This is a genomic window from Collinsella aerofaciens, assembly GCF_964243765.1.
Classification (GTDB): domain Bacteria; phylum Actinomycetota; class Coriobacteriia; order Coriobacteriales; family Coriobacteriaceae; genus Collinsella; species Collinsella aerofaciens_BU.
Genome location: NZ_CAXTGI010000003.1, coordinates 1 through 56,929, shown reverse-complemented (window position 1 = coordinate 56,929; position 56,929 = coordinate 1). Strand labels below are relative to the sequence as shown.

54 protein-coding genes and 1 tRNA gene (1 of these 55 cut by a window edge) are annotated in these 56,929 nt (G+C 60.0%); 49 read left to right on the top strand and 6 right to left on the bottom strand.

Annotation, left to right across the window (positions count from 1 at the left end; translation table 11 throughout):
* From coaD to ffh, 10 genes are all read left to right on the top strand, one after another.
* A protein-coding gene (gene coaD, locus ACESSC_RS03080; RefSeq protein ID WP_117564151.1) for a pantetheine-phosphate adenylyltransferase crosses the window boundary here: on the top strand, positions 1-428 show its 3' portion. It extends 70 nt beyond the left edge of the window; 428 of the gene's 498 nt are visible here — the last part of the coding sequence; its start codon lies off the left edge, out of view; its stop codon occupies positions 426-428.
* Positions 429-496: 68 nt separating this feature from the next.
* A complete protein-coding gene (locus ACESSC_RS03075) occupies positions 497-994 on the top strand; it encodes an ATP synthase subunit B family protein (protein WP_040358176.1) in 498 nt (165 codons plus the stop codon).
* On the top strand, positions 994-1,548 hold the full coding sequence (locus tag ACESSC_RS03070; RefSeq protein WP_118267737.1) for a YceD family protein: 555 nt from the start codon (positions 994-996) through the stop codon (positions 1,546-1,548). The genes ACESSC_RS03075 and ACESSC_RS03070 overlap by 1 nt, the downstream gene beginning before the upstream one ends.
* Positions 1,549-1,612: 64 nt before the next feature.
* A complete protein-coding gene (rpmF, locus tag ACESSC_RS03065) occupies positions 1,613-1,792 on the top strand; it encodes a 50S ribosomal protein L32 (RefSeq protein WP_022094017.1) in 180 nt (59 codons plus the stop codon).
* 87 nt (positions 1,793-1,879) lie between these two features.
* Entirely contained in the window at positions 1,880-2,899 is a 1,020-nt protein-coding gene (gene plsX, locus ACESSC_RS03060; protein ID WP_373161147.1) for a phosphate acyltransferase PlsX, read from the top strand.
* A gap of 124 nt (positions 2,900-3,023) precedes the next feature.
* Positions 3,024-3,266 (top strand): acyl carrier protein, encoded by a 243-nt coding sequence (locus ACESSC_RS03055; RefSeq protein WP_055309519.1) that lies wholly within the window; start codon positions 3,024-3,026, stop codon positions 3,264-3,266.
* A 3-nt stretch (positions 3,267-3,269) separates the two neighbouring features.
* Positions 3,270-3,995: a ribonuclease III gene (rnc, locus tag ACESSC_RS03050; protein WP_195645049.1), complete on the top strand. Its 726-nt coding sequence runs from the start codon at positions 3,270-3,272 to the stop codon at positions 3,993-3,995.
* A gap of 10 nt (positions 3,996-4,005) precedes the next feature.
* Positions 4,006-7,542, top strand: a complete 3,537-nt coding sequence (smc, locus tag ACESSC_RS03045) for a chromosome segregation protein SMC (RefSeq protein WP_373161145.1) — start codon at positions 4,006-4,008, stop codon at positions 7,540-7,542.
* Entirely contained in the window at positions 7,542-8,459 is a 918-nt protein-coding gene (ftsY, locus tag ACESSC_RS03040; protein ID WP_373161144.1) for a signal recognition particle-docking protein FtsY, read from the top strand. The genes smc and ftsY overlap by 1 nt, the downstream gene beginning before the upstream one ends.
* Positions 8,460-8,469: 10 nt before the next feature.
* Positions 8,470-9,945 (top strand): signal recognition particle protein, encoded by a 1,476-nt coding sequence (gene ffh, locus ACESSC_RS03035; RefSeq protein ID WP_373161142.1) that lies wholly within the window; start codon positions 8,470-8,472, stop codon positions 9,943-9,945.
* 120 nt (positions 9,946-10,065) lie between these two features.
* Here ffh and ACESSC_RS03030 read toward each other — a convergent pair whose 3' ends face one another.
* Positions 10,066-10,830: a DUF134 domain-containing protein gene (locus ACESSC_RS03030; protein WP_373161140.1), complete on the bottom strand. Its 765-nt coding sequence runs from the start codon at positions 10,828-10,830 to the stop codon at positions 10,066-10,068.
* A 166-nt stretch (positions 10,831-10,996) separates the two neighbouring features.
* Here ACESSC_RS03030 and thyA point away from each other — a divergent pair, with 166 nt between their 5' ends.
* From thyA to ACESSC_RS03010, 4 genes are all read left to right on the top strand, one after another.
* Positions 10,997-11,845 carry a thymidylate synthase gene (gene thyA, locus ACESSC_RS03025; protein ID WP_117564144.1) on the top strand — a complete coding sequence of 283 codons (849 nt, stop codon included), beginning with the start codon at positions 10,997-10,999 and terminating at the stop codon, positions 11,843-11,845.
* 9 nt (positions 11,846-11,854) lie between these two features.
* Complete coding sequence (locus ACESSC_RS03020) at positions 11,855-12,373, top strand: dihydrofolate reductase (RefSeq protein WP_373161139.1); 519 nt, start codon at positions 11,855-11,857, stop codon at positions 12,371-12,373.
* Positions 12,374-12,482: 109 nt separating this feature from the next.
* Positions 12,483-13,397: a TrmH family RNA methyltransferase gene (locus ACESSC_RS03015; RefSeq protein WP_373161138.1), complete on the top strand. Its 915-nt coding sequence runs from the start codon at positions 12,483-12,485 to the stop codon at positions 13,395-13,397.
* A gap of 125 nt (positions 13,398-13,522) precedes the next feature.
* Entirely contained in the window at positions 13,523-14,872 is a 1,350-nt protein-coding gene (locus ACESSC_RS03010; RefSeq protein ID WP_373161136.1) for an MATE family efflux transporter, read from the top strand.
* Between the two features lie 22 nt (positions 14,873-14,894).
* Here ACESSC_RS03010 and ACESSC_RS03005 read toward each other — a convergent pair whose 3' ends face one another.
* Positions 14,895-15,350: a cob(I)yrinic acid a,c-diamide adenosyltransferase gene (locus ACESSC_RS03005; RefSeq protein ID WP_373161278.1), complete on the bottom strand. Its 456-nt coding sequence runs from the start codon at positions 15,348-15,350 to the stop codon at positions 14,895-14,897.
* Positions 15,351-15,472: 122 nt separating this feature from the next.
* On the opposite strand from ACESSC_RS03005, the gene ftsH reads away from it, so the two are divergent.
* From ftsH to ACESSC_RS02990, 3 genes are all read left to right on the top strand, one after another.
* Positions 15,473-17,365: an ATP-dependent zinc metalloprotease FtsH gene (gene ftsH / locus ACESSC_RS03000; protein WP_199408124.1), complete on the top strand. Its 1,893-nt coding sequence runs from the start codon at positions 15,473-15,475 to the stop codon at positions 17,363-17,365.
* 76 nt (positions 17,366-17,441) lie between these two features.
* Positions 17,442-17,903 (top strand): 2-thiouracil desulfurase family protein, encoded by a 462-nt coding sequence (locus tag ACESSC_RS02995; protein WP_373161135.1) that lies wholly within the window; start codon positions 17,442-17,444, stop codon positions 17,901-17,903.
* 207 nt (positions 17,904-18,110) lie between these two features.
* On the top strand, positions 18,111-18,338 hold the full coding sequence (locus ACESSC_RS02990) for an integrase core domain-containing protein (RefSeq protein WP_255413152.1): 228 nt from the start codon (positions 18,111-18,113) through the stop codon (positions 18,336-18,338).
* Between the two features lie 115 nt (positions 18,339-18,453).
* Here the strand turns inward: ACESSC_RS02990 and ACESSC_RS02985 are convergent, their stop codons facing one another.
* Positions 18,454-19,056 (bottom strand): Type 1 glutamine amidotransferase-like domain-containing protein, encoded by a 603-nt coding sequence (locus tag ACESSC_RS02985; protein WP_117564137.1) that lies wholly within the window; start codon positions 19,054-19,056, stop codon positions 18,454-18,456.
* 514 nt (positions 19,057-19,570) lie between these two features.
* Entirely contained in the window at positions 19,571-20,653 is a 1,083-nt protein-coding gene (locus ACESSC_RS02980) for an iron-containing alcohol dehydrogenase family protein (RefSeq protein ID WP_373161133.1), read from the bottom strand.
* A 511-nt stretch (positions 20,654-21,164) separates the two neighbouring features.
* On the opposite strand from ACESSC_RS02980, the gene ileS reads away from it, so the two are divergent.
* The 11 genes from ileS (at position 21,165) to ACESSC_RS02925 (ending at position 33,595) form a co-directional block, all read left to right on the top strand.
* On the top strand, positions 21,165-23,942 hold the full coding sequence (ileS, locus tag ACESSC_RS02975; protein ID WP_373161276.1) for an isoleucine--tRNA ligase: 2,778 nt from the start codon (positions 21,165-21,167) through the stop codon (positions 23,940-23,942).
* 222 nt (positions 23,943-24,164) lie between these two features.
* The gene (gene lspA / locus ACESSC_RS02970) at positions 24,165-24,764 is read left to right on the top strand and encodes a signal peptidase II (RefSeq protein WP_233502795.1); all 600 of its coding nucleotides are present in this window, start codon (positions 24,165-24,167) and stop codon (positions 24,762-24,764) included.
* Positions 24,764-25,777: an RluA family pseudouridine synthase gene (locus tag ACESSC_RS02965; protein ID WP_089571720.1), complete on the top strand. Its 1,014-nt coding sequence runs from the start codon at positions 24,764-24,766 to the stop codon at positions 25,775-25,777. The genes lspA and ACESSC_RS02965 overlap by 1 nt, the downstream gene beginning before the upstream one ends.
* Before the next feature lie 82 nt (positions 25,778-25,859).
* The gene (locus tag ACESSC_RS02960) at positions 25,860-27,155 is read left to right on the top strand and encodes a glycosyltransferase family 2 protein (RefSeq protein WP_117635141.1); all 1,296 of its coding nucleotides are present in this window, start codon (positions 25,860-25,862) and stop codon (positions 27,153-27,155) included.
* 82 nt (positions 27,156-27,237) lie between these two features.
* The gene (locus tag ACESSC_RS02955; RefSeq protein WP_373161132.1) at positions 27,238-27,660 is read left to right on the top strand and encodes a prepilin peptidase; all 423 of its coding nucleotides are present in this window, start codon (positions 27,238-27,240) and stop codon (positions 27,658-27,660) included.
* 31 nt (positions 27,661-27,691) lie between these two features.
* Positions 27,692-28,939: a deoxyguanosinetriphosphate triphosphohydrolase family protein gene (locus ACESSC_RS02950; RefSeq protein ID WP_373161130.1), complete on the top strand. Its 1,248-nt coding sequence runs from the start codon at positions 27,692-27,694 to the stop codon at positions 28,937-28,939.
* A gap of 60 nt (positions 28,940-28,999) precedes the next feature.
* Positions 29,000-30,349, top strand: coding sequence for a replication-associated recombination protein A (locus ACESSC_RS02945; RefSeq protein ID WP_373161129.1), 1,350 nt, complete (start codon positions 29,000-29,002; stop codon positions 30,347-30,349).
* A gap of 95 nt (positions 30,350-30,444) precedes the next feature.
* Complete coding sequence (locus tag ACESSC_RS02940) at positions 30,445-31,023, top strand: hypothetical protein (protein ID WP_373161127.1); 579 nt, start codon at positions 30,445-30,447, stop codon at positions 31,021-31,023.
* The gene (locus ACESSC_RS02935) at positions 31,016-31,393 is read left to right on the top strand and encodes an ATP-binding protein (protein WP_373161125.1); all 378 of its coding nucleotides are present in this window, start codon (positions 31,016-31,018) and stop codon (positions 31,391-31,393) included. The genes ACESSC_RS02940 and ACESSC_RS02935 overlap by 8 nt, the downstream gene beginning before the upstream one ends.
* Before the next feature lies 1 nt (position 31,394).
* The gene (locus ACESSC_RS02930) at positions 31,395-32,186 is read left to right on the top strand and encodes an RNA polymerase sigma factor SigF (RefSeq protein WP_117583446.1); all 792 of its coding nucleotides are present in this window, start codon (positions 31,395-31,397) and stop codon (positions 32,184-32,186) included.
* Positions 32,183-33,595 carry an AI-2E family transporter gene (locus ACESSC_RS02925; protein ID WP_373161123.1) on the top strand — a complete coding sequence of 471 codons (1,413 nt, stop codon included), beginning with the start codon at positions 32,183-32,185 and terminating at the stop codon, positions 33,593-33,595. Before ACESSC_RS02930 ends, ACESSC_RS02925 begins: the two co-directional genes overlap by 4 nt.
* Before the next feature lie 6 nt (positions 33,596-33,601).
* Here ACESSC_RS02925 and ACESSC_RS02920 read toward each other — a convergent pair whose 3' ends face one another.
* On the bottom strand, positions 33,602-33,841 hold the full coding sequence (locus ACESSC_RS02920) for a hypothetical protein (protein ID WP_089571736.1): 240 nt from the start codon (positions 33,839-33,841) through the stop codon (positions 33,602-33,604).
* A 196-nt stretch (positions 33,842-34,037) separates the two neighbouring features.
* On the opposite strand from ACESSC_RS02920, the gene alaS reads away from it, so the two are divergent.
* The 14 genes from alaS to ACESSC_RS02850 all read left to right on the top strand — a co-directional run bounded on the left by alaS (position 34,038) and on the right by ACESSC_RS02850 (position 47,234).
* Positions 34,038-36,695 (top strand): alanine--tRNA ligase, encoded by a 2,658-nt coding sequence (gene alaS, locus ACESSC_RS02915; protein ID WP_373161122.1) that lies wholly within the window; start codon positions 34,038-34,040, stop codon positions 36,693-36,695.
* 17 nt (positions 36,696-36,712) lie between these two features.
* Positions 36,713-37,141, top strand: coding sequence for a Holliday junction resolvase RuvX (ruvX, locus tag ACESSC_RS02910; protein ID WP_035138185.1), 429 nt, complete (start codon positions 36,713-36,715; stop codon positions 37,139-37,141).
* Positions 37,134-38,567, top strand: coding sequence for an endolytic transglycosylase MltG (gene mltG, locus ACESSC_RS02905; RefSeq protein ID WP_373161120.1), 1,434 nt, complete (start codon positions 37,134-37,136; stop codon positions 38,565-38,567). Before ruvX ends, mltG begins: the two co-directional genes overlap by 8 nt.
* Position 38,568: 1 nt before the next feature.
* On the top strand, positions 38,569-39,066 hold the full coding sequence (locus tag ACESSC_RS02900; protein WP_161194197.1) for a YqeG family HAD IIIA-type phosphatase: 498 nt from the start codon (positions 38,569-38,571) through the stop codon (positions 39,064-39,066).
* Positions 39,067-39,074: 8 nt separating this feature from the next.
* The gene (locus tag ACESSC_RS02895; RefSeq protein WP_099431675.1) at positions 39,075-39,608 is read left to right on the top strand and encodes a shikimate kinase; all 534 of its coding nucleotides are present in this window, start codon (positions 39,075-39,077) and stop codon (positions 39,606-39,608) included.
* A complete protein-coding gene (locus ACESSC_RS02890) occupies positions 39,605-40,714 on the top strand; it encodes a hypothetical protein (protein WP_373161119.1) in 1,110 nt (369 codons plus the stop codon). The genes ACESSC_RS02895 and ACESSC_RS02890 overlap by 4 nt, the downstream gene beginning before the upstream one ends.
* A 132-nt stretch (positions 40,715-40,846) precedes the next feature.
* Entirely contained in the window at positions 40,847-41,977 is a 1,131-nt protein-coding gene (locus tag ACESSC_RS02885; RefSeq protein WP_373161117.1) for a M24 family metallopeptidase, read from the top strand.
* 159 nt (positions 41,978-42,136) lie between these two features.
* Entirely contained in the window at positions 42,137-42,700 is a 564-nt protein-coding gene (efp, locus tag ACESSC_RS02880; RefSeq protein ID WP_006233983.1) for an elongation factor P, read from the top strand.
* 24 nt (positions 42,701-42,724) lie between these two features.
* Positions 42,725-43,087, top strand: a complete 363-nt coding sequence (locus ACESSC_RS02875) for an Asp23/Gls24 family envelope stress response protein (RefSeq protein WP_373161115.1) — start codon at positions 42,725-42,727, stop codon at positions 43,085-43,087.
* A gap of 3 nt (positions 43,088-43,090) precedes the next feature.
* Positions 43,091-43,678, top strand: a complete 588-nt coding sequence (gene nusB / locus ACESSC_RS02870) for a transcription antitermination factor NusB (protein WP_117803269.1) — start codon at positions 43,091-43,093, stop codon at positions 43,676-43,678.
* A gap of 2 nt (positions 43,679-43,680) precedes the next feature.
* Positions 43,681-43,920: an exodeoxyribonuclease VII small subunit gene (locus ACESSC_RS02865; protein WP_006233978.1), complete on the top strand. Its 240-nt coding sequence runs from the start codon at positions 43,681-43,683 to the stop codon at positions 43,918-43,920.
* Between the two features lie 35 nt (positions 43,921-43,955).
* A complete protein-coding gene (locus ACESSC_RS02860) occupies positions 43,956-44,759 on the top strand; it encodes a TlyA family RNA methyltransferase (RefSeq protein WP_373161274.1) in 804 nt (267 codons plus the stop codon).
* Positions 44,756-45,616 carry an NAD(+)/NADH kinase gene (locus ACESSC_RS02855; protein ID WP_055250448.1) on the top strand — a complete coding sequence of 287 codons (861 nt, stop codon included), beginning with the start codon at positions 44,756-44,758 and terminating at the stop codon, positions 45,614-45,616. Before ACESSC_RS02860 ends, ACESSC_RS02855 begins: the two co-directional genes overlap by 4 nt.
* Positions 45,606-47,234, top strand: coding sequence for a DNA repair protein RecN (locus ACESSC_RS02850; RefSeq protein ID WP_373161114.1), 1,629 nt, complete (start codon positions 45,606-45,608; stop codon positions 47,232-47,234). The genes ACESSC_RS02855 and ACESSC_RS02850 overlap by 11 nt, the downstream gene beginning before the upstream one ends.
* A 58-nt stretch (positions 47,235-47,292) precedes the next feature.
* Here the strand turns inward: ACESSC_RS02850 and ACESSC_RS02845 are convergent, their stop codons facing one another.
* The gene (locus tag ACESSC_RS02845; protein WP_373161113.1) at positions 47,293-48,150 is read right to left on the bottom strand and encodes a MurR/RpiR family transcriptional regulator; all 858 of its coding nucleotides are present in this window, start codon (positions 48,148-48,150) and stop codon (positions 47,293-47,295) included.
* Positions 48,151-48,422: 272 nt separating this feature from the next.
* On the opposite strand from ACESSC_RS02845, the gene ACESSC_RS02840 reads away from it, so the two are divergent.
* The 7 genes from ACESSC_RS02840 to ACESSC_RS02810 all read left to right on the top strand — a co-directional run bounded on the left by ACESSC_RS02840 (position 48,423) and on the right by ACESSC_RS02810 (position 56,927).
* The gene (locus ACESSC_RS02840; RefSeq protein ID WP_055250443.1) at positions 48,423-50,432 is read left to right on the top strand and encodes a fructose-specific PTS transporter subunit EIIC; all 2,010 of its coding nucleotides are present in this window, start codon (positions 48,423-48,425) and stop codon (positions 50,430-50,432) included.
* A 505-nt stretch (positions 50,433-50,937) separates the two neighbouring features.
* Entirely contained in the window at positions 50,938-51,201 is a 264-nt protein-coding gene (locus ACESSC_RS02835) for an HPr family phosphocarrier protein (protein ID WP_373161112.1), read from the top strand.
* A 133-nt stretch (positions 51,202-51,334) separates the two neighbouring features.
* On the top strand, positions 51,335-53,038 hold the full coding sequence (gene ptsP / locus ACESSC_RS02830; protein WP_373161111.1) for a phosphoenolpyruvate--protein phosphotransferase: 1,704 nt from the start codon (positions 51,335-51,337) through the stop codon (positions 53,036-53,038).
* A 74-nt stretch (positions 53,039-53,112) separates the two neighbouring features.
* Entirely contained in the window at positions 53,113-54,045 is a 933-nt protein-coding gene (locus tag ACESSC_RS02825) for a 1-phosphofructokinase family hexose kinase (RefSeq protein WP_099431686.1), read from the top strand.
* 189 nt (positions 54,046-54,234) lie between these two features.
* Complete coding sequence (locus tag ACESSC_RS02820; protein ID WP_373161110.1) at positions 54,235-55,167, top strand: 1-phosphofructokinase family hexose kinase; 933 nt, start codon at positions 54,235-54,237, stop codon at positions 55,165-55,167.
* Positions 55,168-55,331: 164 nt separating this feature from the next.
* A complete protein-coding gene (locus tag ACESSC_RS02815) occupies positions 55,332-56,726 on the top strand; it encodes a CCA tRNA nucleotidyltransferase (RefSeq protein ID WP_373161109.1) in 1,395 nt (464 codons plus the stop codon).
* Between the two features lie 127 nt (positions 56,727-56,853).
* Positions 56,854-56,927 (top strand) — tRNA-Glu (locus ACESSC_RS02810).
* Positions 56,928-56,929 lie beyond the last annotated feature (2 nt).

Sequence of the window (56,929 nt, the reverse complement as noted above, 5' to 3'; positions counted from 1 at the left end):
TGATCCGCCGCGCCCGTCGCATCTTTCCCAGCGTGATCGTCGCTGTTGCCGAGTCGCAGGGTAAAAACGGCGTGGGCACCACGTTTATGCTCGATGAGCGCGTGGCGCTGGCTCGCGAGGCGCTCGGTGATATCGACGGCGTCGAGGTCCTGCCCTTTACCGGCCTCTTGGTCGACTTCGCTCGCGAGCAGGGGGCGGGGGCCGTTGTCAAGGGCCTGCGCGCCATGACCGACTTTGAGTACGAGCTGCAGCAGGCAGACCTCAACTACCGCTTGGATAACGAGCTGGAGTCCATCTTTGTCATGAGTGCGCCGCAGTACGGCTATATCTCGAGCTCGGTCGTTCGCCAGATCGCCTCGCTCGGCAGCGATGTATCGACGTTTGTCCCGCCCAACGTGGTCGAAGCGCTTAGACATCGCTTTTCGTGACGTTTTTTATTGCCTGGTGGCATGTGGTAAACTAGCACGATGATATGTTACCTATGAAAGGAGACCGGATGCCGGGCGAGAATTTTCCTGGCGATAGGATCGTCAGCTTGGTCGATGAGCTCGAAGGGCTGATCGAGGAAGCCAAGCCGCCTTTCGGCAAGAACGCTCAGTTCAAGGTCATCGACGCCGACGTGTTCTTCAACATCCTCGACGAGATCCGCATGAGCTATCCCGAGGAGTGGCAGAAGTCCCGCCGTATCCTTAAGGAGCGCGAGGAGCTTATGGCTTCCGCCGCCGCTCAGGCCGATTCCATCATCGCCGACGCTCAGCAGCAGGCCCTCACCATTGCCGGTGAGCAGGAGATCGTCCGCTTGGCACAGCAGCAGGCCGACGACATCCGCGATCGTGCCCAGCAGTACGAGCGCGAGACGCGTTATGCTGCCGAGGACTACGCAGAGCAGGTCTTTACGCACCTGGAGGAGAACCTCAAGAGCCTGACCGGCACCGTTACCCGTTGCCGTCAGCAGCTCAACGAGGGTGCCGCCCAACAGAATGGTCAGTGGTAATGGCTGAGTTCCCGAGCGTTACCGTCGATCTTTCCGAGCAGCTCGAGTTTCCTGGTGATTCGTATCCGCTGACCGGCAAGGTCGATGTTGCCACCTACACGGTGGGCGAGAAGGAGTACCAGCTACAGGACGGCATCGACTACGACGTTGTCTTTACCAATGCCGGTACCGGTGTCTTGCTCACGGGCATGGTCCGCGCGCACGCCATCGGCGAGTGCGACCGTTGCCTGGAGCCTGCCTCGTTTGATATCGCCGGCGAGATCGAGGAGTTCTACCTCTTCGAGGAGCCCGAGGATCCCGAGGCCTACGAGGACGGCTACGAGCTCCTTGGTGAGGACCGCATCGTCGATCTAGGTGAGCCCATCAATGACGCGGTCGTTATGGACACGCCGTTTGTCGTTCTGTGCAAGCCCGATTGCCGCGGTCTGTGCCCCACTTGCGGTTGCAATCTCAATGTCGAGCAATGCGATTGCGCCGCCCAGGCAGAGGCAGAATGGGCCGCTGCCACGGAAAATCCATTTGCAGCATTGAAGAATCTCAAGCTCGATGAGTAAAACTGTGGTAGTATCGCTACTTGCGCGTAATCGCCACACTGGATAGTTCATAAGGAAGGTCACTATGCCCGTACCTAAACAAAAGCAGGGTCGTATCCGCACTCACACCCGTCGTTCCGCCAACATGAAGATCTCGGCTGCGGCTCAGTCCACTTGCCCCCGTTGCGGCGCTGTCAAGCTTCCGCACCACGTGTGCCCCAGCTGCGGTTTCTACAAGGACCGCGAGGTTATCGTTACCGAGTAACGGTATACTCTGGATGCGATGCCGTTCCAAATGGAACCACAATGGCCGGCTCAATGAGTCGGCCATTTTTGTATAAGGAGCATGTATATGAGTAACGTTCGCGTTTGTGTAGACGTTGTGGGCGGAGACGAGAAGCCTCAGGTTGTTCTCGATGGTATCGAGGCCGCACTTGCCGCCGATCCCCATATCGAGGTCTTGGCAGTTGGCCCCGCCGAAATCGTCAATCCCTTTGCCGCGGCCCATGCACGTGTGGAGGCTCTGGAAGCCCCTGACGTCATCGCCATGGATGACGATCCTATTCGCGCCGTGATGACCAAGCGCAAGTCCTCGATCGTGCTTGCCTGCCGCGCCATCAAAAAGGGAAATGCGGACGCGTTCTTCTCCGCCGGCTCGACCGGCGCCATGACAGCTGCCGCGACCGCCTACGTCACACCGTTTAGATATATGGCCGAAGGCAAGAAGCAGCCGGTGCGCCCCTCTCTGACCAATGCGTTGCCCAATCGCGCCGGCGGTCTGACGGTGCTGTGCGATATGGGCGCCAACCCCGATGTCGAGGTCGATGACATGGTGCGTTTTGCCCAGATGGGTAGCGCCTATGCCCGCGTCGTCCTGGGCATCGAACATCCTCGCGTGGGCCTGCTTGGTAACGGCACCGAGGACGAGAAGGGTTCTAACTTTACCAAGGCCTGCTTCCCTGCTATGAAGGCCGCAGTTCCGGGCTTTGTGGGCAACTGCGAAGGCACCGACCTCACCTCGGGCAATTTCGATGTCGTTGTTGCCGACGGCATGTCGGGCAATATCGCTCTCAAGGCTACCGAGGGCGCTGCCAAGTTTTTGCTGCAGGAGCTCAAGGGCGCCTTTATGGCCTCGCTCGGCACCAAGATCGCCGCGCTGCTCATCAAAAAGCAGATGCGCGAGATTAAGGCCAAGCTCTCTGGTGATGCCAAGGGCGGCGCGATTCTTTTGGGCCTGCGTGGCGTGGTCCTGATCGGCCATGGCGCCACCTCGGTCGAGGCCGTCAAAAACGGTACGCTTGCGGCGGCCGAAGCCGTGCGCGCGGGGCTGGTCGAGAACGTCGCCAACTCCATGGACGGCATCGTTTTGTAAGAGCGAGTTAGAGCGCTGTTATGTGCCTCGCGGCCTGCTTCGTGGGGTAGAATCAGAACCGTGTCTTGGTACCGCCCGGGCGGTACCATTCTTTTGGTATTCATGCACTATGAGAGGAAGCGCTATGGACCGCTCCGAAATCTTCGACAAGATCGCCGAGGTCGCTGCTGACGTTCTGGGCGTCGATGTTGCCGAAATTAGCGATGAGACCACCTTTGACGACCTCGATGCCAACTCGCTCGAGCGCCTGCAACTGGTTACGGCTATCGAGGACGAGTTCAATCTCGAGATCGATGACGAGACCCTGCTCTCGCTCAACTCTGTCGCCGACGCCGTCGACGCGATCGAAAACGCCAGGGAGGCTTAGGTCTTGGCTTTATCCGAACGACTTACGCGCGCCCAGGAGATTCTTGGCCACGAGTTCAATGACAAGGTGCTGCTGCGCGCGGCGCTTACGCATCCCTCGGCCGTCGAGGGCCAGCCGGTTTCTGCCAGCTATGAGCGCCTTGAGTTCTTGGGCGATTCCATTTTGGGCGCCGTCGTCGCCCGTTCGCTCTTTGAGTCCTATCCGGAGTTTGACGAGGGCAAGCTTACGCGCCTGAAGGTGTCGCTCGTCTCGGGTGCCACGCTGTCCGAGGTATCCCATGAGCTGGGCATCGACGACATCATCATCTTTGGTGCCTCCGAGACCGGTACCGGCGCGCGCGGCCTGCACTCGGCGCTCGAGAACGTCTATGAGTCGCTCGTGGGTGCGCTGTATCTGGATGCTGGCTGGGATGCGGCGGCGGAGTTCATCCACCGTACGCTTAAGCCCCATTTGGCCTCCGAGCGTGCCGAGCATCCTGCGAACCCCAAGTCGTTTTTGCAGGAGTGCGTGCAAGCCGACGGCCACGAGCCTCCGGCGTACAAGCTCGTTGGCTCTGAAGGCCCGGCGCATGCACCGACCTTTACCGCCGTGGTGCTCATCGACGGTATTCGCCAGGGCCGCGGCACCGGTTCCTCCAAGAAGGAGGCCGAGGGAGCCGCTGCGCTCGAGGCGCTCGACCGCATGGGTTACACCACTAACGGCGTGATTCTCAACAAGAAGCCTGTTTAAGCGAGGAACCGTGTATCTCAAGTCCCTCACGCTCAAAGGGTTCAAGTCGTTTGCCGACCGCGCCCATATGACGTTTGAGCCGGGCCTAACCGTCATCGTCGGTCCCAACGGCTCGGGAAAATCGAACATCTCCGACTCGATTCTGTGGGTCCTGGGCGAGCAGAGCGCCAAGCAGCTGCGCGGCCAGGCCATGGAGGACGTCATCTTCTCGGGCTCGTCGGCGCGCAAGCCGGTGGGTGTGGCCGAGGTCACGCTGGTGCTCGATAATTCGGATCATATGCTGCCTGTCGACTTTGACGAGGTGGCTATCACTCGCCGCATGTATCGCTCGGGCGAAAGCGAGTACCTCATCAACTCGAGCCCGTGCCGCCTGATGGACATCCAGGACATCCTGCACGATTCTGGCCTGGGCAAGGATACGCATTCCATCATCAGCCAGGGCAAGCTCGATGCCATTTTGCAGAGCCGCCCCGAGGAGCGCCGCGCCCTCATTGAGGAGGCCGCCGGCATCTCCAAGCACAAGCGCCGCAAGGAGCGTGCGCTCAAAAAGATCAAGTCGATGGACGAGCACCTAACCCGTGCCCGCGATATCAACAAGGAAATCGCCCGTCAGTTGCGACCGCTGGAGCGTCAGGTCGATCGCGCGCGCAAGTACAAAGAGCTGTCCTCGCGCGCGAACGAGCTTACGCAGATGCTGGCCGTCGACGAGCTTCGTTCGCTGCAGTCGCAGTGGAACGACTTGGAGAGCCGCTCCAAGGAGGGTGCTGCCGAGCTTGAGCTTGCGCAGTACCGCTTGGGCGAAAAGGAACGCGAGCTCGAGAAGCTCCAGGTCATGCTCGAGGAAAAGGGCCTGTTTGTGGGCGATCTGGGCGAGCAGCGCCGCCATATGCAAGACGCGGTCGGTCGCATTAACTCCGATATGCGCCTGCTCGAGGAAAAGGGCCACAATATGGTGTCGCGCCTGTCCGACATGCGCGGCCAGATCTCGAGCTCCGAGCATCAGCGTCGTCGCGTGGTCGAGGAGCTCGAGGATGCACGTGCGCAGCTTGAGGAAGTGACCGGCGCGCACATGCAGGCCCAGGAGGACGTTGACGCCGCTGGTCCTGCCGCCGCTGAGCTCCACGATCGGCGCGTGGCGCTCGACAATCAGATTTCGCAGCTTACGCGTGAGCAACGCGATGTGCAGCGTGTGGCCGATAACGCGGCGCTCGAACTCGCCAAGGTGAAGGACTCGCTGAGCAACGCCGAGGTCGAGGACAACATGTACGCCTCGCGCCTGGAGCAGATTGATGAACAGCTCGAGGAGGTTACAGCATCGCTTGATAGCCGTCGCGACCGTGCTGAGGAGCTTGAGAGTGCCCTTGAGGCGGCTCGTCAGGCCCAGAACGATGCGCGCGAGGCCACCGAGGTCGCCCGTGCAGCCCTGAAGGACTTGCGTAATCGTGAGAGCGAGGCGCGCAACAAGCTGTCCGAGGTGCGCTCGGAGCTTGCCAGCCAAAAGAAGCTTGATGCCCGCATGGCAGACAGCTCGCCGCTGGTGAGCCGTCTGATGGGCGCACTGGGCGATGATGTCTCAGGCCGTCTAGGCGACGTGCTCGACGCCCCTCGTGAGCTTGAGGGCCTGGTTGAGCAACTACTTGCCGGCGATATCGATGCTCTTTTGTTTGATGATGCCGCTACGCTTGAGCGCGCCGGTCGTGCGGCTTTGGACCAAAAGAAGGCTTCGGGCGGGGCGCTGTTGGTGGCGCGCGGCGTGAGCGGTGGTGCTGCTGCCAATGGCGCTGCCGGTACGCGTCTGGTCGACCGCCTGTCCGTGCGCGCCGGTTATGGTCCGGTTGTCGAGGCACTGCTCGGCGGCTATTACGTGGTCGATGATTTGGCCACCGCGCTGGCTGCGCCGGTTGTGGATGGCGTGACCTATGTGACCCCCGATGGCGCCCGCGTTGCCTGTGGTGGCTTGGTGCGCGTGGGGCTCGATGCCGGCGAGGCTTCGGGTGCCTTGGAGCGCAAGCGCCGCATCCGTGAGCTCGAGGGCTTGGAGCCCGATCTGGCTGCTATCTTTGAGCATGTTTCGGACCAAGTCGTTGAGGCCAACCTCGCCGTCGAGGAGGCCCGTGCCGCCGAGGGCGATGCTGCCGGCGAGATTGCCCGCCTTGAGGGCGAGCGTCGCTCGCTGCTGTCCGAGATCGGCCGCCTGGAGCAAAGCGCCAACAATGCCGAGGTCGAGCGCGTGCGTATTTCCAAGCGCCGCGAGCAGGCTGCCGAGGCCGTTCGCGCTGCGCGCCCGCGCGTGGACGAGCTCACCCGTTCGCAGGACGAGGCGCGAGCGCAGGCAAGCGACCTGGGCCTTCAGATTGCCGAGGCCAACGACGAGCTCGATCGCGTGCGTCGTGACGATTCCGAGGCAGCCGGCAAGCTCGCCGATGCCAAGGTCCGCCTGGCTCAGACGAGCGAGCGTCTGCGTTCGCTGAAGGGCCGTGTGCCCGACTTGGAGCATCGACTCGAGGGCATCGACCGCCGTATCCGCGGAACACGCCAGGCCTCGCGCTCACTCGAGCTGCTGCGCCTGCGTGTCGACCCCATGCACGAGCGCTATTCGGCCCTGCTGGATCGCGCATCGGATTGGGCCGCGCGTCTGCGTGATCAGGCTTCGCTCGAGGAGGCGGACTCGGCCTCGCTCAAGAAGACCATCGAAGACGCCAAGGCCGAGGTCTCCCGCGCCAAGGAGCGGGTCGATGCCGCCACGGCGACGCAAAACGAGTTCAAGGTTTCCCGCGGCAAGCTCGAGGTGCAGGTGGAGGCGGCCATCAAGGCCATTACCGCCGATGGCACCACGGTGCTCGAGGAAGCGCTCATGCTTCCTGCTCCCACCGACCGCGACGCCGCCGAGCGCGAGCTCAACCAGCTCGTGCGCCAGATTAACAACCTGGGCCCTGTGAACCAGGTTGCCATGGAGGAGTACGAGCAGCTCAAGCGCCGCGCCGATTACATCGAGGGGCAGCTGGCCGATCTGGAGAGCGCGCGCAAGGCGCTCACCAAGATTACCGTGGCCATCGACCGTAAGATGCGTAAAGCCTTCTTGGTGACCTTCGAGAAGGTCGATGCGAACTTCCGTCAGATCTTCGCCATGCTGTTCCCGGGTGGTCAGGCGCATCTGGAGATGACCGACCCCGAGCATCCGGCCGAGACGGGCATCGAGGTCGTGGCGCAGCCGCGCGGCAAGCGCATCACCAAGATGATGCTCATGTCGGGCGGCGAGAAGAGCCTGACGGCGCTCGCCCTGCTCTTTGCCGTGTATCGCACGCGCACGGTGCCGTTCTATGTGCTGGACGAGGTCGAGGCGGCACTCGATGACGCCAACCTGTCCAAGCTCATCGGCGCGCTCGACGTGTTGCGTTCCGATACGCAGCTCTTGGTCATTTCGCATCAGCGCCGTACTATGGAGGACGCTGACGTCCTCTACGGCGTCTCGATGCAAGCCGACGGCGTCAGTCGCGTCGTCTCGCAAAAACTCGATCGCGAAACCGGAAAGGTCGTGAATGCATAATGGGATTCTTCGATGCTCTCTCGCGCGGACTTGAGCGCAGCCGCGAGGCCCTTAACGAGGTCTTTTACTTTGGCGGCGAGGTCGACGAGGATTTTTGGGAGGACCTAGAGGACACCCTCGTCATGGGTGACATGGGCGCCGAGGTCGCCATTCAGGTCTCCGATGACCTGCGTGACGCCGCCGCCAAGAAGAACCTCAAGACCGCCCCGCAGCTTCGTCGCGCCCTGGCCGAGCAGCTCGAGGGCCATTTTGTGCCTGTTGAGCGCGACCCGTTTTCCGATACGCCGAGCTGTGTACTGTTTGTAGGCATTAACGGCGCCGGCAAGACCACGACGGTCGGCAAGATCGCGAGCGCCATGGCCGCCCGCGGCAAGAACGTCGTGATCGGTTCTGCCGACACCTTCCGCGCTGCCGCCATCGAACAGCTCGATGTGTGGGGCCAGCGCGCCGGCGTTCCCGTCATCAAGCGCGACCGCGGCTCCGATCCGGCGAGCGTGTGCTACGACGTGCTCGACGAGACCGACAAGCGCGGCAGCGACCTGGTACTTATCGATACCGCCGGCCGTCTGCACACGAGCCCCGAGCTTATGCGCGAGCTTGCCAAGGTGGTCAACGTGACGCGTAAGCGCGCCGCCAATATGGCCGCCGGACCCATGCCCGTCTCGGTCGTCCTCGTAATCGATGCCGCGACAGGCCAAAACGGCCTCAACCAGGCGCTCGAGTTTAACGAGGCGCTGGGCCTGGACGGTATTATCATGACTAAGCTCGACGGCACGGCTAAGGGCGGTATCGCCATGGCCGTGGCTGAGAAGCTCAAGCTCCCGATCCTGCGCATCGGCGTGGGCGAGCAGGTCGATGACCTGCAGGAGTTTAACGCCAAAGATTTCTGCCGCGCCCTGGTGGGCGAGTCCAATTAAGGAGTAACCAGTGTTTGATTCCCTGAGCGATCGCCTCAACGACACATTTGACCGCTTGCGCGGCAAGGGTAAACTGACCGAGGCCGATATCACTTCGGCCATGCGCGATATTCGCATGGCGTTGCTCGAGGCCGACGTCAACTTTAAGGTTGTCAAGGAGTTTGTCGCCAAGACTAAGGAGCGCTGCATGACCGCCGAGGTCATGGAGTCGTTGTCGCCGGCGCAAAACGTCGTCAAGATCGTGCTCGACGAGCTCACCGAGATGCTCGGCTCAACCGAGAGCAAGCTCGTCTTTAGCAACCGCATTCCCAATGTCATCATGCTCGTGGGCCTGCAGGGCTCCGGTAAGACCACGGCGGCCGTAAAGCTGGCCTACCTGCTCAAGAAGCAGGGTCGCTCGCCGCTGCTCGCCGCGTGCGACGTCTACCGCCCCGCCGCTGCCGACCAGCTTGCCACGCTTGGCGGCGAGATCGGTGTGCCGGTCTTCCGCGGCGATGGCGCGCATCCGGTCGACATTGCCACGGGTGCCATCCAGGAGGCCGTCGACCACCTGCGCGACGTGGTCATCGTCGATACCGCCGGTCGCCTGCAGATCGACGAGCAGATGATGCAGGAGGCCGTGGACATCAAGAAGGCCGTCAAGCCCGATCAGGTGCTGATGGTCGTCGATGCCATGACCGGCCAGGATATCGTCAACGTCGTCTCGACCTTTGCCGAGCGCACCGACTTTGACGGCGTGATCATCTCCAAGCTCGACGGCGATGCCCGCGGCGGCGGTGCGCTTTCCGTGCGCCAGGTGACCGGCAAGCCCATCAAGTTTGTGAGTATGGGCGAGAAGCCCGACTCGCTGGAGCCGTTTTATCCCGATCGCATGGCCAAGCGCATCCTGGGTATGGGCGACGTCGTCGGCATTATCGAGAAGGCCCAGGAGGCGGCCGACGCCGAGCAGCTCGAGGCTGCCGAGCGCATGCTGCGCGAGGGCTTTACCATGAACGACATGCTCGACCAGATGAAGGCCGTCAAGAAGATGGGCGGCATGAAGGGCATCCTGGGCATGCTCCCCGGCGGCCAGCGTGCGCTCAACCAGATGGGCGGCAACCTGGACGAGGGCATCTTCGACAAGAACGAGGCCATCATCATGTCGATGACCAAGGAGGAGCGCCTGCGTCCCTCCATCATCAACGGCCAGCGTCGCGCGCGTATCGCCAAGGGCGCCGGTGTGACCCCCACCGAGGTCAATAGCCTTATGAAGCAGTGGGGCGAGATGAACAAGATGATGGGCCGCATGCGCACGATGGCCAATCAGGCACAAGCCGGCGGCAAGAAGGGCAAAAAGGGCAAGAAGGGCAAGAAGATGCGCATGCCCAATATCCCTGGGCTGGACGCTATGGGTCTGGGCGGCATGGGCGGCCTGGGTACGGGCGGTCCCAAGTCCGATATGGAGCTGCTGCGCCAGATGGAAGCGCAGATGCGCAATAAGAAATAGGGCTGTAATTCCAGCTTGATATGGCAAAGGCCACTCGGAAGCTACCGGGTGGCCTTTGTTGTTGGCTTTGATAGTTGGGCTGCGTTCAGCGTCGCGCCCCGAGCTCGCGGTGCCGTGCCGTTAGTGGCAGCCGCAGCCCTCGTGGCCCTCGGGCTCGTGATGGCCGTGGCAGCTGCAGGACTCGCCATGTTCGTGGGCGTGGTCGTGGTCATGGCCGTGGCAGCTGCACGTGGCCTCGCCGTTCTGTGCGAGCGTTCCGGCGATAAGGGCCTCGACACAAGCGTCGCAGCTGCCCTGAGCTCCTGCGTACACCGTGATGCCGGCTTGGGCAAGCGCGTTGATAGCGCCACCGCCGATGCCGCCGCAGATGAGCGTGTCCACGCCACCGTTGTCGAGCAGGCCCGCAAGGGCACCGTGGCCGGTGCCGTCGGTGCCCACGACCTGCTCGTTGAGTACCTTGCCATCCTGAATGTCGTAGATCTTGAACTGCTCGCTGTGGCCAAAGTGCATAAAGATGTTGCCGTTGTCGTACGTGGTTGCCACCCTCATGGTGTCGATCTCCTTTGCTGGCCATACGGCCGTTGCCGTGGTAATGGGGGAGTACGCGATATTGCCGCCCTCGATAACGAGCGCCCGTCCGTTGACCAGCGCGTTTGCCACCTTGCGATGTGCGCGGCTGCAGATGGCCGCCACGGTGGCGCGGGCGATGCCCATTTGCTGGGCGACGGCCTCCTGATTGAGGCCTTCCAGGTCGCACAGGCGCAGTACTTCGAGCTCATCGATCGTCATCTCGATGGCGTCTCCGCTGGCTAGGCCGTCAGGGGTAAAGCCGCGGTATTCGGGGATGATCCCGACGCGGCGCAGTTTCTCGCGTCTTCCTGCCATACGTGCTCCTTATCTGACATATGTCAACAATAGAATAGCGAACGCGCAGATTTACGCAAGGAATTTCTGGCATATGCCAGAAAATGAAGGCATATGTTTGGGCTGTGGGGCCGCATGTGCCTGGGATACAATGAATCTCGCTTTTAGGCGACTGACAGGAGGGTCAATGAGCAAGGCTGATCAACAGTTTGTAACCATGTGCCGCGATATTCTGGACCATGGCACCACCACCGAGGGCCAAAAGGTCCGCCCGGTGTGGGAGGATGGCACCCCTGCCTATACCATTAAAAACTTTGGTGTCACGGCACGCTATGACCTGCGTGAGGAGTTTCCGGCGCTTACCTTGCGTCGTACGGCCCTCAAATCTGCCATGGATGAGATCCTATGGATCTATCAAAAGAAGTCCAATAACGTGCATGACCTCAACAGCCATATTTGGGACGAGTGGGCCGACGAGACTGGCTCCATCGGCAAGGCCTACGGGTATCAGATTGGGCAGAAGAGCCATTATGCCGAGGGCGACTTTGACCAGATGGATCGCGTGCTGTACGACCTTAAGAACACGCCGTACAGCCGCCGCATTATGACGAACACCTATGTGTTTAGCGACCTGTCCGAGATGCACCTGTATCCGTGCGCCTACAGCGTGACGTATAACGTGACGCAGCGTCCGCAGGACGACAAGCCGACGCTCAACATGATTCTCAACCAGCGTAGCCAGGACATTTTGGCCGCGAACAACTGGAATGTGTGCCAGTATGCCATTTTGCTGATGATGGTTGCGCAGTCGGTCGATATGATCGCCGGTGAGTTGCTGCATGTGATCGCCGATGCCCACATTTACGACCGTCATGTCGATATCGTCCGCGAGCTTATCGAGCGTCCGCAGTTTGCCGCGCCTAAGGTAACGCTTAACCCCGATGTGCATGACTTCTATGCGTTTACGACCGACGACCTGATTGTCGAGGGCTATGAGCACGGCCCGCAGGTCAAGAACATCCCCATTGCGGTGTAGGTGACGCGCATGACGTGTAAGCTTTCTGCCATTGTCGCCGTGTGCGATGACTGGGGTATTGGGTGCGAGGGCGACATGGTGGTGTCCAACCGTGCTGACATGCGCCATTTTGTGGCGTGCACCAAAGGTTGCCCGGTCATTATGGGACGCAAGACGCTGCTGAGTTTTCCCGGCGGGCGTCCGCTTAAGAACCGCCGCAATATCGTGCTCACGCGCGATGAGGACTTTGCTCCCGAGGGCGTCGACGTGGTGCATAGCGTCGACGAAGCGCTCGCCGCGGTATCCGATGAGCCCGTTGCGTGGGTGATCGGTGGTGGCGAGGTGTATCGGCAGTTTTTGCCATATTGCGCCGAGGCCGAGGTCACGCATAACCACTGCGTGCATGACGTGGATACGTACTTTCCCGATTTGGATGCCGATCCCGCGTGGGAGATTGCGCGGCGTGGCGGTGTTGTCTCGATTGCCTCGGGTGAGGGCGACGAGGGTGTCGATTATGAGTTCGTGACGTATCGTCGCGTTGAGGCGTAAATCGTCTGGCGTGAACGGTATCATCGGGTTGTTTGAATGCATGGGGCGGCGCTTAGCGTCGCCTCGTTTGGTATAGATGTGCTGTAAAGAAGGGTGCGGGCTGGCTGCTATGACTGATGCCGTTGAGGTGCTGCGAATTGATTCGCTCGAGGACGAGCGGCTCGATGCCTACGTGCGACTGACCGAGCGCGAGTTGCGCTGCGTGCTGGAGCCGCAAAAGGGCATCTTTATCGCCGAGAGTGCCAAGGTTATCGAGCGCGCGGTGCGCGCCGGATACCAGCCGGTGAGCTTTCTTTTGGGCGAGCGCTGGCTCGACCAGATGATGCCGCTGTTTGAGCGCCTGATTGTGCGCGAGGGCGCGGGTCCGGTTCCTGTGTTCGTTGCCTCCATGGAGCTTATGGAGCAGCTGACGGGCTTCAATGTGACGCGCGGTGCGCTCGCGGCATTCCGTCGTCCACGTCAGATTCCGGTAGCCGAGTTCTTGGGTGGCGTCGTCGATGCGGCGGGGGAGCGCCCGGTGCGCGTGTGCGTGCTCGAGGGCATTGTCGACCACACCAACGTCGGCGCGATTTTCCGCTCGGCGGCTGCGCTGAACGTCGATGGCATTTTGGTGAGCCCTACGTGCTGCGATCCGCTGTACCGTCGCTCGGCCCGCGTGAGCATGGGCACGGTGTTTCAGGTGCCCTGGACGCGCATTGGCAGCGAGGCGCGCGTATGGCCGCATGATGGGCTGGCGGCGCTGCACGATGCCGGCTTTTCGTGTGTCGCCATGGCGCTGACGGATGATTCGGTGTCGCTGGACGATCCCGCGCTCCAGGAGATTGACCGCCTGGCAATCTTTATGGGCACCGAGGGTGCTGGCTTGGGCGCCAAGACCATTGCAGGCTGCGACCGCGCCGTGCGTATTCCGATGGCGCATGGGGTCGATTCGCTCAACGTGGCCGCGGCAAGTGCTGTTGCCTTTTGGCAGCTGTGCCCGCATGTGAGCAACGAGTACCACTACCAGCCGGGGCTGTATCACTAGGCAGATAGTTAGCACCGGGCTCTGGTTCGGGGCGTTTCGGCCGACGTCGGTCGGTGCTAAGCTGGTGTTGGCTTTGGTCTTAAATTGCCGTTTTGTTGTTTGACGTACGCTGGTGGGGAGGGCGTGTGGCTAAGAAATCTACGGCTATCGATGTAACGCAGGGCGTTATTTGGCAGCAGCTACTGTCGCTGTGCGTCCCTATCTTCTTTAGTTCGTTCTTTCAGCAGGCATACACGCTTATCGGTACCTATATCGTCGGTCAGTTTGGCGGCAAGCTCGCGCTGGGTGGCATTCAGGCCACGATGGTGCTTACGGAGCTCTGCATCGGCTTTTGTGTCGGCGTCGGTGCCGGCTGCGCGGTCATTACGGGCCAGTTTTTTGGCCAGCACGATGACGAGCGCCTGAGCCGATCGGTCCATACGGCTATGACGCTCGCGCTGGTGGGCGGCATTGTCATTTCCATTCTGGGCATGGTGTTTGTCGAGCCGATGCTTGTGTTGATGAATACACCGCATGAGCTGCTGGCCGAGGGTGTGGCCTATGCCCGTTGCTACTTTGCCGCCATGTTTGCGGCGCTGCTGCTCAATATGGGGACGGCGCTGTTGCGCGCCGTGGGCGACACGCGCGGTCCGGCGGTTATTATTGCATCCGGCTGCTTCGTCAATGTGGCATTCGACATTCTCTTTGTCGCCGTGCTGCACATGGAAGCGCTGGGCTGCGGCATCGCGGTCGTGCTGACTATCTGCACCAATGCCTCGATGATTCTGGTTCGTATGATGCGCGCTCCGGGTGCGTGGCGGTTGTCGCTATCCAAGCTCGGTATCGATCGCGGCATTTGCAAGAGCATGCTTTCGTGTGGTCTTCCGCTGGGCGTTCAGTCTGCGGCGTATTCGATCTCCAACGTTTTGATTCAGGTGTCGGTCAACTCGTTTGGTGCCGATGTCACGACCGCTTGGGGCCTTTCCGGCCGCCTGGACGGCATTATCTGGATGGTGACCGAGGCGCTCGGCGTGTCGATCACCACGTTCTCGGCGCAGAACTTTGGTGCGCGCAATTACGATCGCATGCGAAAGGGATACCACACGTCGCTCGTGCTGTCGTTTATGCTCATTGGTGGCCTGTCTGCCGTGCTGCTTGTGTTCTCGGGTCCGTTGTCGCGTTTGTTCATCGACGATGCCGCGATTTCGGCCTACACCACGACGATTCTTCATTTCATCGCGCCGTTCTACGCGATCTTCTCGATTATCGAAAACGCGTCTGGCTCCATCCGCGGCGCTGGCGTGAGCTTCCAGCCTATGATGCTCACGATCTTCGGCACGGTCGTGCTCCGCGTGGCGTGGGTGTTCGCGATTATGCCGCTCGACCCCTCGCTCGAGCATCTGCTGCTGGTCTACCCCGTAACCTGGGTAATCACCGCCGCGATGTTCACCGTCTACCATCACAGCGGCAACTGGCTAGGCCGCGCCACTGCCTAGCCATTGGGGACGTCCGCAATGGCTAGTATTCGATGCCTTGGCGGGCTAGGAGGCCTTCGTCGAAGTAGTGTTTGACGGGGCGCATTTCGGTGACCAGGTCTGCCAGATCGGCGTGGGGCAGCAGGCCGCGGCCGGTGAGCACGAGCTCCCTGGTGGTTGGTTTCATCGCGATCAACGCTTCGACATCTTCGCGCGTCACAAAGCCCCGTCGCATGGCCTCGCCGAGTTCATCCAAAATGAGCACGTCGACCTGCGAGATCTGTTCGCGTGCAAGTTCCATGATCTGCTCGGCGCAAGCCTCGGGCGTGTCGCGATCGGCCTGTACAATGCGCAGTCCCAGGCGCGGCGCGGCATCGTGTTCGGCGCAGTGCAGCTTCTTGGCAAACTGAAGCATGAGTACGTTAAGTCCATAGCCCGTGGCGCGCAGCGCAAGCCCCAGCGCAGCCGTCGTCTTGCCCTTGCCGTCGCCCGTATAGATTTGAACCTTGCCGACTCCCAGTGATGCCTTCTCTGTCCTTTCGTGCCCGGCGTCGGTTTATCGCCGTCCGGGTTGGGTATTCTAGAAAACATTATCAACCCCAGTAGATGGAGTTCAAGCAGATGGAGATGGATGACAATAAACGTAGACGGAATATGATCCTCTACGTGCTCATCGCCTTCGTCGTCTACCTCGTGCTCTCGACCGTTCTGTTCCCCAACATCGGTCACACGCAGCAGATTACGAAGACCGATTACTCGACGTTTGTCAAAGCGCTCGATAAGAAGAGCGTCGACAAGGTCGAGTACAACACGGACGATTACACGATTTATTACACCAAGAAGGGCGAGGACGAGAATATCGCCTACAAGACGACCGGTGTGCCGAATGACGCGGGCTTTACCGATCGCGTGCTTGAGTCCGGTGCTTCGCTTGAGTCGGTCGTTCCCGATAAGAACTCGGGCCTGATGACCTACTACCTGCTCACCCTCATTCTTCCCATGGTGATTTTCTTCCTGATTGGCTGGTGGCTCAACCGCCGCATGAAGAAGGCCATGGGTGATGACGGTCCGTCGATGAACTTTGGCGGCGGTGGTTTTGGCGGCGGTGGACTGGGCAAGTCCGGCGCGCGCGTGATCGCCTCCAAGGACGTGGGCGTGACCTTTAAGGATGTCGCCGGCCAGGAAGAGGCCAAGGAGTCCCTCAAGGAGGTCGTCGACTTTCTGGAGAAGCCGCAGCGCTACGAGGAGATCGGCGCCAAACTGCCACGCGGCGCTCTCCTTGTCGGCCCTCCGGGTACCGGTAAAACCCTGCTCGCCAAGGCTGTGGCCGGCGAGGCGGGCGTGCCGTTCTTTAGTATTTCTGGTTCTGAGTTTGTTGAGATGTTTGTCGGCCGCGGCGCCGCTAAGGTTCGCGACCTGTTTAAGCAGGCCAAGGAAAAGGCCCCGTGCATCGTCTTTATCGACGAGATCGATACCATCGGCAAGAAGCGCGATGGCGGCGGCTTTAGTGGCAACGACGAGCGCGAGCAGACGCTCAATCAGCTGCTGACCGAGATGGATGGATTCGATAACCACAAGGGTATCGTCGTCCTCGCTGCGACCAACCGTCCCGACAGCCTTGATCCGGCCCTACTGCGCCCCGGCCGCTTCGACCGCCGCATCCCCGTTGAGCTGCCCGACCTGACCGGTCGCAAGAATATCCTTGAACTGCACGCCAAGAGCGTGAAGACGCAGCCGCCGATCGACCTGACCGCGATCGCCCGCGCCACGCCTGGCGCCTCGGGTGCCGACCTGGCCAACATCATCAACGAGGGCGCCCTGCGCGCCGTCCGCGAGGGTCGCAAGCGCGCGACTCAGGATGACTTTGAGGAGTCGGTGGAGGTCGTCATCGCCGGCCAGCAGCGTAAGTCCACGGTGCTGTCCGATCACGAGAAACAGGTCGTTTCCTATCACGAGATCGGCCATGCCATCGTTGCCGCCCGCCAGAAGGGTTCTGCGCCGGTTACGAAGATCACCATCGTGCCGCGTACGAGCGGTGCTCTGGGCTACACCATGCAGGTCGAGGAGGATGAGCGCTTCCTGACCACACGCCAGGAGGTCCTGGACAAGCTCGCCGTCTATTGCGGTGGCCGTGCAGCCGAGGAGCTCATCTTTGGTGAGATGACGACCGGCGCAGCCAACGATATCGAGCAGGCCACCAAGCTCGCCCGTAACATGGTGACGCGCTTTGGTATGTCCGATGAGTTTGGCATGATGGCACTCGGTACCGTTCAGAATGCGTACCTCAACCAGGACACGTCTCTCACCTGCGCCCCCGGTACGGCCGAGCGCGTGGACGCGATTGTCGCCAAGCTGATCGAGGATGCGCATGACCGCGCCCTGCAGATTCTCAAGGAGAACAAGTTTAAGCTCCACGAGCTGGCTCGTTATCTGTACAAGAAGGAGACGATCACGGGTGAGGAGTTTATGAATCTCCTCACGCGCGAGAACCCGCTGATGCCAAAGCAGCAGTAATACTAGTTGCACAGTGTCAATCGCCCCATTTGAGTGTCCATCTCAAATGGGGCGTTTTGCGTGGGGAGAGTTGTATATGAAGATCGTGGTAAGTGCCTGTTTGATGGGCGAGAGCTGCAAGTATAACGGGCTCGACAACTACCATCGCGAGCTGGTCGAGGCTTGCGAGCGTACGGGGACCGAGGTCCTGTTGGTATGCCCTGAGGTTTTTGGTGGCTTGCCTACACCGCGCAAGCCGTCCGAGATTGTGAACGGAGAGGTTCGTACCTGCGAGGGCGTGTCGGTTGATCGCGAGTTTCGCCAGGGTGCTCAACGTGCGCTCGATATGTGCGAGCAGGCGGGCGGCCCGTCCGAGATTGTTGCGTGCATTTTGCAGGATCGCAGTCCGTCGTGCGGCGTGGGCCATATCTACGACGGATCCTTCAGCGGCACGCTCACAACGGGTAACGGCGTCTTCGTTGACCTGCTCCTGCGCCACGGCTACCGCGTGATCCCGGCAAGCGAATTCGATCCCTGCATGCTGGAACATTGTCCATAGCACTCGAACCCAACACTTCCTCACGGGTGACCGTTTTGGCATCATCCGTGAAGTTGATATTGAGTACGACCCGGTCATCAAAGACGTAGACCGAGTTGACAGGCGCCGTACCCAGGCAGCCCCTCCCCGCGGCCCTCACGCAGGAACGCGCACACGGCCTTCCCGTCTCTTGCGCCCCTCCCGGAACTGTCCACATCAGTGTAGCCAATCCAGTCCGCCAAGGGCTGCAGCCCGGACAACGCCGCGATGGAGGGCTTCTTCGGCCTGCTCAAGAGGGAGTTCTGGCACGGCAGGGACTGGTCGGGCTGGGCCCCCGCCCGCTTCATCGAGGAGCTCGGGGCCTGGATCGGCCGCTACAATACGGAGAGGCGCAGCGATGCGCTCGGCGGCCGCACGCCGGCCGAGTTCCGCGCCGCGCTGGGAAGGGCCGCGTAGCGGTCCAAGAAATCGTCCGCAGTCCCCATTCTTGCCCCTTTGGGACAGCTTCTTGTTGGGGCGTGCCCGCCCCAAACCCTGCTAGGAATGAGTACAGCAAACTGAAATATTCAAATTAGTCTTTGCAAATTACCTTTGAACATTCACCATCAATTACAATTCCCTGACGGTTGTTAATTGGGCATAGATTCAAATCCGAAAACTCAGTCATTATCTTCTCGGTAACTTTCTTAAATGGTGCTGTAAGATAATGCGGAAGAACATAGAAATCAATCAAATTAAGCCCTGCATCATCTTCTTGTGAGTAGTCCTCCGGCTTTTCATCCATTTGCTCGATATATTGGATGCTTGGAGCGCATACAATCGCACCTGCCGATTCACCAATCATCAGTTTTCCCTTTGCCAATTCTTTCTTCAACAGCTCATCCGTTCCCGTTTTACGGAGCTGGTCTATAAGGAAAAAAGAATTTCCGCCGGTAAAATAGATCACATCCGCATCTTCAAAAAGAGACTGTATCGTTGAATAAGCCTCCGTTGAAATATCAATTTCAGTTACGATTGCTCCCAACTTTTTGAATAGTTTTCGAGCCGAGCCGACATAACCGGTGTAGCCTTCACGCAGCGAAGCTGTTGGAATAAATGCGACTTTTTTATTTTCAATTTCTTCCTTTATCAGACTTCCTACACTTGAAAAGTGAGAACATAAAAACAGTTTCATCAATATTCTCCTTTATATATAAATTCTTATTTGTTGAACTAAGCCGTGTATACCATACTCTCCAATGAAAGAACGCCCTGATATAGCGAAATTTTGCCGTTTTCCTGCGTACGTGCGTACACACTCCACAGGAATTCTAAGGGGCCTGCCCCCTTAGCACACGGACTTTGGAACAAAGTCTAGTGTGTTACGCCTTGCCAGAGGTGTACAGGCTCCCGGTATGCACGTACGAAGCAATTGCCATCAATGCGCCATATAAGTGGCGATCAAGTTCGCATAAAGCGACCTTGATCCCGCAAAACAAAAGGCAGGATACCATCACCATGATGATACCCTGCCTCTGTTCGTTCCTGTTTACCGTTCCGAGTAGTCCTTCCGCAGAATTTCCGATAAACAAAAAACGTACTCGAACCCTTTCTCGTAAAGAATCGGGTTCGAGTACGAACTGAATGCTGGAGCAATAAAAAACCACCAGAAAGGTGCCTGTCCCCTTTGTGGTGGTTTTGGGCCAGTCCTAGAGCGTGTGGCCGTAAGCGTCGGCAGCCTTGATGGCGGCGGCGAACTTTTCGTCGGTGAAGGGCTCGGGGTTTTCCTGCTTCCACTCGTTGGTGGTGTGCGCGTACTCGCACAGGGCGGGGATATCGGACTCGGAAAGCCCGACCTGCTCAAGCGTCACGGGCAGTCCCATCTGCTTGTTAAAGGCTGAGTAGCGCTCAAGGTTCTCGGTATCGCCCGTGTAGGCAAACAGCACCAGCACGCCCAGGCTCACGACCTCGCCATGCAGGTAGGTGCCCTCGCGCGGAATGCTGCAGGTGGCGTTGTAGAACGCATGCGCCACGCTCGAGTTGTAGTAGTAATCGTTTTGGTTGGTCAGGTTGGAGACGTAGCCCGTGTTGACCACGATATCGAGCGCGATCTGCTTGACGGCTTCGGTCGACAGGTTCTGGCGAACGTCCTCAAGACCCTGCACGCCATAGGTAAACAGCGGCTCGGAGCAGGTGTGTGCGAGCGCCAGGCCAAGACCTGCGGTGTGCTCCAGGTTGCCGGCGCTCGTGGCGTACTCGACCTCGGGCTGCTTGGACAGGGCATCGCCCACGCCCGCCCAGAAGTACTCCGCCGGAGCCTCGGCGATGATCTTGGGGTTGATGAAGATGTGCGCGGGGCGGTTGGGGTACGAATAGCCCTCGAGCGAGCCGTCGTCGTTGTAGACAACGGCAATGGCGGTCGCGGCCGAGCAGTTGGAGCAGATCGTCGGTACCGTAAAGACGATCTTCTTGAGCTCGATGGCCGCCGTCTTGACGGTGTCGAGCGCTTTGCCGCCGCCGCATGCGATGAGCACATCGGCCTCTCGGCAGGCGGGGGAGTTAACAAGCTTGGCGATATTGGCACGCGTGCTGTTGGTGCCGTAGACGCGTGTCTCCAGAATCTCGATGTCGGTGCCCTCCAGTGCCGCTTCGATACTGGGAAGCGCCGCGGCCAGTGCTCGTTTACCACCGATAATCGCGACCTTGGCCGCTCCGTACTCGTCCAGCGCGCCGGGCAGCTCGTCAAAGCAGTCCTCGCCGACGGTGTAGTCGCTCATTCCAATCGTGCGCATAGCAGCCTTCTTTCGTTAGATAAAGTGCTTTCAGGTATTTTGCTCCAAGTGAGTGCTTGCGACCGCGAGAAATTACTAAAGTATGAAACCGATGTTGAGGGTTTTTCGCCGGCGTTGACCGTGCTACCATACAGCGCATAAGCGTTGATGGGGACGAGTAGTCGGCCGTCCGTGTGCTACAGAGAACGGGGAGCGCTGAGAACCCGTGCATGCGACCGATGAAAATCACCCCGGAGCTGCGGTCCCAACGGACGCGCCGTACAGGCACGTCTTAGTAGACATCGCCGAGATGGTCGTCGATACAGGCCAGCCGAGTAACGGATGCGAGCGCGCTGTAATGCGGGTGAGGGCATCTAAGCTGGGTGGTTAAGCGAAGAGCTTTTGCGGGCAGACGGCCCGTTTTGTGGCGCTTCGTCCCAGCTTGCAGGGACGGGCGCTTTTTTTGGTGCCCAACGGGCGTGCGCGCCCACGACATGAAAGGGGTACCGTGGCAAACGAGTACAAGCAGACGATGAATCTGCCCAAAACCGGTTTTCCCATGCGTGCCGGTCTTTCCAAGTCCGAGCCCAAGCGACTCAAGGACTGGCAGGACAACAAGGTCTACGAGCAAGTTCTGAAGAAGAACGAGGGTCACAAGAAGTTCGTGCTGCACGACGGCCCTCCGTACGCCAACGGTCCGATCCACATCGGCCACGCCATGAACAAGATTTCCAAGGACATGATCAACCGCTACTGGATGATGCAGGGCTATGAGGTTCCCTACGTCCCCGGTTGGGACTGCCACGGCCAGCCGATCGAGCACAAGGTCGAGGAGAAGCTTGGCACCGAGAAGTTCAACCAGACCCCCACGGCCAAGATTCGTGAGCTCTGCAACAAGTTCGCTGTCGAGAACATCGAGCTGCAGAAGGCCGGTTTCCGTCGCTTGGGCGTGCTCGGCGACTGGGACAACCCCTACCTGACGCTCTATCACCAGCATGACGCCGCCGACATCGAGGTTTTCAAGGCGATGTTCGATAAGGGCATGATCTATCGCGGCCACAAGCCGGTTCACTGGTGCAAGCACTGCCACACTGCGCTGGCCGAGGCCGAGATCGAGTACTCCGACGAGACGAGCCCGTCCATCTTCGTGCGCTTTGAGATGACCTCCAAGCCCGCCGGCCTCGAGAACTTCGACGGCCCGGTCGACTTCATCATCTGGACGACTACGCCGTGGACCATCCCGTCCGACCAGGCCGTTTCCCTCAAGCCCGGTGCCGCCTACGTCGCCGTTGAACACGAGGGCCGTGCCGAGGTCATGCTCGAAGACCTGGCTCCCAAGTGCTGCGAGGAGTTTGGGTGGGAGTACACCCCGGTCATGGTCGACGGCAAGCCCTACGTGGTTCCTGCCGAGACCTTCCACCACATCCACTACAAGCAGCCGATCTTTGACGGCGTTGAGGGCGTGGCGCTGCTGGCCGATTACGTCGGTGTCGATGACGGTACCGGTATCGTCCACAACTCGCCCGGTCACGGCGTCGATGACTACTTTGCCTGCCTCAAGGAGGGCATCACCGACATCTGCATGCCGGTCGATGACGACGGCAAGTTCTACACCGGCGAGGAGTTTGGTACCGGTGGCCCCTTCAGTGGCATGGATACCGACGAGGCCAACCCGCACATCATCGAGTTCCTGCGCGAGCGCGGCACCCTGGTCCTCGAGAAGAAGATCACGCACAGCTATCCGCACTGCTGGCGCTGCAAGCACCCGGTGCTCTTCCGTGCTACCGACCAGTGGTTTGTCTCGATGGACAAGACCGGTTTGCGCGAGCAGGCCGGCAAGGAGGTCCGTGAGAACGTCAAGTGGTATCCGGCCCACGCGGCCAACCGCATCGGTGCCATGGTCGAGCAGCGTCCCGACTGGTGCATCAGCCGCCAGCGCAACTGGGGCGTGCCTATCCCCAGCTACACCTGCGCCGACTGCGGCGAGAAGGTCATGAACGACGCCACGCTCGACGCCGTCATCAAGCTCTTCCACGAGAAGGGCTCCGACGCCTGGTTCACCGACGCTCCCGAGAGCTATCTTGGCGAGGCCTGCGTCTGCCCCAAGTGCGGTGGCCATCACCTCAAGGCCGATAAGGACATCCTCGACGTGTGGTGGGATTCCGGCGTCTCCTGGAAGGCCGTCTGCGAGTACCGTCCCGAGCTGGAGTATCCGGCGGATGTGTACCTCGAGGGCTCCGACCAGCACCGCGGTTGGTTCCAGAGCTCGCTGCTCACCTCGGTGGGCGCCAACGGCCACGCTCCGTACAAGGCGGTCGTCTCGCAGGGCTTCACCCTCGACGGACAGGGCCGTAAGATGTCCAAGTCGCTCGGCAACGTCATCGACCCCAACAAGGTCTGCGACGAGATGGGCGCCGACATCATCCGCCTGTGGGTTGCCTCCGTCGATACCAGCTCCGACGTGTCCATCGACCACGAGATCCTTGCCCGTACGTCCGATGCCTACCGTCGTTTCCGCAACACGCTGCGCTTCCTGCTCTCCGAGCTCGAGGGTCAGTTTGAGCCCGAAACCGACGGCGTCGCCTTTGCCGACCTGCTGCCGCTCGACAAGCTCATGGTTGCCCGTCTGACCCAGGTCCAGGCCGAGGTCGACGACGCTTACTCTTGCTACGAGTTCCCGCGCGCTTACCGTGCGCTTTACGACTTCGTGGTTACCGAGCTTTCCAACGTGTACCTCGACGCCCTGAAGGATCGTCTGTACTGCGACAAGCCCGGTTCGCTCGAGCGCCGCAGCGCCCAGACCGTGCTTGCCGAGCTCTTCTCGATGCTCATGCGCGACCTGCAGCCGATCCTGTCCTACACGGTCGACGAGGCCATGGCCTATGCACCCGCCGGCTGCGTCGATCACCAGAAGTACGCCGCGCTGCTCGATTGGTACAAGTCGCCCATCACGGTTGACGAGGCCAATGAGTTTGAGGGCGTGCTCGAGGCTTCTCTTGAGCTCCGTAGCGCCGTGACCAAGGCTCTTGAGGATGCCCGCTCCGCCGGCACCTTCACCAAGAGCCAGCAGGTCCGCGTCAAGGCGGTCGTTCCCGCTGAGATGTACGCGCTGCTGACCGGTGATAAGGCCGTCGACCTGGCCGAGTTCTACATCGTCTCCGATGTTGAACTGACCCAGGGCGAGGAGCTTTCCGTTGCCATCGAGGCTGCCGAGGGCGAGTGCTGCGACCGTTGCTGGAACTACCGCACCACCGTCGGCGAGTACAACGGTCACGCTCACATCTGCGAGAGGTGTGCGAATGCCCTTTAAGGCACGGTAACTCGGCATTTTAGTTATAGGGAGAATTTGGGCGCCTTCGGCCCATTTGCTCCGTTGAATAAAAGCGGCATTCTGTTTTTCGGAATGCCGCTTTCGTTTTTAGCTGGTTATTTAGCTTGCGTTGGTGGATATGTCGTGCGTTCTGCGTGTGGCAATATAAGATGGTTAATTGCGTTAAACGTAATTCGATGTTTTTGAGGGTAGGGGATTGATTTGGGTCGTTCTGCGGATATGACGCCGCCTTTGCGTTGGCGGTTGGGTGTTGCTGGTAGCGTGGCGTTGGCCGTGCTGCTTGTTGACCAGCTGACCAAGCTTGCGGTTCGTGCCGTTGGCGATGCTCTGCATGTGACTGTTATCCCCGGTGTGATCGACTTCCTTTTCGTGCGTAACATCGGTGCTGCCTTTAGCATGGGCGAGGGACATGGCCTCGCATTTGCCGTGCTGGCGTTTGTCGTTATCGTTGCGATCGCGGTGTACTTGCTTCGCGCACCCCAGCTTGCTCGCTTTGAGGTTGTGGGCATGGCTATGGTCGTGGGCGGCGCCATTGGCAATGCGATCGACCGTCTGGCTTTTGGCTTTGTGACCGATTTTATTGCCACCACCTTCATCGACTTCCCCGTCTTCAATGTGGCCGATGTCGGCATTACGGTCGGTGTGGTGCTTGCCCTCATCGGCTACATGTTCTTGAGTCCTGCGGCCCGTGAGGTCGACGCGACCGCCGAGCTCAACGCCCGTGACGAGGCCCGCGCTAAGCGCAAGGCCCAGCAGCGTGGGGAGCGTGCCCGCAAGATTCGCGAAAGGAGCGAGCGCTAATGGCCGACATCCATATCCTTGTTGCCGACGATGCCGCTGGTCAGCGTCTTGACGCCTATCTGGGCGCTAATGACGGCTGCCCTACGCGCTCTGCATGCGCGCATCTGATCGAGGGCGGTGCCGTTGCCGTCAACGGCGAGACATGCCTGTCAAAAAAGTATGCCGTGCGCTCCGGCGACCGTATTTCGGTCGATTTGCCCGAGCCGCACGATCCCACCGATGTGATTCCCGAGGCCATTCCCCTCGATATCCGCTACGAGGACGACTACCTCATCGTGCTCTCCAAGCAGCGCGGTCTGGTGTGCCATCCCGCCCATGGCCACGAGAGCGGCACCCTTGCGAACGCCTTGGTCTATCACTGTGGCATTGACCATCTGGGCACCGTGCAGGGCGAGGACCGCCCCGGCATCGTGCATCGCCTGGATCGTGACACCTCGGGCCTTATGCTCGCGGCAAAAGACGACGACACCCAGCGCGCGCTCCAGAATCTCATCCGCACGCGCACGCTCGACCGCCGCTACATTACGCTCGTCCACGGCCACATTGCCATGGACGAGGGCACGATCAACACCGGCATTGCCCGTTCTACGCGCGACCGTGTCAAGATGGCGGTTTCGGACGATCCTTTCGCGCGCCAGGCCATTACGACCTTTAGGGTCCTCGAGCGCTTCGATTCCACGCGTTTTGACGATGGCTATACGCTCGTCGAGTGCCACCTGTTTACGGGTCGCACGCATCAGATTCGCGTGCACATGCGCCATATCAACCACGCCTGCGTGGGCGATCCGCTCTACGGTAAGTGCGATGCGCGTGCCGACCAGGGTTTGACCAGGCAATTCCTCCATTCCTGGCGTGTGGCGTTCGATCATCCCGTGACGGGGGAGCGCATTGAGTGCCGCGATGAGCTGCCGTGGGATCTCGCCGCCGTTCTGGATGACCTAGCCCCGCGCTCGCTCGGCCGCACTGCCGCCGGCGACGAAATCGTTCCGCAGCTCGGTCTACTCGAAGCCTAACCAGTATTAGGTGGTTTCTTGAACTCGGTTAGCCTACGGTAAGATATACGGTTGTTTACGTAACGCGTTCTCGGGAGCCTGCATGCTCGCCTTTTTACAAACTAACACGCCCATCGTGATCTTTAACCAGATTGTGGTTACGCTACTCACGGTCTGCTTTCTGTACCAGGTGGTCTTCTTTGTCATTGGCGCTCTTCGTGGCGAGGTCGCGCCTCCCAAGGCCAAAAAACTCCACCGCTATGCCTTCTTTATCGCGGCGCATAACGAGGAGGCCGTGATCGCCAACCTCGTTCGCTCCATCAAGGACCAGGATTATCCGTCCGAGCTTATCGAGGTCTTCGTGGTCGCCGATGCCTGCACCGATAATACGGCGCAGCTCGCGCGCGAGGCGGGCGCCATCGTTTATGAGCGCAACGACCTGGCCCGCAAGGGTAAGAGCTGGGTCATGGACTTTGGTTTCGATCGCATTCTCAACGAGTATCCCGACACGTTTGAGGGCTACTTTATCTTCGATGCCGACAACGTTATCTCCCGCGATTACGTCTCCAAGATGAATGATGCCTTTGACCAGGGCTTCCATGTGGTTACGAGCTATCGTAACTCCAAGAACTTCGGCAGCTCGTGGATTTCGTCTGCCAACGCCACCTGGTATCTGCGTGAGGCCCGCTTCCTCAACAACGCGCGCAACATCTGCAAGACGTCTTGTGCCGTCTCTGGTTCGGGCTACCTCATCTCCGCCAGCGTAATTGAGGGCATGCACGGCTGGCAGTTCCATACGCTGACCGAGGACATCCAGTTCACTACGTTCTGTGCCATTCACGGCATTCGCATCGGTTATGCGCCGGCGGAGTTCTTTGACGAACAGCCCGTGACGTTTAAGGCGTCCTGGAAACAGCGCATGCGCTGGACCAAGGGCTTCTACCAGGTGTTCTTTACCTACGGTAAGCACCTGGTCAAATCGACCTTCCGCTATCATCGCTTTGCCGCATATGACATGTTTATGACCATCGCTCCGGGCATGCTGCTGTCCCTGATCTCCATGCTCGCCAATGCGACGTTCCTGATCGTGGGTGGCCTTTCGCATGGTTTCTTGGCTACCGAGGTCGAGATGCAGGCTTGTGCCGCCTCGCTTATCATGACGTTCGTGATGATGTACCAGACCTTCTTTATCCTGGCGCTGCTCACGACCATCTTTGAGTACAAGCACATTCATTGCGCTCAAAAGTGGCGTCTGGTGACCAACCTGTTTACCTTCCCGATCTTTATGTTCAGCTATATCCCCATCACGGTGGCTGCACTGTTCCTAAAGGTCGACTGGGTCCCGACGCAGCACGCCGTCAACGTTACCCTCGACGAGGTCATGCAAGGCGCCAAATAACCACCATCAAAACCACCACAAAGGGGGCAGGTACCTTTGTGGTGGTTTTTGTTTTTGAGAGGGCTGTACCGGGAGGTGTCCTGTGGTCTATATCCCATTTTGGATCTGCGTCTTTGCCGGCGCGGCGATTGATGCCCGTGAGCGACGCTTTCCCAATGAGCTTGCCGGCGCGTGTGCGGTGGCGGCGTTTGCGGGCGTGTGGCTGGATGCGGGCTTGAACACGGCACTTGACCACGCTGGCCTTGCGGTCATCGTGTACCTTTCTCTTGTGCTGACTGAGTCGCTTTGGCGGCGCCTCCGTCAAGCCACGGGCATCGGCATGGGAGATGCCAAGGCACTCTTCGCGCTTTGCACGCTCGACCCTATGGGCGGCATCGTGGCATTTGCCGTCGCGCTCCTGGCCCTTGCCCTCTCTTGCCTCTTCACAAAATCGCGCTCCCTGCCTTTGCTGCCGTTTTTGGTGCCGATTTTTGCCATAATCGAGGTCGTGGGCTGCACATTGTAACCGATTGTGCATCCTTCTTAAGGAGCATGCCATGGCAACTAATCAAGAAACGGCCGTCATTAAGGCGCGCATGGACCGTATTCCCTCGGCGTTATCGCCCGAACTTGTCGAGCGCATTGCCGCAGATCGTGCTTCGGGCTATGTCAATCCGTACCGTTGCGACGATGACCAGGTCATCCGTCGCGTTGATCGAGCCGCAGACGAGGGCACGCTCATGCGTCCGGCGTTTATGCGCGATACCGAAAAGATTCTTCATCTTCCGGCGTACACTCGCTATGCCGGCAAAACACAGGTCTTCAGTTTTCGCAGCAACGACGACCTGTCGCGTCGTGGCCTGCACGTGCAGCTTGTCTCGCGCATCGCACGCGATATCGGCCGCGCCCTGGGGCTCAACTGCGACCTGATCGAGGCGATTGGCCTGGGCCACGACTTGGGCCACACGCCCTTTGGCCATGCCGGTGAGCGATTTCTCAACGATATCTATCACGAGCGCACGGGTCGTTATTTTTTCCATAACGTGCAGTCGGTCCGCGTGCTCGATGCGCTGTATGGCCGCAACGTGTCGCTCCAGACGCTCGACGGCGTCCTGTGCCATAACGGCGAGTACGAGCAACGTGTTTTTGAGCTTTCGGACATGAGTTCCTTTGACCAGTTCGACCGAACTGTCGAGGATTGCATTGCCACTGGCTATAGCGCGATTGAGCACCTGCGTCCCATGACACTCGAGGGTTGCGTGGTTCGCATCTCGGATATCCTTGCCTACGTTGGGCGCGATCGCCAGGACGCCATTGCGGCGGGCCTGCTGTCGCCCGACGCTTTTGACGACGGTCGGGGCGGCGCCTATAACAGCTGGATTCTCACGCACGCTTCCATCGATATCGTTGAGCATAGCTACGGCAAACCGCGTATCGAGATGAGCGAGGACCTGTTTGAGGAGATCCGCCGGGCTAAGCGCGAGAACTACGAGAAGATCTATAGCAAGGGCGGTATCGAAGGCGACTCCGAAGCGGAACTGCGCGAGGCCTTCGAAAAGCTCTACGACCGTTGCCTGCAGGATATAAACGAGGGTGACGAGTCATCCTACATCTTTAAGCACCACATTTCGCGTATTGAGCAGCAGCTTTCCTATTATGGCCGCACCTATGCTTGGCAGGACGACAAGGATCAGGCCGTCGTCGATTACATCGCAAGCATGACGGATGGTTATTTCTGCGAGCTGACGAGCAAATTGTTCCCAGGGCTAAAGTTTCCGCACCGCACCTATATTAACGAACGGTAGTTCGCATCCTTTCGGTATACTGTTGGTCAACAACGATTTTGATTGATGCACGGGATGGCTATGGACGACCTTTTTTCTGCTTCGACGCGTGAGCGCTCTTTTCAGAATGCCCCGCTTGCGGTGCGTATGCGCCCCAATTCGCTCGACGAGTATGTGGGCCAGCAAAAGGCCGTCGGTAAGGGCTCGTGGCTGCGCGCCGCGATTGAGCATGACGTGCTGTCGAGCGTGATTCTGTACGGCCCGGCTGGCACCGGCAAGACGACGCTGGCCCACATTATCGCCAACCATACCAAGAGCGAGTTTGTCGAGGTCAGCGCCGTGACGGGCACTGTGAAGGACCTGCGTCGCGTGATCGACGAGGCAAAGACGCGCCTGAATACGTATGACCGCCGTACCATCTTGTTCATCGACGAGATTCACCGTTTTTCGAAGTCGCAGCAGGATGCGCTTTTGCATGCGGTTGAGAACCGTACCGTCATTATGATTGGCGCCACGACCGAGAACCCGTACTTTGAGGTCAACTCGGCATTGCTCTCGCGTGGGCGTGTGGTAGAGCTTGAGCACCTGAAGGACGAGGATATCGCCATGCTCATTGAGCGTGCGCTCGAGGCGCCGCAGGGTTTAAACGGTAAGTTCTCGGCCGATGAGGATACAGTCAAGACCATTTGCACGCTGGCCGCGGGTGATGCGCGCTCGGCGCTCACGACGCTCGAGCTTGCGAGTGAGATTGCCGTTACGCGTCCCGATACTGCGGGAACGCCAGCGCCGGCGGCCGGGGAACGCTATCCCATTACCGTGGATGACGTGAAGATCGCCAATCCACGTCGTGGGTTTTCGTATGACAAAAACGGTGACATGCACTACGACATTATCAGTGCGTTTATTAAATCTATGCGCGGCAGCGACCCCGATGCCACGATCTATTGGCTCGCGCGCATGATCGACGCGGGGGAGGATCCCAAGTTTATCGCTCGCCGCATTATGATTCAGGCTTCCGAGGATGTTGGCAACGCCGACCCGCAGGCGCTTTTGGTGGCACATGCCGCATTTAAATCTGCCGAGGTCATTGGCTATCCCGAGTGTCGCATCAACCTGGCTCAGGCTGCGCTCTATGTGTGTCTGGCGCCTAAGTCCAACGCGTGTGAGGCCTCGATCGATGCGGCGCTGGCCGATATCCGCAGCAGTGGTCTTCGCGAGGTGCCCAGCTACCTGCGCGATCGTCATCGTCCTGGCAGCGACGAATACGGTGTGTATAAGTATCCGCATGATTATCCCGAAGGCTGGGTCGAGCAGCGCTACTTGCCCGAGGGGCTGGAGCGCGGCGCGTTCTGGCAGCCTGCCGGCCGCGGTTGGGAAGAGTGGCGTGTGGAGCAAAGCGAGCGCGACCGTAGCGGCAACGCTCCCAAGTAGGCCATTGGCGCCTCGCGCATTCCCTTTGGGTATCTTTGCCCTTCTTTGGGGTACCATGAAAAACGTCTGTATTTCGATTCCTTCGGGAGGCTTGTATGAGTCCCATTCAAATCGCCCTGCTGGTGCTCGCCGTTGCCGGCGTGTGGGCTGTTGTCGAGCTCGCGCTCACGCTGCGCAAGACTCGCACCGTCGTCGACTCGCTCGACAAGACGGTGAGTGACCTTAACAATACGCTCGCCGAGGCACAGCCTGTGGTGGCAAAGCTCGATGGCGCTGTCGATGAGCTCACTCCCGCGCTGGCACAGGTTGAGCCGCTCCTCAAGTCGAGCAAGACTGCCGTTGATGCTCTGACGTCTAACCTCGTTGAGGTTGAGGCGGTCGTTCGCGACATCTCCGAGGTCACGGGCAGCGTGGCCGAGGCCAGTAATGCCGTATCGAGCGTGACTGATTCTGCTGCTGGCGCCGTGCAGAAGCTCTTCAATAAGGTGAAGGCTCCTGCAGCCGACGCCGATCGCAAGCTCGCCGCTGCCGCCGCCGAGGCCGAGCAGCCTACTGAGCGCGTTCTGATTGACGATGACGATGCCGCTGCTGACGACGATGTTGTTCAGAAGCCCGCTGCTAAGCCTGCTCAGTATTACACCTATACGCCTGCCGAGGAGTCCTGCGATGAGTAGTGAAGCAACCTGCCCCATTACGCTGAGCGTTGCCGGTGATCCGCGTCTCGCGCGCTTGGTGCGCATGACGGCCGCCAACGTCGGCGCCCTGTGCTCTATGTCCGTCGATCGCATCGAGGATATCCGCATGGCTGCCGAGGAAGCCTTCATCTTTGGGTGCACCGCGGTCGACTGCGACGACATCACGATCAATTTCGATGTGGACGAATCTCACGTCGGCATGACCTTTACCTTTGGGGAACAGGCCACCGTCGACGAGGATGACCAGGCTGCGGTGTATGCCGAGCTCATTTTGGCGAGTGTGTGCGACTCCTACGAAAAGACTACAGCGCCCTTAACGCTTTCCCTCGACCTCAAGGCGGATATCTAATATGACCGAACGTTCCCGGAGCGGCAAGACCGCTTGGGACAAGGAGAAAACCCGCGAGTTGTTTCGTCGTTATAAGGAGACCGGTGATCCGGATGCTCGCGAGCAGCTCGTCATGTCCCATATGAACCTGGTAAGGTTTCTTGCCAACAAATTTAAGAACCGCGGCGAGCCGCTCGATGACCTTTTGCAGGTCGGGTACTTGGGCTTGCTCAAGGCTATCGATCGCTTTGATCCTGAGCGCGGACTCGAGTTCACGACGTTTGCCACGCCCACCATCTTGGGCGAGATTAAGCGCCACTTCCGCGACAAGGGCTGGAGCGTGCGCGTGCCCCGTCGTTTGCAGGAGCTCTCGGCCAAGGTCAACCAGGCTACCGATAAGCTCACCAACGAGCTGCAGCGTTCGCCCAAGGTTGAGGAAATCGCCGAATACCTGGACGTGACCGTCGACGAGGTGCTCGAAGCCATGGAATCGTCCTCGGCTTACACCTCGGTGCCCATCGAGGCCCCCGGTGCGTCCGATTCCGATGATGCGCCTTCGATTCTCGATCGCTATGCCGACGACGACAACGAGCTCGACTTTACCGATGACCGCCTGGTAATCGAGGAAGCTATCCGCGATTTCTCGCCGCGCGAGCGCGAGGTTATCGAGCTGCGTTTTGTGAAGGGCATGACCCAGATCGAGATTGCCAAGAAGCTTGGCATCTCGCAGGTGCAGGTCTCGCGCCTGCTGCGCCGCACGCTTAAGAAGATTCAGGATAAGATTGATCCCGACGGAGTGATGGTTCGTTCATGAGTGAGCACCCCCAACAAATCGACCGCACGCTTCGCGATACCCGCATTCTGACGCTGCGCATTTGGGGCGTCGTCGGCTGCATTGTCATCGCTGCCGTCATCTTTAACCTTATGGGCATCCTGGCACCGGTCATCGAGTTTCTCGCTGTCGGTTCCATCATCGCTTTTGTGATGTCTCCGATCACCAACTGGCTCGAGCATCACGGCGTCGGACGTGGCCTCGGTTCGCTCATCGCACTCATTGTGGTTGTTGCCGTGCTCGTCGGCGTCGTCTGTATCCTCTCGCCTATTTTGCTCGGTCAAATCATGGAAGTCCTGAGCCGCCTGCCCGAGCAGCTTCGTGTTGCGGGTGGCGATCTCAACGAGATGCTCTCGCACGCTAAGACGCTCAACAACACGCCGCTCAAGGAGTATCTGGACGACAATCTTTCTTCGCTGGTTACCGTAGCGTCCAAGTACGTCTCGCAAATCGCTGCTGAGCTCGGCCGCGGTGTGTTTCCGCTCATTACCAACACGGCCTCGCAGCTGTTCGTCATCTTCCTGGGTCTGGTGCTTGCCTACTGGCTTGCCTGCGATTATCCCCGCATGCACCACGAGGTCTGCACCATCATCGGGCAGGAAAAAGAGACCTCGTACCGCTTTATGGTTGCCATCCTTTCGCGTTCGGTCGGCGGCTACATGCGTGGCATGGTCGTCACATCGATCTGTGGCGGTTTTCTTGCCTTTATTGGTTTTACGATCATCGGCCATCCGTATGCAGCACTCATGGCTATCTTCACCGGCATTATGCACCTGGTTCCGGTTGTCGGTCCCTGGGTGAGTGCGGCGATCGCCACGGTGCTCGGTTTCATGTTCAGCCCCATGTTGGCGTTATGGACGCTCATCGTGACCATGGTGGCTCAAAACGTCACCGATAATGTCATTTCGCCTAAGGTCATGCAGAGCTCGGTGCAGGTGCATCCCGTTATGAGCCTGACGGCTCTCGTTATCGGTTCGGCACTCATGGGTCCCATCGGCATGGTTATCGCCATTCCGCTGTGCGCGGCCCTCAAGGGCATTTTCGTCTACTACTTTGAGAACGAGACCGGGCGTCAGCTCGTGGCATACGATGGTGCCGTGTTTAAGGGCACTCCGTATCGCGATACCGAGGGTAACCCAGTTGCCGCCTACGACGCGCTTGGCGACGATACGTTCATCTATGAGTCCGAGCTCATCGGCAACGAGACCGCGCCCGAGGCCCAGGCCATGCCCAAGCCCGAGCTCGATAATCCCTGGATTAAGCTCTCAGGCCTGCAGCCCGACGCGACGGGTTTCTTTAAGAACCCCTTTGCCAAGGACGACGACACAAGCTCTGACGACGACACCAAAACCGGCATCGACGGCTCCATGGACGATTCGGATTCCAAATAGGCCCTGTTAGCGTTTCTTGATGTTGTAAATAACAATAAACGCGATCAAAGCGATTGATAAGGGGCCAGCCACATAGAAAAAGATGGCGTCAATTGCGCTTAGGGTGTAATACGCTTTATCGCCAGATGTTACTGCGTACAATGCGTAGCCAAATCTCGGCTGGTTCACATACCAGCTCGAGTAAGCGAAGATTGCTAAAAGGGCTACCGAGGTTAGTGCATTCACGACAAACCGTTTGCTATTCATCGATCGCTCCTTCCGGACGATTCTTATATGCAATTATACCGAAATCATTTTTTTCAAAGTATTTGACAGACCTAAATAACGTGCACTTTCGCTGGAGGGTCGCTGTTTGGCGGCCCTCTTTTTTGCACAGGCGCGGTGGGATGGTAATATCGTTACGTTTGAACTGTTTCGATGTGAAACCGAGGAGATTCCCTCTATGAGTGCTGACTACCCGTCAATGACTACGGCCGAGATTCGCTCCAAGTTCCTCAACTTCTTTGAGGAGCGCGGTCTTAAGCTCTATCCTTCTTCGTCCCTCGTCCCCGACGATCCTTCGCTGCTGCTTGCCAACGCCGGCATGAACCAGTTTAAGGAGTACTACCAGGGCAAGAAGACCATGAAGGAGATCGGCGCGATCTCCTGCCAGAAGTGCGTCCGCACCAACGACATCGACTGCATCGGCGAGGACGGCCGTCACCTGTCCTTCTTTGAGATGCTCGGCGACTTCTCCTTTGGCGGCGTCTCCAAGCAGCAGGCCTGCGCTTGGGCCTTTGAGCTCATCACCAAGGAGTTCAAGCTGCCGCTCGACCGCCTGTACTTCACCGTCTTTACCGAAGACGACGAGACCCACGACGTGTGGCGCTCTCTGGGCGTTGCCGAGGATCACATCTCCCGCCTGGGCGAGGACGACAACTTCTGGGCCGCTGGCCCCACCGGCCCCTGCGGTCCGTGCTCCGAGATCTACTTTGACATGGGCGAGGAGGTCGGTTGCGGCAGCCCCGACTGCAAGCCTGGCTGCGACTGCGACCGCTTCCTTGAGTTCTGGAACCTCGTGTTTACCCAGTACGACCGCCAGGAGGACGGCTCCATGCCGGAGCTGCCGCACCGCAACCTCGATACGGGCATGGGTCTGGAGCGCATGGCCGCTATCATGCAGCACAAGACCGCTAACTACGACGGCGATCTGATGCAGCACCTCATCAAGCTCGGTGAGAAGATCAGCGGCAAGACCTATGACGCCGACGATTACTCCGGTGCCAGCCGCTCGCTGCGTATCATCGCGGATCACTCTCGTGCCGTCGACTTTATGATCTCGGACGGCATCCTGCCCGGTAACGAGGGTCGCGAGTACGTCCTTCGACGCCTGCTCCGCCGTGCCGTGTTCCACGGTCGCCTGCTGGGTATCGAGGGCGCCTTCCTGACCAAGTTTATCGACGAGGTCAACGCTCAGATGGGCGAGGCCTATCCCGAGCTGCTCAAGAACGTCGCGCTCGTCAAGGGTATCGTCGCCTCCGAGGAGGAGCGCTTCTCCACGACGCTCGACAACGGTCGCGTCTACCTGGATGAGGCCCTGGCAGCGCTTGCCGAGGGCGCTGTGCTTCCGGGCGATGTTGCCTTTAAGCTGCACGACACCTTTGGTTTCCCCATCGACCTGACCGTCGAGATCGCCGGCACCGCTGGCCACGACGTCGACATGGACGGCTTCACCGCCTGCATGGACGACCAGAAGGCCCGCGCCCGCGCCAATGCCAAGGGCGACGCCTGGGGCAGCTTCAACGACGTGTGGGTCGAACTTTCCGACAAGGTCGCCGCGACTGAGTTCGACGGCTATGACAACGATGTGATCGTAGGCGCCAAGGTTGTTGCCATCGTGCGCAACGGCGAGTCCGTCGAGTCCGCTGCCGCCGGCGAGGACGTCGAGGTCGTTCTCGACCGCACCCCGTTCTATGCCGAGATGGGTGGCCAGCAGGGTGACGCCGGCGAGCTTTCCGCCGAGGGCGTTGCGCTGACCGTTTCTGATACCAAGAACCACAACGGCTTGTATGCTCACGTCGCCCACGTCACCGAGGGTACGCTGACCGTCGGTACTACCGTGACCGCCACGCTTGACGCCGAGCGCCGTGGCTTCCTGCGCCGCAACCACACCGCCACGCACCTGCTCGACGCCGCGCTTAAGCAGGTCCTGGGCGAGCATGTCTCCCAGGCCGGCTCGCTGGTGACGCCTGAGCACCTGCGCTTTGACTTCACGCACTTCGAGGCCCTGTCCTCCGAGCAGCTCAAGGCTGTCGAGGACCTGGTCAACCAGCAGATCTTCGCCTCCAAGCCGGTCTTGACCCGCGTCATGGGCATTGACGAGGCCAAGTCCGCCGGTGCTGTCGCCCTGTTTGGTGAGAAGTATGGCGACGTCGTCCGCGTTGTCTCCGTGGGCGCCGAGGACCAGCCGTTCTCCCGCGAACTCTGCGGTGGCACGCACGCTGCCAACACCGCCGAGATCGGCCTGTTCAAGATCATTTCCGAGTCCTCTACGGGCTCGAACGTCCGTCGTATCGAGGCCGTGACCTCTAAGGGTGCTCTCGACTACATGGCCGACCGTCTGGCGCTCGTCGACGCCGCCGCTGCTGCGCTCAAGTGCCGCGTGGATGAGGTTCCCGCCCGCGTGGAGAACCTGCAGGCCGAGCTGCGCGAGACTTCCAACAAGCTCAAGAAGGCGCTGACCGGTGGCTCCTCCGACGCTATCTCCAGCGCCATCGAGGGCGCCGTTGAGCTCGACGGCTACAAGCTCGTCGTCGCTGAGCTCCAGGGCCTTGAGGCTGCCGACCTGCGCAACGTCTGGGATACCGTGCACCAGAAGGTCGCCGGTCCTGTCGCCTGCGTCGTCGCCAGCGTGACCGAGAAGGGCACCCCGGCCCTGCTCGCCGCCGGCTCCGATGACGCCGTCAAGGCCGGTTTCCACGCCGGTAACGTGATCAAGCAGATCGCGGGCCTGGTCGACGGTCGCGGTGGCGGCCGTCCCAACATGGCCCAGGCCGGTGGCAAGAATGCCGCCGGCATCGCCGATGCCCTCGCGGCCGCTAAGACCGCGCTCGGCGCCTAAGAATCTAGGTAGTCGCTGTGGTCGCGCTTGCGCTGGACATAGGGGAGACCAGGATCGGCATCGCCGTCTCGAGCCGTGATGGCAAGATGGCGATGCCTGTCAAGGTTCTCCCGGCTGCAGAGGTCACCGGTATGGCCAAGACGTTCCGCTACCTGGTCGAGGACTATGAGCCCGATATCCTGGTAAGTGGGCGTCCCCTGACCATGGCCGGTGAGCCCGGTCCCCAGGCCGAGCGTGTTGCCGCTGTTGCGCAAAAGATTGCCGACGAGCTCGATCTTCCGTTGGAGTTTGAGGACGAGCGCCTGTCCTCGCAAGAGGCCAAGCGTATCCTGCGCGAGCAGGGCCTCAACGAAAAGCAGATGAGGGGCAAGATTGACATGATTGCCGCCAGCCTGTTTTTGCAGACGTGGCTTGATCGTAAAAACGAGGAGGTTTCGCATGCCTAGCGCTCCCGATCCGCGCCAGCCGAATCGTACACGTCAGCCGTCGTCGCGCCCTGCCCAGCCTGGCCAGCGTCCGGCACAGCCGACCCAGCGCGCAGCTCAATCTGCCGCGCGCCCGGTGCAGTTCTCCTCTCGTTCGGCCCAACCTGTTCAACGGACGGGTCAGCAGTCTTCTGCTCGTTCGGTTCAGTATCCGGTTTCTCACGCGGCTCAGCAGCCCGCTGCTCGTTCGGCTCAGCCTGCAGGCGGTGCTCGCTTTAAGCATCAGGCACCTACTCAGCGAACGCAGGCCCCCCAATCGCATTCGCATCACGCTCGCGGTTCGCATGGCGTTGCTCCGGCGGCCCGCTCGAGCTACAACACGCATGCTCGTCGCGGTGCCCAAAAGAAAAGCTCCCCGGTGCCCATGATTGTCGGCGTCGTGGTGGCCGTAATCGCGCTTGCTACTATCGCTTTCTTTGTCGTGCCTGCCGTCAAGGGCTTCTTTACCGGTGAGGATACGAAGGTCGCGGCTGGTCAGCAGGTTACGGTGACCATTCCCGACGGTGCTTCGGGCGATACGATCGCCTCGATTCTCTCCGAGAACCATATCGTCGAAAATCCCAAGGATTACTACGCGGCGGTGAAAAAGCTCAACGCTGATATGTCGCTTAAGCCTGGCACCTACTCGTTCACCACGCTCATGGATGCGACCAAGGTTGTTCAACAGCTCATGGAAGGTCCTAACGCGGGCTCCAATGCGCTGACTATCCCTGAGGGCCTGACGGTCGATCAAGTCGCTGACCGTGTGGCCCAGGCCTACGACAGCATCTCTAAGGAAGACTTCCTCAACCAGGCTAAGGCCTCCAATTACGTGGACGACTATAGCTTCCTTAAGGGCGCCGCCAACGACTCGCTCGAGGGTTTCTTGTTCCCCAAGACCTATTCGTTGGGTGATTCGCCGACGGCCGATGACGTGATTCGCGCCATGCTCGATCAGTTTAAGACCGAGTACAAGTCGCTTGACTTTGCGAGCTGCGAAGCCAAGATCAAGGAGCGCTACGGTGTGGAGATGTCCGACTACGACATCGTCAACTTGGCCTCTATCGTTGAGCGCGAGGGCCTCAACGCCGATCAACGTGCGCACGTGGCCTCGGTCTTCTACAACCGCCTTGCCGGCAAGCTCGACGGTCTGCGTTATCTCAACAGCGATGCGACCATGATGTATGTCACCGGTGGCGAGGTTACCGCCGACGACCTGCAGAGTGATAGCCCCTATAACACCTATAAGCACGAGGGTCTGCCACCCACGCCCATCTGCTCTCCGTCGCTCGAGGCACTCAAGGCCACGCTTGAGCCGACCGACTCTGATGACCTGTATTTCTACATTACGCAGGACGAGGAGTACTTCTCGCAAACCTACGAAGAGCATCAACAGTCTTGGAATTAGCATGAGGATATTTAGCCCCAAACGATACGTTGCCTCGGTCGATCGCATCGACCTTGATACCCTGTGGGCCGACGGCAAACGCGCCATTCTGCTCGATCGCGATAACACTCTGGTGCCGCGCGACACCGAGCAGGTTCCCACTGCGGTTTCCGCTTGGCTCGACGCCGCCCGCGCCAAAGGCTTTAAGCTGTGCATGGTGTCCAACAATTGGCATCGCGACCAGGTCATGAGCTCTGCACGCGAGCTGGGACTCGAGGCCATTAGCCACGCCATGAAGCCCGCCCCGTTTGCCTTGAAGGCGGGTCTTAAGCGCCTCGGCGCCACGGCAGACGAGGCGGTGCTGATTGGCGATCAGCTGTACACGGACGTGTGGAGCGGTAATTTTGCCGGCGTTGACACTATTCTGGTCAAGCCGCAGGCAACCCAGGACCTGTGGTACACGCAGATCTTCCGTATCTTTGAGCGCCGGGCCCTGCGCGACCTTCCCTGCGAGGAATAGGTTTCGCCATGTCTCAGCACATCAAACACGGCTGCGACCATATTTTCTTTATCGGCTTTTTGGGCGCGGGCAAATCGACGCTCGCGCGCAATGTCGGCACTATGTTCAAGCGGCGTTTTATCGATACCGATCGTTTGGTTGTGCGTCGATGCGGCAAGTCGGTGACCGAGATATTTGAGACCGAGGGCGAGGATCGTTTTCGCGAGCTTGAGACCTCGGCACTCCGTTCGCTTCAAAGCGAGCGCAGCCTGCTGGTGTCGTGCGGGGGTGGCATCGTCGAGACGCCGGTGAACATTGAACTGATGCACGAGATGGGTACATGCGTGTACCTCGAAGGCGACTTTGAGGACTCGTTGCGCCAGATTCGCCGTTCTGATACCCGGCCCGATTTCCGCTCGCCCGAGCATGCTGCGCGCCTGTTTGAGCATCGCCGTCCGCTGTATCGCCAGGCCGCCGATATTACCCTTGATATTCGCAACAAGTCCTTCGAGGACGTTTCCTACCTTTGTGCCGAGATGCTTTTGGAGCGTGGACTGCTATGATTCGCCGTCAACTGATCAATTTCCAAAACCGCAGCGTCGATGTCCGTGTCGGATTGGGCGCGTTCGATGAGCTGCCGCGCATGTTTGCCTCGGTTGTGGGCAAGCCTAAGCGCGCGATGGTGGTTTGGAACGACGCCACATCCGAGCGTTTTGGCGAGGCTGTCGAGCATGCACTGGTTGACGCCGGTTTTGCTGTGTCGTTGCTCGTCCTCGAGGTTTCGCCTGCCGGTGCTACGCTGGTCGATGCCGATACCGTCTTTGGCGCCCTGTCGGCTAATGGCATTACCTGTGACGATCTCGTTGTCGCTGTCGGCGACACGGCGACCTGCTCAGTCGTTTGCTGGTGTGCCAATCAGTGGTGCGGTCGCACCGAGTGCGCCTTGCTGCCGACGACGTTCGACGCCATGCTCACGGTCGCGACGACCATGAAGCCGCTCGTCGCCTCGTCGGAGAATGCGCTTCCCGCTATCGCGTTTCGTCCCGAGCCGGGCTTGGTCGTGTGTGACCTCGACCTTGTTCGCGCGGCGGACCCCGAGGACCTTAAGCTCGGTTATGCGGTACTTGTTGGCACCATGCTTTCGAGCAGCAAGTCCCGCTGGAATCAGTTTACCGAGACCGTCCCCGAGATTCTCGCGGGCGAGGAGGTCGCGCTCGTCAATGCCGTTCAGTGGTCTCAGACTGCACGTAAGGACGTACTGATGGCCACGAACCCGAGCGCCCGCCATGCGCTCGATTTTGGCAAGACGGGGGAGCGTACCCTGCGCGCCTGCTTGGTCGATGCCGCTTTGCAGGTCCCTGTCTACCAGCTGCTGTCCGAGGGCATGCGCTTTGAGGCGCGCCTAGCACATGATGCCTGTGACTTCGATATCGATTACGTCTTTGAGGTCGATGACTGCCTGGAGGACTTTGGTATCGAGGAGCTTGCCTTCGATCTGGAGCCTGCCTCATATATCGAGGAGTTCCGCAGGCAGCAGTTTGTCCGCTCGAACCGCAGCATGTTGCCGCTGCCCGCGGCGCTCGGCGCCATTCGTCTAACGAGCGTTGAGGACGAGGTTCTCGACCGCCATGCTCGCGCATACTTGGCTTCTCGCAAAGAACTTCTCTAGGATTTATTGACATACATCGTCTTTCGTATCATGTTGAGGGGCGGGTTTCCAATCGGTTGCGAATCGCGCGCGATTCCGTCGTTCGGTTGAGACCCGTTCCGTCTTTATAGAGACAACAAGAAAGGAATCTGCATGTCAGAGTTTGCTGCCGGTCCTGCCGGTCGTATCGAGCGTGTCCGTGCCCTGATGGTCGAGCGTGGCTACGATGCCATCGTGGTGCGCGACGAGGCCAACCTTCGTTGGCTCACGGGCGTGAAGGGCGTCTTCGACTACACCTTCGAGTTCCCGCACGCCGCGTTTATTACGGCAGACCAGTGTCTGTTCCACACCGACTCGCGCTACCTTAACAGCTTTGAGGAGAACACGCCCGCCGGCAGCCCCTGGGTCTACGACATGGACGAGGGCACCATTCCCGGCTGGGTCGCCGGCAAGATCGCGGCCACCAAGTGCCGCGTCTGCGCTGTCGAGGATGACATGCAGATTAACTTCTACCAGGGCATTCAGCGTGGCCTGGAGGACCGCTCTGTTGCCTGCATGCTGCCGCTGATGCATGACGACATCCGTAAGATGCGCGCCATTAAGGACGCCGAGGAGATCGAGCTCATGCGCCACGCGCAGTCGATCACCGACGCCGCCTTCCAGCACATGCTCGCCTTTATTAAGCCCGGTATGACCGAGAAGCAGGTTCGCAACGAGCTCGAGAACTTTATGTTCGCCAACGGCGCCGACAGACTGGCCTTTGGCTCCATCGTGGCGAGCGGTCCCAACACCGCCAACCCGCATGCCGTCCCGAGCGACCGCGTGATCGAGAAGGGCGACTTCGTTCTCATGGATTATGGTGCGGGCTACTGCGACTACCGCTCCGACATGACGCGTACCGTCGTGATGGGCGAGCCCACCCAGGAGCAGCTCGACCTGTACGCGCTCGTGCGCCGTACGCACGAGGAGTGCGTCGCCGCCATCCATCCGGGCGTCGAGGGCAACGACATCTTCAAGCTCTCCAAGAAGATCATCGGCGATGCCGGCTATGGCGATTACTATAACCATGGCCTGGGCCACGGCGTGGGTATTGACATCCACGAGCTGCCCAACTTCAACCGCAGCAAGAATATCATCGAGGTCGGCTCGGTTATCACTATGGAGCCCGGCGTCTACCTGCCCGGCGTGGGCGGCGTGCGCTTGGAGGACTACGGCGTGGTCACCGAGAACGGTTACGAGCCCTTCACCAAGACCCCGCATGACCTCCACGTTATTGACTGCTAGTCTTCTTCGTAGATAGTTTGGGACGGGGCGTCCGGAATGATTCGGACGCCCCGCGTTCTCTTTTTATGCGCTCGCTGCAGGCGCCGTCTGCAAGTGTATAATTTCGGTCGTATGTAATTTGGACGCTTGTGCGTTCTGCCCATAACAAGAAAGGTCGCTATGCCTACCATTTCTACCGCCGACTTCAAGAACGGCCTCGGTCTCCGCATCAAGGACAAGGTCTACACCATCGTCGAGTTCCAGCATGTCAAGCCGGGCAAGGGCGGCGCGTTTGTGCGCTACAAGACCCGCGACATCAAGAGCGGCCGCGTCGTCGAGAACACCTGCAACGCCGGCACTAAGTTCGAGAGCGTCATGCTCACCACCCGTGAGTTCCAGTACCTCTACAACGATGGCACCGACTACATCTTCATGGACAACGAGTCCTATGAGCAGGTTCCCGTTCCCGAGGACATGGTGGGCGAGAACTCCAAGTGGCTGCGCGAGAACGACATCTGCCAGCTGCTCTTCGCCGACGATGAGCTCATGGGTGTGACCCCGCCGATGTTCATCGAGACCACAATCGTCCAGACCGACCCGGGCTTTAAGGGCGACACCGTCCAGGGTTCCACCAAGCCGGCCACCATCGACACTGGCGCTGTCATCCAGGTCCCCATGTACCTCAACGAGGGCGAGGTCATCAAGGTTGACACCCGCGACGGCAAGTTCGTCTCCCGCGTCTAGCAACCAACTCTTCTAGGAGGACTCATGCCCCAGGAAATCAAGATTGACGGCATCGGCATTTCGCCCGATGTTCTGACCGCCATCGTCTCGCGCGCCGTCACGGATGTCGAGGGCATCGCCTCCGTGGGCGTCAAGGACCTTGCCACCAACCTTGTCTCCATGATGCTTTCGTCTAAGGCCCCGGCTTCCGAGCCGGCGGTCGAGGCCGAGGTCATCGGCGACAAGCTTGCACTCACCGTGCGCGTCGTGGTGTTCTTTGGCTATCCGTTCAAGAAACTCGCCGAGGCCGTTCGCGCCGCCGTGGTCACCGCCATCGATGCCCAGGTGGGCGTCGAGGTCGAGTGCGTTGACGTTTGCATCGACGGCCTCGTTTTCCCCAAGGAGTAACCTTTGAGCCTTAAGGTTTATCGCGGGCGTACGCTTGCCCGCAGTCAGGCGCTGCAGCTGCTGTTCCAGGCCGAGGCCACTGACAGCCCGCTCGAGCGCGTCCTCGAGGGCGATTTCCTGATCTCGAAGGGTCCCCTCGACCCCTATGCGCTGGAGCTGTGCCGCGGTGCTTACGAGCATATCGATCGCATCGACTGCGCTCTGCGCTCCGTTGCCAAGAACTGGGATCTTATGCGCATGCCCGGCGCCGACCGCAATCTGCTGCGTATCGCCGTTTACGAGATGCGTTTCCTCACCGACGAGGAGGTCTCGGACGCTATCGTGATCAACGAGGCCGTCGAACTTGCCAAGGCCTATGGCACCGACCAGTCCGCGTCGTTCGTCAACGGCGTGCTGGGCAAGATCGCGCGCAGCGAGGAGTTGCCGGGCGAGGACCTGTACCAGGAACTGCTGGCCGAGGATCGCGCTCGCGAGGAGGCCCAGGCTGCTGAGGCTGCCGCCAAGGTCGCTGCCGCTCAGGCTACCGCCGGTGTACTTGCCGAGGATGTGGACGCTGCTGAGGCCGTCGAGGCCGACTCCGTCGAGGAGTAGCCATGCCAGAGGGTTCTGTCCGCAACTTTGACGAGATTTCGGACCGTCTGGACCAGATCATCGCTACCGTTCGCTCCAAGGATACGTCCTTGGAGCGTTCACTCGATCTGTTTGACGAAGCGATTGAGCTGGGCTCCCGCGCGGTCGATATGGTCGACAAGTTTGAGCTGACGCCGCGTGAGGCCGATAAGCTCGAGCAGGAATACGATGAGGATGCGGCAAACGAATCCCAGGATAGCTAGGCCGCATCTCCGGATACGAATGGTTGATGGCATTCATGAAACGCGTGCGTCTTGATGACGAACTGATTTCACAGGGCATCTGCGCCGATCGCGCGGATGCCCTTCGCACTCTTATGGCCGGATTGGTCTCGAGTGGCGGCGAGCGCTTGACTTCGCCGGGCCTTAAGGTGATTCCGGGTCTGCCACTGCACGTGAAGGGGCGCATTCCCTATGTTGGCCGCGGCGGTCTTAAGCTCGAAGGCGCGCTTGATGCGTTTGGCATCAATCCGACGGGCCTTAGCTGTCTGGATGTGGGCTGCTCTACCGGCGGCTTTACCGATTGCCTGCTCAAGCGCGGAGCTGCGACCGTTGTCTCGGTGGACGTGGGTCGCGCCCAGTTCGATTGGTCGTTGCGTCAGGATGATCGCGTGACGCTGCATGAGCGCACAAACGTGACGCAGCTGCCTGAGCTTGGCTATGCCGGTGCCATCGACCTGGCTGTATGTGATGTCTCGTTTACCGGCATCGCGAATATCATCGACGCCGTGCTGGCGTGCCTGAAGCCTTCGGGTTCGTTCTGCACGCTCGTAAAGCCCCAGTTTGAGGCGCCGGCTGCGCTGGTGGGCGAGCGCGGTATCGTGACCGACCCCGCCGTCCGCCGCGATACGCTCGTGGCGGCGATTGAGCTCTTTGCTGCCAAGGGCCTGTTCCCGCTTGACGTGTGCGTGTCGCCCATCCATGGCGCTAAGGGCAACGTTGAGTTTTTCTTGTACGGCACAAGGTTTGTCCCCGGGGAGCGCGCCGACGATGAGCTGCAATCCCAGGTATCGGCTTTGAGCGAGAAAGCTGCAACGCTATGAAGGTCTTTCTGGTTCCCAATTACTACAAGCAAGAGGCGGTCGAGAGCGGCCTGATGCTCGAGCTTTGGCTTTCGCGCCAAGGCTACGAGGTCGCATGGGCGGCCGATCAGCGATCGAAGATTCAAAGCACGCCTGATATTGACGGCTCAGATCTGGTCATTACACTCGGCGGCGACGGTACGTTGCTGCGCGCTGCCCGCATCCTCAACCATCGCGAGATTCCTATCCTTGGTCTTTCCTATGGTCACCTGGGCTTTTTAACTGCTGCGAGCCCCGAGGAGCGCGACATTCTGCAGGTCGTGAGCGATGCTCTGTCCGGCGAGCTCCACGTGAGCCGCCGCGCCACCATCGCCGCGGATATCGTGTCCGTGCGCGAAGACGGCACGAAGGATGTCGTGCGCACGTTTGCCCTCAACGATATGGCCCTTACGCGCGGCCCCCTGTCCGATATGGTTGAGTTTGACATCACGGTGTCCGGCCATCATATTGATCGCCTGCGCGGCGATGGTGTGGTCGTATCGACGGCGACCGGCTCCACCGGCTACGCGCTTTCCGCCGGCGGTCCCATTGTCAGCCCCGATTACACGGGTATGGTCTGTGTGCCCATCGCCCCGCATACCATTCAGGCTCGCGCTTTTTTGACCTCGCCGAGTGATGTCGTCGAGATCTTTATGTCCGATGATCGCCCGAGTGTGCCGGCCATTGCCATCGACGGACAGTTTATTACCTGCGATGGCACGGTCGAGAGCGTGGCCGTGCGCCGTGGTCCCGGCGACGTGCTGCTGCTCGATTACGGTCCCGAAAGCTTCTATAACTCGGTGAGCCGCGTGTTCTATGGAGTGCGCCATGATCGATGAGCTGCAGGTTTCCAACATCGCGCTCATTCGCGAGGCGACGTTGGTTCCGAGTGCGGGCCTAACGGTTTTGACCGGCGAGACCGGCGCCGGCAAGACCGCGCTGCTCTCGGCCCTCAAGCTTATTTTGGGCGAGCGCGCGGATTCGTCGACGGTGCGCGAGGGCGAGGCGCTGGCGAGCGTCGAGGCGCGCCTGTTCGACGGTCCGCACGACACGGAGGGGTTCACCGTACAGCGTAGCCTTTCTGCCGAGGGCCGCAGCCGCGTGAAGATTGACGGTCGCATTGCCAGCGTGCGCGAGCTTTCCGAGCGCGTCGGCGTGATGATGGATCTGTGCGGCCAGCATGAACATCAGCGCCTGCTCGATCCGGCACATCATGTTGCCATGGTCGATGCCTGGGCTGGTCGCTCTGCGCTTGAGGCGCTGGAAAAGTACCGTGTCTGCTTTAAGGCGTCGCGTGCGGCTGCCAAGGAGGTCCGTCGCGTAGAGGAGGCGTCGCGAGCGCAGGGGAGTCGCGTCGAGGAGGCGCGCTTCGCCCTGGAGCGTATCGCCGAGGTTGACCCCAAGCCGGGTGAGTATGAGGAGCTCGAGGAGCTGCTGCCGCGCTCCGAGCATGCCGAGGTGCTGGTGGCGACGGCCAACGATGCCCATGCATCGCTTACTTCCGAAGGGGGAGCGCTCGATGCCGTGAACGGCGCCGTGGCAGAACTGTCGCGCATGGCTACCGTCGATCGCAAACTGGGTGACATCGCCGACGCACTTTCGGATGCCTGCATCTCACTCGAGGATTGCGCCAACGAGCTGCGTGCTTATCGCGATGGCGTTGCGTTCGATCCTCGCGAGCTTGCTCGCATGCGCGAGCGGTATTCCGACCTTAAGGGACTTCTGCGGCAGTGGGGTCCCACCATGGACGATGTATTTGCCATGCGTGACCGCTCGCGGGAGTTGTTATCGCTGGTGGACGATGGTGACGAGCAGATTAGGAAGGCACGCGAGGCACTTGGCGCGGCGGAGCGCGAACTGTTCGCTGCTGCCAAGGCGCTTAAGCGCGCACGCAATACGGCAGCCCCGCGTTTTTGTCACGAGGTGGGCCGTCAGATGGCACGCCTGGAAATGGGCGGCGCTGAGCTGGTCTGGGAGTCCCGCGATCTTCCGCGCGCTGAGTGGACACCCGCGGGCCCTTCGAGCTACGAGCTTCTGTATCGCAGCGGTGCCGGATTGACGCCGCGCCCTCTGCGCCGCATTGCCTCGGGCGGCGAGCTCAGTCGCGTTATGCTGGCGAGCAAGGTGGTCTTGGGTAATGCTGACGGCGTCGACACACTGGTATTTGACGAGGTCGATGCCGGTGTCGGTGGTTCCACGGCTCGTGCTCTTGCTGGTGTGCTGGCCGATCTTGCCGCCACGCATCAGGTCATCGTCGTAACCCACCTGGCGCAGGTCGCCGTCATGGCCGACAAGCATTATGTTGTCAGCAAGGAGCCGGGCGATGTTCCCCAGACGCATTTGGACGAGGTAACCGGCGAGGCGCGTACCGCCGAGATTGCCCGCATGCTCAGCGGCGATCAGTCGGAGGCAAGCTTGGCCCACGCCAAGCAGATGCTCGAAGAAGCTCGAGCCTAGGTCGTATCAGCGGTGTTGGTGGGACAAAATAGACTGAAATTTTGTCCCACTACGCGTTTTACTCTACGACCTTATCCGGTTGGATGAGCTCCTCGTAGTAGCTGATATGCTCTCGGGCGTCTTCAATCTCGGGCAGCAGGAAGTTGTAGATAACCTCGACGATCATCGTGGCGCTGATCTTGGAGAACGCAAAGTCACCCGTCGTCAGCAGCGCCTCGTGGTTGACGGTATTAAAAGTGTAGTCTGCCAGGCGCGCAAGTGGAGACTTGCTGTCGCTGCTGATGACGACTACGGTGGCACCGCAGTCGCGAGCCGCTTTTGCCATGCGATTCAGTCGGCGCGATTTGCCGGAGTTTGAGATGATCACGATGACGTCGCCGGGGCGTAGTGTGAGCGCAAAGCCGATTGATGTCTCGCTAATGGTGCTCGCCATGCAGCGCAGGCCCAGCTGCGAAAACTTAAACGTCGCATCGAGCGCGACCGCGTTCGTATTGCCCACAGCCGCAAACTCAATAACCCCTGCATGCTTAAGGGCATGCACAACAGCCGCCAGCGTATCGTGGTCGATCCCGTCGATAGTCGCATTAAGCTCGCTCACCTTGGCAGCCAGGATGTTCTTAAGGCTCTGCTCCATATTGTCGAGCGAGACTTCGTCAGTCAGGCCCTCGTTGCGCTGGCTTTCCAAATCCCTCGCCAACGAAAACTGAAAGCTGCGGAAGCTGCCAAAGCCAAGCTTGCGGCAGAAGCGCGAAACGGTCGCCTCGGACGTGGCGGCGGCGCGCGAGAGCTGAGCCGCCGTGAGGCGTGGCGCCTCGGACTGGTGCTCCAATATATAGTCGACAATGCGCTGCTCGGACTCGCTGTATCCCTGATGGGTACTAATGAGGGAAAGTGCGCTCTTGCTACTATCGGTCATGGATGGCTCCTGGTTGGCATGAAAATCGGACTCGTTTTGTAATGTCATAGTATAGGGGGATTTTCAATTACAAGATACACCTTGCCGTTTCAAGTGTTGATGGTAAACTTTCACCTACCGTTTACGGTTATGAAAGAACCTTTCACCGGAGAATTGCGCCTTGTCTCTTCTCACGCGGACGGTAGGTTGGTATCTTTCAGTTGTGGAAAAGCGCGCAAGGACGCGCGTGTAGGGGAGCGCCTGCGGGCGCAAAACTTAAAAAGGAGGGACACATGGCTAAGATTGACATCATCGCCGCCACCGGTTGCCCGACCGGCATTGCGCACACCTTCATGGCGAAGGAAGCGCTGGAGAAGGCAGCTGCCGAGCGCGGTCTGACCATTAAGGTCGAGACCCATGGCCAGGTCGGTGTCGAGAACGAGCTCACCAAGAGCGAGATCGCTGGTGCCAAGGCCGTCGTCGTCGCAGCCGACAAGGATGTCCAGGCGGAGCGTTTCGCCGGTAAGCCTATGGTTTCCGTTGGTGTTTCCAAAGCCCTGTCTGTCGAGGCCGCCGGTAAGCTGATTGACCGCGCGCTCGCCGCCAAGGGTGACGACACGGTTGCTGCCGCTGCCGATGTCGAAGACGAGGTCGAGGAGAAGGAGTCTATCGGCCACGTCATCTACAAGCACCTCATGAACGGCGTCAGCCACATGCTGGTCTTCGTCGTTGCCGGTGGTGTTCTGACCGCCGTTTCGTTCCTGTGGGGCATCACGTCCTTCGATTCGACGGCTGCCGACTACAACACCTTCGCCGCTATGCTCAAGATCATCGGCGGCATCGCCATGAACCTCATGGTTCCCGTGCTTTCTGCCTACATCGCCGAGTCCATCGGTAAGCGCCCGGCGCTCGTCCCTGGTTTTGTCGCCGGTATGATCGCCATTCAGGGCCTGCCTGTTAACGCCGAGACCGGCATGATCGACGCCGGTGGCGCCGGCGTGGGCTTCGGCTTCCTGGGCGGCATCGTTGGCGGCTTCCTCGCCGGCTATGTCATCCTGCTGCTCGAGAAGGTCTTTGCCGGCCTGCCCAAGAACCTGGACGGCCTCAAGGCTATCTTCCTGTACCCGCTGTTCTCGACGGCTATCGTCGGCCTGGTCATGCTCGGCATTTCCGGCCCCATGGCTGCCATCAACACCGCCATGATGGACTTTCTCAAGGGCCTGTCCGCCTCTGGCGCCGTTGTCCTGGGTCTTGCCATCGGCTGCATGTGCGCCTTTGACATGGGTGGCCCGGTCAACAAGGCTGCTTACGTCACCGGTACTGCTATGCTCACCGAGGCACTGGCTGCTGGCGTTGGCACCGATACCTACAATTTCGGCACCAACTTCATGGCTGCCGTCTCCGCTGCTTGCATCGTTCCGCCGCTGATCACCACCTTCGCCGTCGTCGTCGGCAAGAAGTACTTCAGCCAGGAGGATCACGACGCCGGTATCGTCAACCTCATTCTTGGTTGCACCCACATCACCGAGGGCGCCATTCCGTTCATGACCAAGAACATCTGGCCGGTCATGCCCATCATGATGCTCGGTTCCTCTATCGCTTCGATCCTGACCATTATGTTCAACGTTCACGATCCGGCGCCTCACGGCGGCTTCCTGGTCCTGCCCGTTGTCGAGAACGGTCCGCTGTGGGTCCTCGCGATCCTCATCGGCGCTGTGGTCGGTGGCATCCTGTTCGTGGCCTTCAAGAAGTACGACTTCGAGAAGAACCAGAAGTCAGCTCCCGCCGCTGCTGCTCAGCCGGTCGAGGCCCCCATGGCCGCTGCCGTCGAGGCTCCCAAGGCCGAGGCTGCCGACTTCGTGAAGGTCGAGAATGTCTTTGTCGCCGAGGACTTCGCTTCTCGTGACGAGGCTCTGAGCTTCGTTTCCAACCAGGCTGTCAAGGCCGGTATCGCCAGCGACGCCGACGCCGTGATGAACGCCTTCCTGGCCCGCGAGGCCGAGGGCACCACGGGCATGATGGAGGGGTTCGCCATCCCTCATGCTAAGTCCGACGCCATTACCGAGGCTGCCGTCATCGTCGTCAAGGACGAATCCGGCGTGACCGGTTGGGACACCATGGACGGCGCTCCCGTCAACGTGGCTATCGCCCTGCTCATCCCTGGTGCCCAGGCCGGCACTACGCACCTCAAGATCCTGTCCAAGGTCGCCGAGGCGCTCATGGACGAGGACTTCCGTGCCACCGTCAAGGGTTCCACCGACGCCGCCGAGATCGCCAAGACGATCAACGCCCGCCTGGTCTAATTCCGCAGTACGCGAATAACATCGCCCCCTGTAAAAAGGCGAGGACTCCCTACGAGCCCTCGCCTTTTTTCATGCCCCCGGCACCTAGGGACGTTCCTTTCCTGCCAGCCCCCGGGACACTCCTCAGTCCCCAACAGGGGCATAGATAGCCCACATCAACCAAATCACCCACGCGAACAGAACTTCAGCCAAAATTCCTTTCGCACGATATTTCTTGGACGGAAGCATGTTCCCGCAGCTTGCCTGCCGGGCGGGGCGGTTAAGTTTGTCGCGAGTTCCGCACGCAAAGGAAAGCACTTAATGTGCTTTCCGTCTTGCGCAGGACTGTAGAGCAGCAAACTTAACCGCCCCGCCCGGCAGGCGAGCGGACAGCGAACGACATCTGTCCAACAATTCGTGCGAAACACAATGAAAAACCGTTTGATGTGAGTTAATATAAACAACGTCGTGAATCTGACTCCTGCCACATGCATGACAGGGGTTAAACACAAAAAAGGAGTCAACTATGGTTTCTGAGAAGGCTACCCTCGTTAATCCTCAGGGTCTGCACATGCGTCCGGCTGGTCTGTTCGCCTCCACCATGGGCAAGTACGCCTGTGACGTGACGGTCGTCACCCCCGAGAAGGAGGTCAACGGCAAGTCCCCGATGGCCCTCATGGCTGCTGGTATCCCCTGCGGCACCGAGGTCGATGTCAAGTGCGACGGCGCCGACGAGGCCGAGGCTCTGGCTGCTGCCATCGAGCTCATCAAGAGCGGTCTTGGCGAGTAGAACTCAAACGGGTCGCATGTTGAACAACTAAGTTCATATTTGGGGGCGCAGTGACCTGTTTTTAGGTAGCTGCGCTCTTTTGTCATGGATATGGCAAAACGCTTTATCACATGACACGGAGAGAGGAATGGGAATGTATCAGGGAGTCAACGCTTCCGAGGGCATCGGTATCGGCACCGTCATGGTTGCCGTCGATCCCGACTTGACGTTTGAGCCGCACGAGGTTGCTGATTCGGCAGCAGAGAAGGAGCGCTATCAGACCGCTCTTTCGGTCTTCTGCGAGAAGACCCAGGCTCAGGCCGACCACATGAAGGAGACGGTGGGCGAGGCCGAGGCCGAGATCATGAGCGGACACATTGTCCTGGCTCAGGATCCGGGCATGACCGACGCCATCAACGCCGCCATTGACGGCGGCACCTGCGCCGAGCAGGCACTCATGGACACCTCGACCATGTTCGAGAACATGTTCCTGTCCATGGACGACGAGATGTTCCGTCTGCGCGCGGCCGACATCGCCGACATCCGCACCGGTATTCTGGCTGAGCTGCTGGGCAAGGAGGTTGTCGACCTCTCCGTCCTACCCGAGAACACCGTCGTTGTCGTGCACGACCTTACGCCGTCCATGACCGCCACGATCGATAAGGCCCACGTTGCCGGTATCGTCACCGAGACCGGTGGCCGCACGTCGCACTCCGCGATCATTGCGCGCGCCCTCGAGATCCCGGCTGTCCTTTCGGTTTCCAACAGCTGCACCGCACTGCGCAACGGCATGACCGTTGTCGTCGACGGTGGCAAGGGTATCGTCGAGGCCGATCCCGACGAGGATACGCTCGCTGCCTACACCGCCAAGGCCGAGGCCTTCGCTGCCGAGAAGGCAGCCCTCGAGGCCTTCCGCGGCAAGCCTTCTGTGACTGCCGACGGCATCAAGAAGATCATCGCCTGCAACATCGGCAACCCCGATGACGTGCCCAACGCTCTCGATCATGACGCCGAGGCTATCGGCCTGTTCCGTTCCGAGTTCCTGTTCATGGACTCTGCTGAGCTTCCTTCCGAGGAAGAGCAGTTTAACGCCTACCGCAAGGTCGCCAGCGCGCTCAAGGGCGCTCCGGTCATCATCCGCACGCTCGACGTGGGCGGCGACAAGGAGATCCCGTACCTGCACATGGTCAAGGAAGACAACCCCTTCATGGGCTTCCGCGCCGTGCGTTACTGCCTGGCCAACCCCGACCAGTACAAGGTTCAGCTTCGCGCCCTTCTGCGCGCTAGCGCCTTTGGTGACGTCAAGATCATGATCCCGCTCGTCACTTGCGTCGAGGAGGTCGTGGCCGTCAAGGAGCTCGTCGAGCAGTGCAAGGCCGAGCTGACCGAAGAGGGTCGCAAGTTCAACGAGAACATCGAGGTCGGCATTATGGTCGAGACGCCCGCCGCTTCGCTGCTCGCTGACCGTCTGGCCGAGGTCGCTGACTTCTTCTCCATCGGCACCAACGACCTGATCGGCTACACTATGTGCGCCGACCGTGGCAACGACACCATCTCCAACCTGTACCAGGTGTACTATCCCGCCGTGCTCCGCTCGCTCAAGAACATCATCGAGAGCGGCGTGAAGGCCGGCATCATGGTCGGTATGTGCGGCGAGGCCGCTGCCGATCCGCTGCTTGAGCCGCTGCTGATCAGCTGGGGCCTGGAGGAGTTCTCGATGAGCGCTCCGTCCATCCTGCGCGCCCGCAAGACCATCAGTCAGTGGACCAAGGCCGAGTGCGACGAGCTCGCCGAGAAGGCGCTCGCCTGCAACACCGCTGCTGAGGTCAAGGCACTGCTCGAGTCTGCAGCTCGCTAATTTGGTATCAGAGGTAACCGCGTGGTTGGAATGGGCCGGCCACGCGGCCCTCACATATACAGGGGGTACTGTAAATGTTCTACACGCTAACCGCTAACCCGGCTGTCGACATGACGGTTTCGAGCTCTCCGCTCGAGCCCGACGAGAACGTCCGCACCGGCTCGGCCAGCTACACGGCCAACGGCAAGGGCCTCGACGTGTCCTTCGCCTTTAAGAAGATGGGCGTCGATACCGTTGCGCTCGGCTTCTTCGCCGGCTTCACGGGCAAGTTCATCGTCGAGGAAGTCATGAACCTGGGTTGCCTGTGCCGCCCGGTCTGGACCGACGGCATCACGCGTATCAACACCTACGTCAACGATGGCCAGCACGAGTACGGCATCCTCAACCCCGGTGCTCCTATTACGCCGCAGCACCAGGAGGAGCTCTACAACATCCTGGACACCGCGGGCGATCTTGAGTGCCTGATCGTCTCTGGCTCCGTGCCTCCCAAAGCCACGCCCGACTTCCTGGCTCAGGTCATGGAGCACGCTCAGGCCCGTGGCGCCGACGTCGTCCTGGACCTTTCTTCCGACAAGCTCAAGGAGCTCGCTCACAAGAAGCCGCTGCTCATCAAGCCGAACCATCATGAGATGAAGGCCATCTTCGGCGTGCCGGTCGACACCGACGACGAGGTCCGAGTTGCCATGAAGCTGGCTCACGAGGCCGGCGTCCAGAACGTGCTGCTCACCCGTGGTAGCCGTGGCGACGCTTACTTCTCCAACGGCGAGGACATCTGGTACGCCAAGCGTGAGTTCAACATCAAGCTGGTTTCTTCCGTCTGCGCCGGCGACTGCACCCTCGCTGCGTTCCTGCACAAGTGGTACAGGGATCGCGACAACGTCGAGGAGGCCATGAAGCTCGCTATGGCCACCGGCGCCAACGTTGCCGAGTCCGTCGGCATCGGCGACTTCGGTCACGTCGATGAGTACAGCAAGCGCGTTGCCGTCCGCAAGCTCGATCGTCAGTAATCGAAACGCGACATATTCGTGCGCATGCGGCGCCCCGGTTTCGGCCGGGGCGCCTTTTTTGTTCCGCCATGGTGGAGAGTTGTCGTGCCGTACTTCATCGCTTCCACACCGTTCACCGAGTTGTGGTAGCCTTTTGTCGATGCGTGGAATATACTTTCATTAACACGTTGCTTCGTGAAAGGAACATTCATGATTTATACGCTCACTGCAAATCCCGCCATTGACTACAACATTTCCTGCGACGGTCTTGACGCCAACACCGTCACGCGTACCCGCAACGCCGTTTACACGCCCAACGGCAAGGGTCTCAACGTCTCGTTCGCCCTCGATCACTACGGTGTCGACACCACGATCCTGGGCTTCTTCGCCGGCTTCTCGGGCGAGTTTATCGTTAAGGGCGCCGAGGCCCTGGGCGTGCCCGTCAAGCCCGTGTGGACCGACGGCATCACGCGCGTTAACGTGTTCCTCAACGCCGGCCCCGACACCGAGTACAACATGGTCAACGCAGGCGCCGCCATCAATGCGGCTAACGAGCAGGAGATGTTTGAGCTCATCGATTCGCTCGATGACATGACCTGCCTGGTTATCAGCGGCTCGCTGCCCCCCAACACCTCCGATGGCTTCCTGGCAGAGGTCCTGCGTCGCGTGAAGGCGAAGGGCGCCGAGTTCGTGCTCGATATCTCGAGTCATCAGCTGGCAGACCTCATTGCCATGGAGCCGCTGCTGATTAAGCCCAATGACGACGAGCTGCTCGATATCTTTGGTATTAAGGTGAGCGGTGGCGACGATGAGTCCGTTAAGGTTGCTATGGCCGAACTGCATGCCAAGGGCGCCAAGAACGTGCTGCTGACCCTTGGTGGCGCCGGAGCGTACTTCTCCAACGGCGAGCACATCTGGTTTGCCAACCGTACCTTTGAGGTCAAGCTGCTGTCGACGGTCTGCGCGGGCGATTCCTCGCTGGCCGCATTCCTGTCCGTGTGGCACGACGCCCCCGAGCGCGTCGAGGACGCTCTGCGCCTTTCGATGGCCACCGGCGCCAACGTGGTCGAGTGCCCGGGTCTGGGCGACTTTGCCAAGGTCGATGAGTATCAGAAGGGTATCGCAATCCGTAAGGTTTGCTAGCTCCGACACCTTGCCTGAATAGTTCGATTATTTCGCATCCGTCTTAGACCAAGACGGATGCGTTTTTGTTTATCGGACTTGCGTGTGCAGCGGAGGCTGTTTCTTGCTAGACTTCTTGCATATGCAATCGATAGCCAATTTGATCGTCGCAGGAGGCCATAGGCATGTGCAATGTTTCGCTCAACGGTACGCAGCCGACCGATGCCTCCATCCGTGTCCTGCGTGCGCTCGAGGCAGCCGGTCTTGAGGCCTGGTACGTAGGCGGTTGGGTACGTGATGCCCTGATGGGGCGCCCCAGCCACGATGTTGACATGTGCTGCAGCGGCCTGTGGCAGGAGTCCAAAGAGGCGCTCGAGGCGGCTGATATTGCGGTGGTTGAGTCGGGCATTAAATTCGGCGGCATCACGGCTATTTGCGATGGCGAGCGTATTGAGGTTACCACCTACCGCCTGGACGGCTTCTATACCGACGGTCGTCATCCCCAGAGTGTGGAGCGCGCTGCTTCGCTTGAGGACGACCTGGCGCGCCGCGACTTTACCGTCAATGCCATGGCGTGGCATCCCGAGCGCGGCCTTGTCGACCGTTACGACGGCCAGGGCGACCTGGAGCGCAAGCTTATCCGCGCCGTTGGAGATCCCATGCGTCGTTTTAACGAGGACGCGCTTCGCATGCTGCGCGCGGTGCGGTTTGCCTGCCGCTTGGACTTTATGATTGAGCCTGCGACCAAGCAGGCCCTGGCCGAATGTGCGCCGCTGCTCGATGCCGTGGCGCGCGAGCGCGTGGGCATTGAGCTCGAGGGCATCCTTTCGACGGGCCACGGGGGAGACGCGATGCTGCGCTACCCCGAGCTTGTTTGCGCCGCCGTGCCCGAGCTCGCGTCCGCTCGCGGGTTTGATCAGCGCAGTGTCTATCATGCGTTTAACGTCTACGAGCATATCGCCCGCGTGCTGACGGTGGCAGGGGAGCTGGCGCTGTGCGACGGCGTCGCGCCCTCGTCGAGCCTTATGTGGGCGGCGTTTTTGCACGACGTTTCCAAACCCGAGTGCTTTACGGTCGATCACGACGGCAGCGGTCACTTCTACGGTCATCCCGAGCTCGGCGCCAAGAAGGCGCGTGTCATCATGGATCGCCTAGCGCTCTCGCATGATTTGGTGCGCGATGTGTGCCTGCTGATCAAATACCATGACAAGCCGCTGCGCTCCGAGCGCTCCTGCCTGCTCAATATGATGCGCGCGCTTTCGGGCGAGGGTGTCGATACGCCGCGTCTGATGGACGAGCTCATGGACCTTAAGCGTGCCGACACGCTCGGCAAGGCGCCCTCGTGCTTCTATTACGTCGAGACGATTGAGGAGATGCGTACGCTCGCCCACGATCTGCTGCAGGCGGGGGAGCCCTATACGCTTAAGATGCTTGCCATCAACGGCGGCGACTTGATCCGTGCCGGTGTGAAGCCGGGGCCCGAGCTAGGCCAGCTACTCAACGCCGCCCTCGAAGCCGTTATCGAGGACAACATCCCCAACGATCGCGAAACCCTTTTGGTTCATCTCAACTTGAATTAGCTAATTAGTTGACCTGCGCGTTCCATAACCTGTCGACAATTTTTCGGCAATTTGGAATTTCTTCTTGCGCTGATGTTTTTTGTCCCGTAATATATTTCCTCGCAGCACGGCAGTGCAGATGTCATGTGGCCCGTTCGTCTAGCGGTTTAGGACGCCGCCCTCTCAAGGCGGAGATCACCAGTTCGAATCTGGTACGGGCTACC

What these genes read in the sequence shown, in the direction of transcription:
- efp (WP_006233983.1), top strand. Translation starts at nt 42,137, where the DNA reads ATGCCTACCATTTCTACCGCCGACTTCAAGAACGGCCTCGGTCTCCGC.
- ACESSC_RS02840 (WP_055250443.1), top strand. Translation starts at nt 48,423, where the DNA reads ATGGCTAAGATTGACATCATCGCCGCCACCGGTTGCCCGACCGGCATT.
- ACESSC_RS02940 (WP_373161127.1), top strand. Translation starts at nt 30,445, where the DNA reads ATGAGTCCCATTCAAATCGCCCTGCTGGTGCTCGCCGTTGCCGGCGTG.
- ileS (WP_373161276.1), top strand. Translation starts at nt 21,165, where the DNA reads ATGAATCTGCCCAAAACCGGTTTTCCCATGCGTGCCGGTCTTTCCAAG.
- ACESSC_RS02895 (WP_099431675.1), top strand. Translation starts at nt 39,075, where the DNA reads ATGTCTCAGCACATCAAACACGGCTGCGACCATATTTTCTTTATCGGC.
- ACESSC_RS02845 (WP_373161113.1), bottom strand. Translation starts at nt 48,150, where the DNA reads ATGACCGATAGTAGCAAGAGCGCACTTTCCCTCATTAGTACCCATCAG.
- ACESSC_RS02850 (WP_373161114.1), top strand. Translation starts at nt 45,606, where the DNA reads ATGATCGATGAGCTGCAGGTTTCCAACATCGCGCTCATTCGCGAGGCG.
- rpmF (WP_022094017.1), top strand. Translation starts at nt 1,613, where the DNA reads ATGCCCGTACCTAAACAAAAGCAGGGTCGTATCCGCACTCACACCCGT.
- ACESSC_RS02860 (WP_373161274.1), top strand. Translation starts at nt 43,956, where the DNA reads ATGAAACGCGTGCGTCTTGATGACGAACTGATTTCACAGGGCATCTGC.
- ACESSC_RS02825 (WP_099431686.1), top strand. Translation starts at nt 53,113, where the DNA reads ATGTTCTACACGCTAACCGCTAACCCGGCTGTCGACATGACGGTTTCG.
- ACESSC_RS03055 (WP_055309519.1), top strand. Translation starts at nt 3,024, where the DNA reads ATGGACCGCTCCGAAATCTTCGACAAGATCGCCGAGGTCGCTGCTGAC.
- ptsP (WP_373161111.1), top strand. Translation starts at nt 51,335, where the DNA reads ATGTATCAGGGAGTCAACGCTTCCGAGGGCATCGGTATCGGCACCGTC.
- ACESSC_RS02985 (WP_117564137.1), bottom strand. Translation starts at nt 19,056, where the DNA reads ATGAAACTGTTTTTATGTTCTCACTTTTCAAGTGTAGGAAGTCTGATA.
- ACESSC_RS03070 (WP_118267737.1), top strand. Translation starts at nt 994, where the DNA reads ATGGCTGAGTTCCCGAGCGTTACCGTCGATCTTTCCGAGCAGCTCGAG.
- ACESSC_RS02920 (WP_089571736.1), bottom strand. Translation starts at nt 33,841, where the DNA reads ATGAATAGCAAACGGTTTGTCGTGAATGCACTAACCTCGGTAGCCCTT.
- ACESSC_RS02890 (WP_373161119.1), top strand. Translation starts at nt 39,605, where the DNA reads ATGATTCGCCGTCAACTGATCAATTTCCAAAACCGCAGCGTCGATGTC.
- ACESSC_RS02875 (WP_373161115.1), top strand. Translation starts at nt 42,725, where the DNA reads ATGCCCCAGGAAATCAAGATTGACGGCATCGGCATTTCGCCCGATGTT.
- ACESSC_RS02865 (WP_006233978.1), top strand. Translation starts at nt 43,681, where the DNA reads ATGCCAGAGGGTTCTGTCCGCAACTTTGACGAGATTTCGGACCGTCTG.
- ACESSC_RS02815 (WP_373161109.1), top strand. Translation starts at nt 55,332, where the DNA reads ATGTGCAATGTTTCGCTCAACGGTACGCAGCCGACCGATGCCTCCATC.
- plsX (WP_373161147.1), top strand. Translation starts at nt 1,880, where the DNA reads ATGAGTAACGTTCGCGTTTGTGTAGACGTTGTGGGCGGAGACGAGAAG.
- ACESSC_RS02980 (WP_373161133.1), bottom strand. Translation starts at nt 20,653, where the DNA reads ATGCGCACGATTGGAATGAGCGACTACACCGTCGGCGAGGACTGCTTT.
- mltG (WP_373161120.1), top strand. Translation starts at nt 37,134, where the DNA reads ATGCCTAGCGCTCCCGATCCGCGCCAGCCGAATCGTACACGTCAGCCG.
- ACESSC_RS02965 (WP_089571720.1), top strand. Translation starts at nt 24,764, where the DNA reads ATGGCCGACATCCATATCCTTGTTGCCGACGATGCCGCTGGTCAGCGT.
- ACESSC_RS03075 (WP_040358176.1), top strand. Translation starts at nt 497, where the DNA reads ATGCCGGGCGAGAATTTTCCTGGCGATAGGATCGTCAGCTTGGTCGAT.
- ACESSC_RS02900 (WP_161194197.1), top strand. Translation starts at nt 38,569, where the DNA reads ATGAGGATATTTAGCCCCAAACGATACGTTGCCTCGGTCGATCGCATC.
- ACESSC_RS03030 (WP_373161140.1), bottom strand. Translation starts at nt 10,830, where the DNA reads ATGGCAGGAAGACGCGAGAAACTGCGCCGCGTCGGGATCATCCCCGAA.
- ACESSC_RS02960 (WP_117635141.1), top strand. Translation starts at nt 25,860, where the DNA reads ATGCTCGCCTTTTTACAAACTAACACGCCCATCGTGATCTTTAACCAG.
- ACESSC_RS02930 (WP_117583446.1), top strand. Translation starts at nt 31,395, where the DNA reads ATGACCGAACGTTCCCGGAGCGGCAAGACCGCTTGGGACAAGGAGAAA.
- ACESSC_RS02855 (WP_055250448.1), top strand. Translation starts at nt 44,756, where the DNA reads ATGAAGGTCTTTCTGGTTCCCAATTACTACAAGCAAGAGGCGGTCGAG.
- ACESSC_RS02950 (WP_373161130.1), top strand. Translation starts at nt 27,692, where the DNA reads ATGGCAACTAATCAAGAAACGGCCGTCATTAAGGCGCGCATGGACCGT.
- ftsH (WP_199408124.1), top strand. Translation starts at nt 15,473, where the DNA reads ATGGAGATGGATGACAATAAACGTAGACGGAATATGATCCTCTACGTG.
- alaS (WP_373161122.1), top strand. Translation starts at nt 34,038, where the DNA reads ATGAGTGCTGACTACCCGTCAATGACTACGGCCGAGATTCGCTCCAAG.
- ACESSC_RS02820 (WP_373161110.1), top strand. Translation starts at nt 54,235, where the DNA reads ATGATTTATACGCTCACTGCAAATCCCGCCATTGACTACAACATTTCC.
- ACESSC_RS02995 (WP_373161135.1), top strand. Translation starts at nt 17,442, where the DNA reads ATGAAGATCGTGGTAAGTGCCTGTTTGATGGGCGAGAGCTGCAAGTAT.
- ACESSC_RS02945 (WP_373161129.1), top strand. Translation starts at nt 29,000, where the DNA reads ATGGACGACCTTTTTTCTGCTTCGACGCGTGAGCGCTCTTTTCAGAAT.
- ACESSC_RS03015 (WP_373161138.1), top strand. Translation starts at nt 12,483, where the DNA reads ATGACTGATGCCGTTGAGGTGCTGCGAATTGATTCGCTCGAGGACGAG.
- ACESSC_RS02935 (WP_373161125.1), top strand. Translation starts at nt 31,016, where the DNA reads ATGAGTAGTGAAGCAACCTGCCCCATTACGCTGAGCGTTGCCGGTGAT.
- ACESSC_RS02835 (WP_373161112.1), top strand. Translation starts at nt 50,938, where the DNA reads ATGGTTTCTGAGAAGGCTACCCTCGTTAATCCTCAGGGTCTGCACATG.
- ACESSC_RS02885 (WP_373161117.1), top strand. Translation starts at nt 40,847, where the DNA reads ATGTCAGAGTTTGCTGCCGGTCCTGCCGGTCGTATCGAGCGTGTCCGT.
- ACESSC_RS03020 (WP_373161139.1), top strand. Translation starts at nt 11,855, where the DNA reads ATGACGTGTAAGCTTTCTGCCATTGTCGCCGTGTGCGATGACTGGGGT.
- ACESSC_RS02925 (WP_373161123.1), top strand. Translation starts at nt 32,183, where the DNA reads ATGAGTGAGCACCCCCAACAAATCGACCGCACGCTTCGCGATACCCGC.
- thyA (WP_117564144.1), top strand. Translation starts at nt 10,997, where the DNA reads ATGAGCAAGGCTGATCAACAGTTTGTAACCATGTGCCGCGATATTCTG.
- ftsY (WP_373161144.1), top strand. Translation starts at nt 7,542, where the DNA reads ATGGGATTCTTCGATGCTCTCTCGCGCGGACTTGAGCGCAGCCGCGAG.